The sequence below is a fragment of the Flavivirga aquimarina genome (genome assembly GCF_030540835.1).
GTDB classification, from domain to species: domain Bacteria; phylum Bacteroidota; class Bacteroidia; order Flavobacteriales; family Flavobacteriaceae; genus Flavivirga; species Flavivirga aquimarina.
In genome coordinates this window covers 57,672-115,342 of record NZ_JAUOEK010000120.1, presented here as the reverse complement: position 1 = coordinate 115,342, position 57,671 = coordinate 57,672, and the positions used below count along the sequence as shown (strand labels likewise).

General features: G+C 32.0%; 53 protein-coding genes (2 of these 53 cut by a window edge). 28 read left to right on the top strand and 25 right to left on the bottom strand.

Annotated elements, in window-relative coordinates:
- A protein-coding gene (locus Q4Q35_RS11825) for a hypothetical protein (RefSeq protein ID WP_303278182.1) crosses the window boundary here: on the top strand, positions 1-418 show its 3' end. 1,268 nt of this gene lie to the left of the window's left edge; 418 of the gene's 1,686 nt are visible here — the last part of the coding sequence; the start codon falls outside the window, past its left edge; the stop codon is at positions 416-418.
- A 48-nt stretch (positions 419-466) separates the two neighbouring features.
- On the opposite strand, the gene Q4Q35_RS11820 is transcribed toward Q4Q35_RS11825, so the two are convergent.
- Positions 467-1,405, bottom strand: a complete 939-nt coding sequence (locus Q4Q35_RS11820; RefSeq protein ID WP_303278181.1) for a LysR substrate-binding domain-containing protein — start codon at positions 1,403-1,405, stop codon at positions 467-469.
- Between the two features lie 107 nt (positions 1,406-1,512).
- Here Q4Q35_RS11820 and Q4Q35_RS11815 point away from each other — a divergent pair, with 107 nt between their 5' ends.
- Entirely contained in the window at positions 1,513-1,992 is a 480-nt protein-coding gene (locus Q4Q35_RS11815; protein ID WP_303278180.1) for a Dps family protein, read from the top strand.
- Between the two features lie 160 nt (positions 1,993-2,152).
- On the opposite strand, the gene Q4Q35_RS11810 is transcribed toward Q4Q35_RS11815, so the two are convergent.
- From Q4Q35_RS11810 to Q4Q35_RS11790, 5 genes are all read right to left on the bottom strand, one after another.
- Positions 2,153-3,484 (bottom strand): DUF58 domain-containing protein, encoded by a 1,332-nt coding sequence (locus tag Q4Q35_RS11810; RefSeq protein ID WP_303278179.1) that lies wholly within the window; start codon positions 3,482-3,484, stop codon positions 2,153-2,155.
- A gap of 79 nt (positions 3,485-3,563) precedes the next feature.
- Positions 3,564-4,634 carry an AAA family ATPase gene (locus Q4Q35_RS11805; protein ID WP_303278178.1) on the bottom strand — a complete coding sequence of 357 codons (1,071 nt, stop codon included), beginning with the start codon at positions 4,632-4,634 and terminating at the stop codon, positions 3,564-3,566.
- A 2-nt stretch (positions 4,635-4,636) separates the two neighbouring features.
- The gene (locus Q4Q35_RS11800) at positions 4,637-5,842 is read right to left on the bottom strand and encodes a DUF4350 domain-containing protein (protein ID WP_303278177.1); all 1,206 of its coding nucleotides are present in this window, start codon (positions 5,840-5,842) and stop codon (positions 4,637-4,639) included.
- Positions 5,842-6,486, bottom strand: a complete 645-nt coding sequence (locus Q4Q35_RS11795; protein WP_303278176.1) for a hypothetical protein — start codon at positions 6,484-6,486, stop codon at positions 5,842-5,844. The genes Q4Q35_RS11800 and Q4Q35_RS11795 overlap by 1 nt, the downstream gene beginning before the upstream one ends.
- Positions 6,487-6,553: 67 nt before the next feature.
- A complete protein-coding gene (locus Q4Q35_RS11790; protein WP_303278175.1) occupies positions 6,554-7,549 on the bottom strand; it encodes a stage II sporulation protein M in 996 nt (331 codons plus the stop codon).
- Positions 7,550-7,574: 25 nt separating this feature from the next.
- Here Q4Q35_RS11790 and Q4Q35_RS11785 point away from each other — a divergent pair, with 25 nt between their 5' ends.
- A complete protein-coding gene (locus Q4Q35_RS11785) occupies positions 7,575-8,294 on the top strand; it encodes an RDD family protein (protein WP_303278174.1) in 720 nt (239 codons plus the stop codon).
- Positions 8,295-8,548: 254 nt separating this feature from the next.
- Positions 8,549-9,151: a trimeric intracellular cation channel family protein gene (locus Q4Q35_RS11780; protein ID WP_303278173.1), complete on the top strand. Its 603-nt coding sequence runs from the start codon at positions 8,549-8,551 to the stop codon at positions 9,149-9,151.
- Positions 9,152-9,446: 295 nt separating this feature from the next.
- Here the strand turns inward: Q4Q35_RS11780 and Q4Q35_RS11775 are convergent, their stop codons facing one another.
- The gene (locus Q4Q35_RS11775) at positions 9,447-10,151 is read right to left on the bottom strand and encodes a peptidylprolyl isomerase (protein WP_303278172.1); all 705 of its coding nucleotides are present in this window, start codon (positions 10,149-10,151) and stop codon (positions 9,447-9,449) included.
- 4 nt (positions 10,152-10,155) lie between these two features.
- Here Q4Q35_RS11775 and Q4Q35_RS11770 point away from each other — a divergent pair, with 4 nt between their 5' ends.
- Genes Q4Q35_RS11770 through Q4Q35_RS11760 form a run of 3 tightly spaced genes read left to right on the top strand, consistent with a single transcriptional unit; the run spans position 10,156 to position 12,685 of the window.
- Positions 10,156-10,797, top strand: coding sequence for an NUDIX hydrolase (locus Q4Q35_RS11770; RefSeq protein ID WP_303278171.1), 642 nt, complete (start codon positions 10,156-10,158; stop codon positions 10,795-10,797).
- Between the two features lie 52 nt (positions 10,798-10,849).
- Positions 10,850-11,647: a lysophospholipid acyltransferase family protein gene (locus Q4Q35_RS11765; protein WP_303278170.1), complete on the top strand. Its 798-nt coding sequence runs from the start codon at positions 10,850-10,852 to the stop codon at positions 11,645-11,647.
- A gap of 21 nt (positions 11,648-11,668) precedes the next feature.
- The gene (locus Q4Q35_RS11760) at positions 11,669-12,685 is read left to right on the top strand and encodes a Gfo/Idh/MocA family oxidoreductase (RefSeq protein ID WP_303278169.1); all 1,017 of its coding nucleotides are present in this window, start codon (positions 11,669-11,671) and stop codon (positions 12,683-12,685) included.
- 133 nt (positions 12,686-12,818) lie between these two features.
- On the opposite strand, the gene Q4Q35_RS11755 is transcribed toward Q4Q35_RS11760, so the two are convergent.
- The gene (locus Q4Q35_RS11755; RefSeq protein ID WP_303278168.1) at positions 12,819-13,967 is read right to left on the bottom strand and encodes a phage tail-like protein; all 1,149 of its coding nucleotides are present in this window, start codon (positions 13,965-13,967) and stop codon (positions 12,819-12,821) included.
- Between the two features lie 403 nt (positions 13,968-14,370).
- On the opposite strand from Q4Q35_RS11755, the gene Q4Q35_RS11750 reads away from it, so the two are divergent.
- The 4 genes from Q4Q35_RS11750 (at position 14,371) to Q4Q35_RS11735 (ending at position 18,872) form a co-directional block, all read left to right on the top strand.
- Complete coding sequence (locus tag Q4Q35_RS11750; protein ID WP_303278167.1) at positions 14,371-16,695, top strand: type IA DNA topoisomerase; 2,325 nt, start codon at positions 14,371-14,373, stop codon at positions 16,693-16,695.
- A gap of 66 nt (positions 16,696-16,761) precedes the next feature.
- Complete coding sequence (locus Q4Q35_RS11745) at positions 16,762-17,634, top strand: beta-keto acid cleavage family enzyme (RefSeq protein WP_303278166.1); 873 nt, start codon at positions 16,762-16,764, stop codon at positions 17,632-17,634.
- Between the two features lie 9 nt (positions 17,635-17,643).
- Positions 17,644-18,288: a GNAT family N-acetyltransferase gene (locus Q4Q35_RS11740; RefSeq protein WP_303278165.1), complete on the top strand. Its 645-nt coding sequence runs from the start codon at positions 17,644-17,646 to the stop codon at positions 18,286-18,288.
- 14 nt (positions 18,289-18,302) lie between these two features.
- Positions 18,303-18,872, top strand: a complete 570-nt coding sequence (locus Q4Q35_RS11735) for a pseudouridine synthase (protein WP_303278164.1) — start codon at positions 18,303-18,305, stop codon at positions 18,870-18,872.
- Here the strand turns inward: Q4Q35_RS11735 and Q4Q35_RS11730 are convergent.
- Together Q4Q35_RS11730 and Q4Q35_RS11725 are read right to left on the bottom strand one after the other, a co-directional pair.
- Positions 18,869-19,510 carry a DUF8845 family protein gene (locus tag Q4Q35_RS11730; protein WP_303278163.1) on the bottom strand — a complete coding sequence of 214 codons (642 nt, stop codon included), beginning with the start codon at positions 19,508-19,510 and terminating at the stop codon, positions 18,869-18,871. The two genes, Q4Q35_RS11735 and Q4Q35_RS11730, sit on opposite strands and share 4 nt — an antisense overlap.
- A gap of 4 nt (positions 19,511-19,514) precedes the next feature.
- Entirely contained in the window at positions 19,515-20,009 is a 495-nt protein-coding gene (locus Q4Q35_RS11725) for an RNA polymerase sigma factor (RefSeq protein WP_303278162.1), read from the bottom strand.
- Positions 20,010-20,132: 123 nt separating this feature from the next.
- Between Q4Q35_RS11725 and Q4Q35_RS11720 the strand changes: the two genes are divergently transcribed.
- Positions 20,133-21,410: an NAD(P)/FAD-dependent oxidoreductase gene (locus Q4Q35_RS11720; protein ID WP_303278314.1), complete on the top strand. Its 1,278-nt coding sequence runs from the start codon at positions 20,133-20,135 to the stop codon at positions 21,408-21,410.
- 258 nt (positions 21,411-21,668) lie between these two features.
- On the top strand, positions 21,669-23,822 hold the full coding sequence (locus Q4Q35_RS11715) for a TonB-dependent receptor (RefSeq protein ID WP_303278161.1): 2,154 nt from the start codon (positions 21,669-21,671) through the stop codon (positions 23,820-23,822).
- Positions 23,823-23,834: 12 nt separating this feature from the next.
- Here Q4Q35_RS11715 and Q4Q35_RS11710 read toward each other — a convergent pair whose 3' ends face one another.
- Both Q4Q35_RS11710 and Q4Q35_RS11705 read right to left on the bottom strand, forming a co-directional pair.
- Complete coding sequence (locus Q4Q35_RS11710; protein WP_303278160.1) at positions 23,835-25,169, bottom strand: S41 family peptidase; 1,335 nt, start codon at positions 25,167-25,169, stop codon at positions 23,835-23,837.
- A 4-nt stretch (positions 25,170-25,173) separates the two neighbouring features.
- Positions 25,174-25,614, bottom strand: a complete 441-nt coding sequence (locus Q4Q35_RS11705) for a MarR family winged helix-turn-helix transcriptional regulator (protein WP_303278159.1) — start codon at positions 25,612-25,614, stop codon at positions 25,174-25,176.
- Between the two features lie 347 nt (positions 25,615-25,961).
- Between Q4Q35_RS11705 and Q4Q35_RS11700 the strand changes: the two genes are divergently transcribed.
- From Q4Q35_RS11700 to Q4Q35_RS11680, 5 genes are all read left to right on the top strand, one after another.
- Positions 25,962-26,687, top strand: a complete 726-nt coding sequence (locus tag Q4Q35_RS11700; RefSeq protein WP_303278158.1) for an energy transducer TonB — start codon at positions 25,962-25,964, stop codon at positions 26,685-26,687.
- 347 nt (positions 26,688-27,034) lie between these two features.
- Positions 27,035-27,658, top strand: a complete 624-nt coding sequence (locus Q4Q35_RS11695) for a hypothetical protein (RefSeq protein ID WP_303278157.1) — start codon at positions 27,035-27,037, stop codon at positions 27,656-27,658.
- Between the two features lie 22 nt (positions 27,659-27,680).
- Positions 27,681-29,021: a histidine kinase gene (locus Q4Q35_RS11690; protein WP_303278156.1), complete on the top strand. Its 1,341-nt coding sequence runs from the start codon at positions 27,681-27,683 to the stop codon at positions 29,019-29,021.
- Between the two features lie 11 nt (positions 29,022-29,032).
- Entirely contained in the window at positions 29,033-29,359 is a 327-nt protein-coding gene (locus tag Q4Q35_RS11685; RefSeq protein WP_303278155.1) for a 2TM domain-containing protein, read from the top strand.
- A gap of 69 nt (positions 29,360-29,428) precedes the next feature.
- Positions 29,429-30,184, top strand: coding sequence for a LytR/AlgR family response regulator transcription factor (locus tag Q4Q35_RS11680; protein WP_303278154.1), 756 nt, complete (start codon positions 29,429-29,431; stop codon positions 30,182-30,184).
- 196 nt (positions 30,185-30,380) lie between these two features.
- On the opposite strand, the gene lpxD is transcribed toward Q4Q35_RS11680, so the two are convergent.
- From lpxD to pepT, 8 genes are all read right to left on the bottom strand, one after another.
- Positions 30,381-31,373 carry a UDP-3-O-(3-hydroxymyristoyl)glucosamine N-acyltransferase gene (gene lpxD, locus Q4Q35_RS11675; protein WP_303278153.1) on the bottom strand — a complete coding sequence of 331 codons (993 nt, stop codon included), beginning with the start codon at positions 31,371-31,373 and terminating at the stop codon, positions 30,381-30,383.
- A gap of 287 nt (positions 31,374-31,660) precedes the next feature.
- Entirely contained in the window at positions 31,661-32,113 is a 453-nt protein-coding gene (locus Q4Q35_RS11670; protein WP_303278152.1) for a carboxymuconolactone decarboxylase family protein, read from the bottom strand.
- Positions 32,114-32,194: 81 nt separating this feature from the next.
- Positions 32,195-32,764, bottom strand: coding sequence for a Crp/Fnr family transcriptional regulator (locus Q4Q35_RS11665; RefSeq protein WP_303278151.1), 570 nt, complete (start codon positions 32,762-32,764; stop codon positions 32,195-32,197).
- Between the two features lie 2 nt (positions 32,765-32,766).
- Positions 32,767-33,939, bottom strand: coding sequence for an LETM1-related biofilm-associated protein (locus tag Q4Q35_RS11660; protein ID WP_303278150.1), 1,173 nt, complete (start codon positions 33,937-33,939; stop codon positions 32,767-32,769).
- A gap of 123 nt (positions 33,940-34,062) precedes the next feature.
- The gene (locus Q4Q35_RS11655) at positions 34,063-34,281 is read right to left on the bottom strand and encodes a hypothetical protein (RefSeq protein WP_303278149.1); all 219 of its coding nucleotides are present in this window, start codon (positions 34,279-34,281) and stop codon (positions 34,063-34,065) included.
- A 35-nt stretch (positions 34,282-34,316) separates the two neighbouring features.
- Positions 34,317-34,733 (bottom strand): hypothetical protein, encoded by a 417-nt coding sequence (locus Q4Q35_RS11650; RefSeq protein WP_303278148.1) that lies wholly within the window; start codon positions 34,731-34,733, stop codon positions 34,317-34,319.
- Between the two features lie 12 nt (positions 34,734-34,745).
- Complete coding sequence (locus Q4Q35_RS11645) at positions 34,746-35,279, bottom strand: RNA polymerase sigma factor (RefSeq protein WP_303278147.1); 534 nt, start codon at positions 35,277-35,279, stop codon at positions 34,746-34,748.
- 599 nt (positions 35,280-35,878) lie between these two features.
- Positions 35,879-37,117, bottom strand: a complete 1,239-nt coding sequence (pepT, locus tag Q4Q35_RS11640; RefSeq protein WP_303278146.1) for a peptidase T — start codon at positions 37,115-37,117, stop codon at positions 35,879-35,881.
- 136 nt (positions 37,118-37,253) lie between these two features.
- On the opposite strand from pepT, the gene Q4Q35_RS11635 reads away from it, so the two are divergent.
- Entirely contained in the window at positions 37,254-38,291 is a 1,038-nt protein-coding gene (locus Q4Q35_RS11635) for a quinone-dependent dihydroorotate dehydrogenase (RefSeq protein WP_303278145.1), read from the top strand.
- 2 nt (positions 38,292-38,293) lie between these two features.
- Here Q4Q35_RS11635 and Q4Q35_RS11630 read toward each other — a convergent pair whose 3' ends face one another.
- Complete coding sequence (locus tag Q4Q35_RS11630; protein WP_303278144.1) at positions 38,294-40,243, bottom strand: T9SS-dependent choice-of-anchor J family protein; 1,950 nt, start codon at positions 40,241-40,243, stop codon at positions 38,294-38,296.
- A 104-nt stretch (positions 40,244-40,347) separates the two neighbouring features.
- Positions 40,348-41,292 carry a T9SS type A sorting domain-containing protein gene (locus Q4Q35_RS11625; RefSeq protein WP_303278143.1) on the bottom strand — a complete coding sequence of 315 codons (945 nt, stop codon included), beginning with the start codon at positions 41,290-41,292 and terminating at the stop codon, positions 40,348-40,350.
- A gap of 135 nt (positions 41,293-41,427) precedes the next feature.
- Here Q4Q35_RS11625 and Q4Q35_RS11620 point away from each other — a divergent pair, with 135 nt between their 5' ends.
- From Q4Q35_RS11620 to guaB, 9 genes are all read left to right on the top strand, one after another.
- The gene (locus tag Q4Q35_RS11620) at positions 41,428-42,291 is read left to right on the top strand and encodes a hydroxymethylglutaryl-CoA lyase (RefSeq protein WP_303278142.1); all 864 of its coding nucleotides are present in this window, start codon (positions 41,428-41,430) and stop codon (positions 42,289-42,291) included.
- A gap of 153 nt (positions 42,292-42,444) precedes the next feature.
- Entirely contained in the window at positions 42,445-43,638 is a 1,194-nt protein-coding gene (locus Q4Q35_RS11615; protein WP_303278141.1) for a DUF4856 domain-containing protein, read from the top strand.
- Positions 43,639-43,738: 100 nt separating this feature from the next.
- Positions 43,739-44,842 (top strand): imelysin family protein, encoded by a 1,104-nt coding sequence (locus Q4Q35_RS11610; RefSeq protein ID WP_303278140.1) that lies wholly within the window; start codon positions 43,739-43,741, stop codon positions 44,840-44,842.
- A gap of 222 nt (positions 44,843-45,064) precedes the next feature.
- Entirely contained in the window at positions 45,065-46,423 is a 1,359-nt protein-coding gene (locus tag Q4Q35_RS11605; protein ID WP_303278139.1) for an HTTM domain-containing protein, read from the top strand.
- Positions 46,404-48,848, top strand: coding sequence for a TonB-dependent receptor domain-containing protein (locus Q4Q35_RS11600; protein ID WP_303278138.1), 2,445 nt, complete (start codon positions 46,404-46,406; stop codon positions 48,846-48,848). The genes Q4Q35_RS11605 and Q4Q35_RS11600 overlap by 20 nt, the downstream gene beginning before the upstream one ends.
- Before the next feature lie 11 nt (positions 48,849-48,859).
- Positions 48,860-49,315 carry a heme-binding domain-containing protein gene (locus tag Q4Q35_RS11595; RefSeq protein WP_303278137.1) on the top strand — a complete coding sequence of 152 codons (456 nt, stop codon included), beginning with the start codon at positions 48,860-48,862 and terminating at the stop codon, positions 49,313-49,315.
- Positions 49,316-49,661: 346 nt separating this feature from the next.
- Positions 49,662-52,412 carry an outer membrane beta-barrel protein gene (locus Q4Q35_RS11590; RefSeq protein ID WP_303278136.1) on the top strand — a complete coding sequence of 917 codons (2,751 nt, stop codon included), beginning with the start codon at positions 49,662-49,664 and terminating at the stop codon, positions 52,410-52,412.
- A 77-nt stretch (positions 52,413-52,489) separates the two neighbouring features.
- Positions 52,490-53,197 (top strand): Insecticidal toxin complex protein, encoded by a 708-nt coding sequence (locus Q4Q35_RS11585; RefSeq protein ID WP_303278135.1) that lies wholly within the window; start codon positions 52,490-52,492, stop codon positions 53,195-53,197.
- Between the two features lie 60 nt (positions 53,198-53,257).
- Complete coding sequence (gene guaB / locus Q4Q35_RS11580) at positions 53,258-54,730, top strand: IMP dehydrogenase (RefSeq protein ID WP_303278134.1); 1,473 nt, start codon at positions 53,258-53,260, stop codon at positions 54,728-54,730.
- On the opposite strand, the gene Q4Q35_RS11575 is transcribed toward guaB, so the two are convergent.
- From Q4Q35_RS11575 to Q4Q35_RS11565, 3 genes are all read right to left on the bottom strand, one after another.
- Entirely contained in the window at positions 54,723-55,901 is a 1,179-nt protein-coding gene (locus Q4Q35_RS11575; protein WP_303278133.1) for an MFS transporter, read from the bottom strand. The genes guaB and Q4Q35_RS11575 overlap by 8 nt on opposite strands.
- A 17-nt stretch (positions 55,902-55,918) precedes the next feature.
- On the bottom strand, positions 55,919-56,332 hold the full coding sequence (locus tag Q4Q35_RS11570) for a DUF6855 family protein (protein ID WP_303278132.1): 414 nt from the start codon (positions 56,330-56,332) through the stop codon (positions 55,919-55,921).
- 186 nt (positions 56,333-56,518) lie between these two features.
- Positions 56,519-57,671, bottom strand: the 3' portion of a protein-coding gene (locus Q4Q35_RS11565; protein WP_303278131.1) for a multiheme c-type cytochrome. 1,082 nt of this gene lie beyond the right edge of the window; 1,153 of the gene's 2,235 nt are visible here — the last part of the coding sequence; its start codon lies off the right edge, out of view; its stop codon occupies positions 56,519-56,521.

The following is a 57,671-nucleotide window of genomic DNA, read 5'->3' as shown; positions in this document are numbered from 1 at the left end:
AGACAGTATTCCCAATTTGGTCGATAGTAGCTTGAAAAGTAAAATATCCCGGAATGAAGTAAAGCAAGCAATACATAAAGAACAAAAACAAATAGGGGCTATTATGGAATGTCAGATGCAAAAAGCTTTCGAAATCATACAAAAGATACGAGGTGCTGTATCCGATCATAAAGAGGCTGCTGTTTTAGAAAGCAAAAACATGATAAAAGCAGTAAAAAATAGACTGGAAAGAGACTATCCTATTTTACTAAAACCTACGATGACAACAACCTATAGGAAAGAAAATTTTCCTTCAAACGGGAACGGTGTACGTAAAGAAACTTATCGCTCCCTTATATCGCCTAAGGATATGTATTTCCATATAGCAGAGTTTAGAAACGATGTTGCGATCGAGTTATTTTTATCAACACAGGAGTAATTTTTTTGTTGATCCATATCAAATTCAAAATGATAGGGGTCAATGCGATTATTTAGGCAACGGACTAATTATTTGTACATTTTGAAATGCAATTGCGCCTCTAATAACACTAGAAATGACATCTTGTAGCGCTTCTATAATTTGCATTTTTAATTCACTTTTATGGTAGATAATACTTACTTCTCTGGCAGGAGCAGGTTCGTTAAAATGATGTAGATTTTCTTTTTCTTTATTATTAATATCTAAGGTATGTAAATAAGGTAAGAGCGTCATACCTAAGCCTTCATTTGAAAGTTTTATAAGTGTTTCTATGCTACCACTTTCCAGTTGAAATTGATCGTCAATCTGGTTTTTAAAGGCTTTGCAGAGGTTAATAACACCATCCCTAAAGCAATGACCGTCTTCAAGTAAAAGCATATCGTCAATATCCAAATCCGATACATCTATTTTTTTGTGGTTATGTAATCTATGGTTTTTAGGAATGTAACTCACAAATGGTTCAAAATATAGAACACGTTCTTTTATGTTTTCGTCTTCTAAAGGAGTGGCAGCTATAGCAGCATCTAAATGTCCATCACTAATTCTGGAAATTATTTCCTCTGTTGCTAGCTCTTCTATTTTAAGCTTGACTTTTGGGTGTTTTTTTATAAAATTCTTTAAAAACATAGGGAGTAACGTTGGCATAACAGTTGGTATAATACCAAGTTTAAACTCGCCACCAATAAAACCTTTTTGCTGGTCTACAATATCTTGAATTCTATAAGATTCATTTACAATATTTCTTGCTTGATCTACAATTTTTTTACCAACATCAGTTAGTTCAATGGGCTTTTTAGTACGATCAAAAATCAATACCCCTAATTGATCTTCAAGTTTTTGAATCTGCATACTCAAAGTAGGTTGTGTTACAAAACATTTTTCAGCAGCTTTAGTAAAATTTTGGTTTTCGGCAACAGCCAAAACATAGTACAATTGGGTAATAGTCATAAGTAATCAATTTAGGCTATAAAAATATAAAAACTATCAATAAAACTTATAGAAACACCTGTTAATTATAAATTAAATTTGTAATCAATATAAAAATAGATATAAAAATGACATTAAATAGTTTAGGATTAGATTCCACAAAGACCAAAGGTTTAGCAGATGATTTGAATCATTTATTAGCTAATTTTCAAATATATTATCAGAACTTGCGAGGTATTCATTGGAATATAAGAGGGAAACGTTTTTTTGATTTACATGTAAAGTTTGAAGAATTATATACAGACGCAAATATGAAAGTCGATTTAATTGCAGAACGTATTTTAACATTGGGAGAAACACCGTTTCACACATTTGAAGAATATGTAGGAAATGCAGAAGTGCCAGTTGGTAAAAATGTTTCTCAAGATGACAAAGCAGTACGTTTAATTGTCGATTCTTTAACCGAACTTTTAAAAATTGAGAGGTCAATTTTAGAGAGTTCAGATGAAGCTAGTGATGAAGGGACTAATTCGATGATGAGTGATTTTATTACAGAGCAGGAAAAAACAGTTTGGATGATGAAAGCTTGGTTGAACGAAGCGGTATAAAATATTTTAGAGTTTCATCTATAGATGAAAAGTTGTCTAAAAAGTATAATTGAGTGTTATAGAGAGGTACGAAGTAATCTGTAAAAAACTACTTCGCTTTGTTTCTAATAACGGACTATCTTAACTTTTTAGACAATTTTTTTGTTTTAATAATTTCTCTTTAAAGTAAGCCTCGGGCTTTAATTTCCAAGTATTTATTAATGGTATCTATAGTAAGGTTTTCTGGTGTTGTTAAAATAGAGTAGATACCATACTTTTTTAACTCATTTACGATGAGACGTTTTTCAAATGCAAATTTTTCGGCAATGACTTTATCGTAAACTTGTTGTACTGTTTCAGCTTTTTCAGTAATTAGACTATTTAATTCGGTATTATTAAAGAAAATAACCACTAACAAATGACTTTTAGAAATGGCTTTTAAATAAGGTAATTGCCTGTTTAAGCCATCGAGCGTTTCAAAATTAGTGTACATTAAAATAAGACTTCTATTTGTAATGTGGCGTTTTATACTACCGTATAATCGGCTAAAATCACTTTCAAAAAAATCTGTTTTAACATTGTAAAGCGATTCTAAAATAAGTTGCATCTGCGAGTTTCTTCTCTCTGCAACAACAACATTGTCTATTTGTTTAGAAAATGAGAGTATTCCTGCTTTATCATGCTTTTTTAAAACGACATTGCTAATTACAAGAGCTGCATTAATAGCATAATCTAAAAGGCTTAAACCGCTAAAAGGCATTTTCATGATGCGGCCTTTATCAATAATAGAATAAACCGGTTGCGATTTTTCGTCTTGAAACTGATTGACCATCAGCTGATTTTTCTTTGCTGTAGCTTTCCAGTTTATAGTACGTAAATCATCACCTAAAACGTATTCTTTAATTTGTTCAAACTCCATAGAATGTCCTAAGCGCCTTACTTTTTTAAGCCCAAAATCTAGTGAATTCTGATTGATATTTAAAAGTTCAAACTTTTTTAATTGTTTAAAACTCGGATAAGTAGGTACCATGGCACCATGATTAGACATATAGCGTTTAGCAACTAAACTTATAACGGAAGAAACATATACATTTAAATTGCCAAAATGATATTCACCCCGTTCCGTTGGTTTTAAATTATATTGAATTGATTTTGATTCTCGTGGCGAAACACGCTCTTTAATTTTAAAATCCCTAACTTGAAATTGTTCCGGAATTTCATCAATAATTTCTAAAAAAACCGAAATGGGATAATTATTACTAATATGCAATTTCACTTGGTTTTTATCTCCGTTTGAAAATTTATCTGGTAATATCCTAGTCGCTTCAAGTTTGTTTTTTCCAATAAAGACAATTAGAAAATCTAAAAAGAACAAGAGAATAAGCACCAATATGAAAAGTTGTGCAATATTAAATAATAGCGGAATGAAATAACTTAAAGCAAACAATACCACAATGCCTATACCGGCATAAAAAAAACGAGGCTGTATGTAGAATGGTTTAAAGAATTTCAACTTTGGTTATTTAGTTATTGGTTACTGCTTACTGCAACTGTTTACTGGACACTGAGCACTGAATACTGAACACTGCCAACTACCTAGGTATCTCAACAGTTTCAATAATTTGTTTTATAATTTGTTTACTGGAAACACCTTCCATTTCACGTTCTGGTGTTACAATAACTCTATGGTGTAATACAGGAATGGCAGCACGTTTTATATCCTCTGGTGTTACAAAATCGCGACCAGCCATTGCAGCAAATGCTTTACTAGATTTTAATATAGCAATTGACGCTCTTGGTGATGCACCTAAATACAGAAATTGATTGCTACGGGTGGCAACAATGAGTTCTGCGATGTATTTAAGCAAGTGTTTTTCTACCAAAATCTGACTTACTAAATCCTGGTATTTTACAATTTGTTCACCGGTTAAAAACGATGTAATGGCCTCTGTTTTAACCTTCTCTTTTAGTTCATGTTCTCTGGAAAGTATTTCTATTTCTTCCTCTAAATTAGGATAATTAACATCAATTTTAAACAAAAATCGGTCTAATTGAGCTTCAGGTAATCTATAGGTCCCTTCTTGTTCTATAGGGTTTTGAGTTGCCAAAACCATAAAAGGGGCATCTAATAAGAATTTATTACCATCAATAGTAATTTGTTGCTCTTCCATAACTTCAAATAAAGCAGCTTGTGTTTTGGCAGGTGCTCTATTGATTTCATCAATAAGAATCATATTAGAAAAAATAGGACCTTTCTTAAATTCGAATTCCGATTTTTTTAAATTAAAAACCGAGGTTCCTAAGATATCACTAGGCATTAAATCTGGCGTAAATTGAATACGGCTAAAACCGACGCTTAAAGATTTTGCTAAGAGTTTGGCTGTAACTGTTTTTGCAACTCCCGGAACACCTTCTATAAGAGAATGCCCTTTAGCTAATAGAGAGGCAATAAGCATATCTACCATATCTTTTTGTCCGACAATAATTTTACCAACCTCTTGTTTAATTTGGTTAACACTTTGCTGAAGTTCTGATAAATCCAAACGGTTTTGAAATTGTAAATCATCAGAGTTATCCTTTAAGGCACTACTATCAATTGATGATAAAGTGTCTGGTTTTGGTGAAACATCTTGATGGTCTTGAGATTCTTTATTTTCGTCCATAATTATGTAGTATAAAAAGCTTCAATATGCCTGTTTAATTTGATTAGGTTTTCTTCAAAAAATTCATTTTTTGATCTTAGCCAATTAATATAATCGATTATTGTTTTAATATCTTCCTTTTTCTTGCCGGTTTTGGCTGCTAGCTTGTCTATAAATTCACTATTTAGTGTAGATGTGTCTAAGTTAAAATCTGTCCGTATTTTTTCTAAAAAATACGTTATTTTTTTATCTATTAAATTTTTATGATCCTGAGTGTCAAAATATAAATTAGATACGGTTTTAACAAAAGCTATAGTCGTATTTTGCAATGGTTTTATAATTTTTATAATACGTTGCCTGCGTTTTGCATTAAATATCATAAACAAAACACCAAAAATTAAGGCAGTATACCAGGCCCATCTAAAAGATAATTGCTCGAGAAACCAGCTTAAGTTCGATTCTTTTTCAACATCACCATCATATCCCGTTTGTATTTTTATATAGGAGTCAAAATACACATTATTTTTAGGTAAATAGGAAATTAATCCTTCTACATATTTGTACCTGTTTTCCTTTAAAAGGTTATAATTAGTAAAAGCTTTTGGTTCAAGATGCAGGTATATATTCCCATCTCCAAATGGAACTTGAATAAAATTAGCATGTTTGTAATCAATTTTAGAATACCCCAGTACATTATAATTTATTGTATCGAAACGGGAAAAATAGTTATCACCCATGTTTTTATCTATAATAGTACTTTCCATATCGATATATTTAAGCGATTGATATGAAATACTATCTTTTTCATTTAAAATATAGTCGACATCAATGTTTAGGGTGTCGTGAATTTTTTGAGCGAAATAATAATCGGATATAAATAGAGTATTACCAGCATCAACAAAATTTAGTAGTTCGTCTACCGAGTCATCTTCTAAATAATCAGAATTTCCAATTATAATATAGCTTCCTTCAGCAACATGTTCTCCGTAACCATCCTCAGAATTAGCTCTTAAATAACTCCCCGGTTGATGATAAACCGTTCTAATTTTAGAATCTTTAAATAAGTGATGCAATTCTTTGTAAAATACGCTAACGCCATAGGGTTTGTTGCTTTTTTCGTTAAAAGACTCTTCCCAATCGACGGTTTTGGTTTTCTTTATTCCAATGACCAAAGATGCCGTAACGACTAAGGCGACAATTATTAAAAGGGCAGGCAAAATTTTCTTCATTATTTTACCTGATTTAAAAGGGTTAGAAAATTATTTTTGGCTTTAGTGTATTGGTTTATATTCACTGCAAATTTGCCGTACCAGATATAATTATATAGATAAGAGATATATTCGAATTGATTACTAAATGGTTTTTGGCTTATTTCGTTTAAATATTCACTATTGGTTTTATCGTCTTCAAATTTTATATAGTTTTTTAAGCTAAGTGTTTTTAAAACCAATAAATAATAATATCTAATGGCTAATCTGTAGTTATTATCACTTTCAGCATTTTTTATTAAGGTGTGTATATCTGTATGTTCAATATTTTCAGCAGTTATCTCATCAAAATCATTAAGGGTTTTATTATTTTTCGAAGAAAATAACCCAGAACCACCTTCATTTAATAAAATATAAACCAGATAAACAACAGCAATGGCTATAGCGAGGTAAAAGAGCCATCCTAGAGGACCGAGGTTTATGATGACGGATTCACTATCATTTTTTTCCTTTTGCTTTATTTTTTCGTTTTTATAATCTTCATAATTACCGGAACCCTCAGGAGTTTTAGTTACTATTTTTGTTCCTTCGTAATTGTATTTATTGCTGGAATATCGATCTTTAAAATCTTCGTCAAATTCTCTTATCTGTTCAGGTTCTTGCACTATGCTAGAACTAAAAGTAGTTTGATGGCAACAAACTATAAGAAACCAAAAAAAGATGATATGTAATCTATTTATTTTCAACTGATGGACTTAAAATTTGGAGCTGAGTAATTTTCTTTTGGACTTTAAAAGGATAAACTAAATAATAGTAACTAATAATGCTCAATGTAATTAATATAATACCAGTAGATAACCAATTAGGCATAATATTAGAATAGCGGGTAATAAAACCTTCTAGAAATCCGGCAGAAAAAGTAAAAGGAAAAGTGCTTATTAAAATTTTAATACCGGTTTTAGCACCTTGTTTAAATGATGTATACCTAGAATGTGTTGCAGGAAATAAAATACTAGCTCCCAGAATAAGTCCGGCAGCAGCTTCAATTACAATAGCGAAAATTTCCATGGCCCCATGTATCCAAATACCACGAACACTTTCCCATAAAACGCCTTTTTCGTAAAAGAAATATTGAAATGACCCCAACATGATACAGTTTTCAAACATAATGTAAAGTGTGCCTATTCCTAAAAAAACACCTAAAACAAAAGCGATAATGCCAACCCGCAGATTGTTTATGGTAATACCAATAAAACTGCCCCAATTACTCCCACTTTTATAAACAGCTACAGGATCTCCGGCCTCTATATTTTCTAAAGACATATTAACATAATTATCTCCTAATACAGAACGCACAAATTCGCCATCATTTGCAGCAGAAATAACACCAATAAAAGTAAACGCAAAAAATACGGCAAAAGCGATATAAATAAATTTTCGGTATTGATAGCAAATTAAAGGAATTTCGGTTTTCCAAAATCCAAAAATTCTATTAGTATCTTCACGTTTTGTTTTGTAAATTTTCTGAAAAGCCTTAGCTGCTAATTGGTTAAGATATATAATAACCTTACTTTTGGGGTAGTAGGTTTGTGCATACGCTAAGTCATTTATTAGATGAATGTATTGTGAGGCTAGCTCATCGGGATTTTCAAAGTCATTATTAAAGACTGCCCTTTCAAAACTCAACCATTTTTCCTTATTTTGCTTAATAAATGAAACTTCCCTCATAATATTCGATAAATTAAATTATAAAATGTCAGAGTTACAAATTAACACGACTCAAAATGTAAAAATAACGTTCAATGCTGCAGGTGGTGGAGAAAGGCTATTAGCATTTATTATAGATGGTGCCATTAAAATAGGCTATTATCTTATTTTGAATAAGATATTTGGTGTTTTTGAGGGGATGGACGAATGGTCTCAAATAGGTATTAATACGATATTGAGTTTTCCTGTCATGTTTTATACATTGGCTTTGGAAGCTTTTTTTCAAGGGCAAACCATCGGGAAGCGTGTGGTTAAAATAAGGGTTGTTAAAATTGACGGCTATCAGGCTTCATTTTCTGATTATGTGGTGCGTTGGTTTTTTAGAATTGTTGATATTTATATTTTCGGATTGGGCTTTTTCGTTATGTTATTTAATAAAAAAACACAACGATTAGGAGATATGGCAGCAGGAACAGCAGTGATTTTATTAAAAGATAGTGTAAATATTAGCCATACTATTTTAGAGAATTTAAAGCAAGACTATAAACCTACTTACCCTAATGTTATTAAATTATCTGATAATGATGCACGTATTATAAAAGATACATTTACTAATGCAAGAACAGCAAAAGATTACCAAACATTAATAAAACTAAGAACCAAAATAATAGAAGTAGCAGGAATAAAAGAAGTGAAACACAGCAATGATATGCAGTTTATTGATGTCATTTTAAAGGATTATAATTTCTATACTCAAGACATGTAAGCAGAGAACCACTTTTTGCTTTGGCAAAAAGTGAGTGAATCGCTTATCCTGAGCGAAGCCGAAGGATCTTAAAAAGATTGGAGAGAGAAAAAAGAGAGTGAATCACTTACCCTGAGCCTTTCAACTACCCACAAGGCAAGCTCTACCGAAGGTATTAAAAAGAGGTAGTTATGCACTAGGGTAAATGCAGATTTTTGTTGTAATCATTAAGAACACAACCAATTACTAACAATTTATAAAACCGAAATAAAAATATGTTTTATGCTATAGATATTTTAGGAACCATTGCTTTTGCTATTTCCGGTGTATTGGTGGCCATTAATAAAAAAATGGATTTATTCGGAATCTTGATTATAGGATTTGTTACAGCAGTTGGAGGTGGGACACTTCGAGACTTACTAATAGGTAATGCACCTGTAAGTTGGATGAAAGACATTACGTTTACTTATGTTATTATTGCATCTGCTGTTTTTGCTATCCTTTTTAGAAGTAAAATTAACTACCTAAGAACATCTCTGTTTTTATTTGATACCATTGGTATAGGTTTATATACCTTGGTCGGAATTGAAAAAGGGTTAAATGCCGAACTACATCCAATTATTTGTATCGCTTTAGGAACTATAACAGCTAGTTTCGGAGGTGTTATACGTGATATTTTATGTAATGAAATACCGGTTATTTTTAGAAAAGAGATTTATGCTACCGCTTGTATACTTGGAGGTATAACCTATTTTTTATTAAGTGAGCTTCCAATAAAAAATAACATTGTTTTTATAATAGCAGGAGTTGTTGTGATTGTAGTTAGATTATTGGCAGTAAAATTTAAAATAGCATTGCCAACAGTTTATAAAGAATGAGTTATTTAGTAATCAGTAATCAGTAATCAGTAATCAGTGAAACTGTGCCGTGTTCAAATAGGAAGTTAATAGTAAAGTAAAGCATTTCACTTTGCGCCTTTGTGCCTCAGCGAGATTATTAAGAGGTTTTCCAATTCAATAATCTCCACATTTTTTTATATAAAAATCACCATAATCAGCTACAATATCAGCAATTTTATCAAAAACATCCATACCTTTTGTTGCTCTACGAAAATAAATAGTAAAGTGTCAGACTTGCGCCTTTGTGCCTTAGCGAGATTATTAAGAGGTTTTCTTATTCAATAATCTCCACATTTCTAATATAAATATTTTTATCAGGCCAATCACCGGCATCGGTTTCAACAGCAGCAATTTTGTCTATAACACTCATGCCTCTAACTACTTTGCCAAAAATAGTATAATCGCCATCTAAAAAATGAGCACCGCCTTTTTGTTGTACAATAAAAAACTCAAAAGGAGAAGCTAACTTATATGGATTGTTAATTTCGCTGCTAGGCATAGAAACAGCACCCCTATGATGTTTAAAACCTCGTTTTGTATCTGGTGGCAGTAAGTATCTCCCTATGTGAGCACGCTTTCTAGACGTTTTTTTGTCATCACTATTCCCGGCTTGTACTATATAATTATTAATAACTCTATAAAATTGTGTATCATTAAAATATTTCTGCTTAGTTAAGAAAATAAAGTTGGAGCGATGAAACTTTGTTTCGTTATATAGCAAAATATCAAAAGAACCAAAATCTGTAGTGATACGTACTTTGTTTTCTTTATGTTGTTTGTCGTACTCCAGAAAAAAGGCCATAGCACTTTTTGAATTTAACTTAGGGAATTCCCTTTCTGGTGCTTTAACAGTATCTATTTTAATGGCTTTTTTTTTCTTTTTTGTGACTGTAGTTTCGGGAACAATTTTCTTTTTAGTTTGTTTATCTTCACAACTCAGAAATAAAAAAAATATACACAAAAAAAATACGGGCTTCATAAATATGAATTTTGATAAATTTTTAAAATTAGTTTCAAAAGTAAAGAATATACCACTTCCATCCGAATCGTCTCACTTTAAAATGGTTCCTCCTTTTCGCAGAGCGCTTATGAAAAAACAACAAGAGGCCATAAAAAATGCAAAAAGAGCTGGGGTATTGGCGTTGTTTTATCCCGATATAAATAAACAGACGAAACTGATTCTAATTTTAAGAAAAACATATAATGGTGTGCATTCTGCACAAGTGGCATTTCCCGGTGGGAAGCTGGAAAAAGGAGATAAATCATTAGAAGCTACCGCAGTAAGAGAGACGTTTGAAGAAGTAGGGGTACCCATAGATGCCATAGAAATTATTCGAAAACTATCCCAAGTTTATATCCCACCCAGTAATTTTTATGTACAACCCTTTTTTGGGGTAGCTAAAAGTACACCAAACTTTATTAAACAGGATGATGAGGTGGAAGCTACTATTGAAATTGATTTAGAACATTTTTTAGATGATAACATATTGATAACTAAAGAAGTATCAACATCGTACGGTAAAGAAGTTGAGGTGCCCGCATTTAAATTAAACGAGCATGTTGTTTGGGGAGCTACTGCCATGATACTAAGTGAAATTAAAGACTTGTTAAAACTATCTATGTAATTTAATAGATTTGTTACTTTTGCAATAACTAACCAATTTTGACGCGTGATTTATGGGACTGTTTAAGAGAAATCCATTTGGACATATATTATTTTTAAAAAAGTGGCTTATTAGAATTTTAGGAGCGTTAACCCATAGACGTTTTAGAGGATTTAATGAGTTGCAAATAGAAGGCTCCGAAATCATAAAAAACCTACCAGATACCAATGTATTATTTATTTCAAACCATCAGACTTATTTTGCAGATGTAGTATCTATGTTTCATGTTTTTAATGCCAGTTTAAGTGGACGTGTAGACTCTATAAAAAATGTTGGGTATTTGTGGCATCCTAAGTTAAATATCTATTATGTTGCTGCTAAAGAAACTATGAAAGCGGGGTTATTACCAAAAATATTAGCTTACGTTGGGTCTATTAGCATTGAACGTACGTGGAGGTCTGAAGGGCAAGATGTAAATAGACAAGTTAAGATGAGTGATATTTCTAACATAGGTAAGGCTTTAGACGACGGTTGGGTTATTACTTTTCCTCAAGGAACAACAACCCCTTTCAAGCCCATAAGAAAAGGAACAGCTCACATTATTAAGCGATACAAACCTATTGTAGTACCAATTGTTATTGATGGGTTTAGACGTTCTTTCGATAAAAAAGGGTTGCGTATTAAAAAGAAAAACATATTGCAATCTTTTGAGATTAAAGCACCTTTAGAGATTGATTACGATAATGAAACGACAGATGAGATTGTAAAAAGAATAGAATATGCTATCGAGCAACATCCATCTTTTTTAAAAGTAATACCTCAAAAAGAATTAGAAGCTCTCGAAGAACTCAATAAAAAACGAGAGTGGTAATTCTTTTTTTAAATTTATTTCATGGAAGCCATTATAAAAACGGGTGTTTTATCTTTTGGTAAGTCGGGCGAGCTTTTTCATGCTCCTTTTTTAGAGGCACATAGCGCATTTCAATTTACGGCTGTAGTGGAAAGAACTAAAAAGAAAGCACACCTTAAGTATCCAAACGTTAAAAGTTATGATTCTGTTGATGCGCTTTTAGAAGATGATGATATTGAACTAATCGTTATCAATACCCCAAATGCGACTCATTATGAGTTTGCCCTTAAAGCACTACAGACAAATAAGCATATTTTAGTTGAAAAACCTTTTACTGTTACTTCTATAGAAGCAAAGACATTATTTGCAGAAGCAAAAAAATATAACCGTTTAATTTTACCATATCAAAATAGGCGTTACGACAGTGACTATCTTTCCGTTAAAAACATCGTAGATTCCGGAAAGTTAGGCAAGTTAATAGAAGCACATTTTCGTTATGATAGGTATATTTTAGAATTAAGCCCCAATAAACTAAGAGAATCGGCGATACCAGGTAATGGTATTTCATATAATTTAGGGCCGCATGTTTTAGACGCTGCCATTTCTTTGTTTGGAATGCCTTTAAAGTGGTCTAAAAAGATAGGATATTTTAGACCCAATACTCAAATAGATGATTATGCACAATTTCACTTAGAATACCCAGAAGGATTACAAGTGTTTATTACATTAAGCTTATTGGTAGCCAATCCTCAACCGGCTTTTATAATACACGGTACAAAAGGATCTTATGTAAAACAGCGTACCGATATACAAGAAGAACAGTTAATGAAAGGTATGAATCCTAATGATTCATTTTTTGGAATTGAAAAACCTAATAAAGAAGGTGTTCTTACAGTAGTTTCTCCCGATGGAGAAAAAACGCATGAAAAGATAGTGGCTATAAAATCATCCTATATGAACTTATTTGATGATGTTTATCAAGCTATTAAAAATGGAAAAGATTATCCGATTACCGAAAACGAAATAATAAAACAAATTGAGATTTTGGAAGAGTCTTGATTAAATGCTGTTTTAATTTTTTAATAAATCGTTGTTGACTCTACAGAAATTTTTTATGACCCCAAGTTTCAGGACTTTTAAGTAAGTACCAAATAAAAGTATTTTCAGAAAATTAAATAGTATATACTAAATTTTACCTAATAAAAAGCTGTACGCTACTTACTGCAGAACCTGATCCTGGAATACCTCCTCCCCATGAATTTATACTTCCAATGGAATAAAACCAGTTACCACTGTTTACAGAACCATCTAAGTATGTATTACTACCAGAATTTTCAAGGCCACCCCATAAACTACTTGTCATGCTTATACTTATGGCTGTATAACCTGCTACGGGTCTAGTGGGAGAACTACCACTTCTTGGGTCAAATGTTTGACTCCAGTGATTTGTTAAGCCAGATGTAGGGTAATGTAGTCTAAATTCATAAGCAGCATTACTTTTTATATCATCTAATCTACTTAAAATAGAATATTTTGTAGTTGTTAAACTAGGAGAAGCCATATTATGTTCACTCGCTTCTACATCGCCAGACCAGTAACCACCAGATGTATCATGAACAAATACTAAAGTCCAACCACCTCCATCATTAGTCATATCGCAATAGCAGTCATAAGGCGCACTTCCTCCAACGCCATCGGGATCGATGGTATATATGCCGCTTGTAGATGACCCTGTATTTAAATACTCTAAACAATTTGCTAATGGTGTAGCTAATACATTAACATCTACATTACAAGTAAAGCCAGTGCCAACAAAATCTATTGTAAATGTATCCGTTTGTGTCGCAATTGGTGTGCCAGTACCACTAAGTGTTATAGTGTTAAGTCCAATGGTTGGGAATGCTCCAGAAGCAGAAAAACTATAACCATTCACCGTATTTGTAGATATTGTATAAGTGTCCAATGTATTCACTACAACCTCTATACTTATAGTATTACTTGCTGTTAATGAAGCTCCAGTAAAATATATACCGTTGGCAGATATAGCTCCACAATTTAATTTATTTAATTGAACTTCACCTAAACACCCAGACCAGGTTGTACCATTATAATATTGAAAACAATGACTATCTGTGTTATAAACAAACAAACCTTCGGCAGGAGAAGCAATTAAATCTCTTTCTGCTTGAGTCATTCTTGGAGGTAAGAAACCCTGTGTTTGTGATTCAATTTCTAAAATGGAAGAAGGGTCTGGATTTGTAGTTCCAATACCGACTTGAGAGAAACTATAATAACTAAGGCATAATAGGATTATAGTAAGTAGGGGCACAATTTTTTTCATTTTAAATGTCTTAACATCAACTAATTTGAAAGCGAAAAGTAAGTAAAATTCGTTGGGTGGACGTAATTATTAGATGAAATGCAATTAATCAAAAACCATTTCTTACAAAACATTTTTAAAAGAAAGAAATGTTTGTAGTTTTTTTAGCTATAACAGCAGCTTTTTAACTTCATTTATAGTTTGTTTTTACGAAAATTTTTAAAAAAATGACTCTTTTTTAAAGTATAAGTTAATAACTCCTAATAAATCTCTTTCGATAAACATATCAAAATTCCTATTTTGCATTTTACAATTTTAAAGAAGTAAGTGAAACATTTATGATTGAATGTTTAATCAAGTATAATGAAGATTAAATAAATGTTACATATAACCTTTAACCTTATAAAAAGATAAATATTAGTACATGAAAGTCTGTATTGCCGAAAAACCGAGTGTAGCACGTGAGATAGCTTCTGTATTAGGAGCTAATAATAAACGTGATGGCTATTACGAAGGCAACGGTTATGCTGTTACTTATACTTTTGGACATTTATGTACCTTGAAAGAACCTAACGATTACAAACCTTATTGGAAAAGTTGGGATTTAAACAACCTCCCCATGTTGCCCGAAAAATTTGAAACCAAAGTAGTTTCAAACTCAGGAATACAAAAGCAATTCAACATTGTAAAGAGTTTATTTGATAAAGCGGAAGTCGTTATAAACTGTGGGGATGCTGGGCAGGAAGGAGAACTCATTCAGCGTTGGGTGATGAATGAAGCTAATTACAAAGGTAAAGTGGAACGCTTGTGGATTTCATCATTAACCACTGAAGCTATTAAAGAAGGGTTCGATAACCTGAAACCGGCAATAGATTACGATAATTTATATTATGCAGGTTTTTCCAGAGCTATTGGCGATTGGTTATTAGGGATGAACGCTACCCGATTATATACAGTAAAACATGGTGGTTATAAACAAGTATTGTCCGTTGGTCGAGTACAAACACCAACATTAGCAATGGTTGTTACCCGGTTTAAAGAAATAGAAAACTTTAAGCCACAACCTTATTGGGAATTACAAACGTTATATCGAGAAACCTTATTTAGCTATGAAGAAGGGCGATTCCTTAAAAAAGAAGATGGAGAAGCGCTAGCTAATAAAGTAAAAGAAAGCGAGTTTGAAATAGTCTCCATTACAAAGAAAAAAGGTAAGGAATATGCCCCAAAGCTTTTTGATTTAACTGGGTTGCAAGTATATTGTAACACCAAGTTTGGATTTTCGGCAGATGAAACACTTAAGATTGTTCAGAAACTATATGAGCAAAAGGTTGTGACTTACCCTAGAGTAGATACCACTTTTTTACCTAATGACGTGTATCCTAAAGTGCCTGGTATTCTTCAAAAACTGACGAATTATTCAAAATTGACACAACCGCTTCTAGGGAAAAAAATAAGAAAGTCTACTAAAGTTTTTAACGATAAAAAAGTCACCGATCACCACGCTATTATACCAACAGGAGTTCAAATTAATTTGCAATATAATCAGCAACAGGTTTACGATATTATAGTAAAGCGTTTTATAGCCGTTTTTTATGATGATTGTCTGGTGGCTAATACTACAGTAGTTGGTAAGGCAGCAGATGTCTCTTTTAAAACAAAAGGCAAAGAAATTTTAGAAAAAGGATGGCGTATTGTCTTTGATACTTCGGCTGCGCCCAGTATGACAAATAGTGACAAATTATTACCTGCATTTACAAAAGGCGAAAAAGGAGCACATGAACCTTCGTTTTTAGAAAAAGAGACCAAACCACCTAATCAATATACAGAAGCCTCGTTATTAAGGGCTATGGAGACAGCTGGAAAACAGGTCGATGATGATGAGTTAAGAGATTTAATGAAAGAAAACGGTATAGGAAGACCTTCCACACGAGCCAATATTATTGAAACACTTTTTAAAAGAAAATATATAAAGCGTAACAAAAAACAAGTGTTGCCAACAGAAACTGGTATTCAATTGATTGATACCATTCAAAACAAATTATTAAAATCGGCAGAACTTACAGGGTCTTGGGAAAAGCAGTTAAAAGATATAGAAAAAGGTAAGTATAGTGCAGGTACTTTTATAAAAAATATGAAACGAATGGTTGATGCTTTGGTGTATGAGGTACGAAGTGAAACGAAGCGTGCCAATATATCGTATGAAACTACAGTTAAAAAACGCGAGGCAAAAGCATCAGGCAAAAAACAAGCAGGTATTACAGCAGAGGTTTGTCCAAAGTGTAAAAAAGCACAGCTTTTAAAAGGGAAAACAGCTTATGGGTGCAGTGGGTTTAAATCTGGTTGCGATTTTGTGATGCCTTTTAGTTTTAGTGGAAAAAAAATATCTGAAAAGCAATTTATAAGACTACTTCAAAAAGGATCTACAGTAAACTTAAAAGGTTTCAAAACAAATGAAGGAACTGTAGAAGGTTTGCTTCGGTTTAACGATGATTTCAAACTAAAGCTAGAACCAAAGAAAAATGTAGACCCAGCCTTGTCGGTAGACAGGAAAGAGACACCTGATAATTTAATATGCCCGAAATGCAAAAAAGGAACAGTTATAAAAGGAAAAACAGCTTATGGCTGTAGTGATTATAAATTGGGGTGTGATTTTAAAATGACTTTTGAAGAGGTGAGAACCAAAGTAAATGGGCAAAAAGCTACCAAAAAACTGGTTTATAGTATTTTAACCGAAAAAGTTAGAGGGTAGCAGTTCATATGTAATATATTGTTACCAATATAAACCCTTCATTAAAGCAATTCCAATTTTATAAAGATGAACAGTAACTTTATTTTAAATTTTACACCTACAGGTATGATTCCTACTAAGGAGATGTCTTCTTATGTGCCAATAAGTGTTTCTGAGATTGTGGAAGATGTACATAAAGCTTTCGAAATAGGAATTACAATGGTGCATTTACATGCTCGCGACCCAAAGTCAGGTGTTCCAACGTATAAAAAAGACATATATGCTAAAATTATAGAAGGTATCCGAAAATATGCTCCCGAATTGGTTTTATGTGTATCGTTAAGTGGTAGGAATTTTGGAGAACTGGACCAAAGAAGTGATCCATTATTATTGGATGGTGATTTAAAACCAGATATGGGAAGCTTAACGTTAAGCTCTCTTAATTTTAATAAAACAGCCAGTATTAATGCTCCAGATATGATTACAAATCTAGCTACAATAATGCAACAAAAAGGGATCGTTCCGGAGCTTGAAGCATTTGATATAGGGATGATTAACTATGCAAAGTATTTAGAAAAAAAAGAATTGATTAAACCACCATACTATTTTAATCTTTTATTTGGAAATATAGCTTGTTCTCAGGCAAACCTTTTACATACAGGCGTTATGATAAATGATCTTCCAAAAGATTCATTTTTTAGTTTAGCAGGAATAGGTAATGCACAACTAATGATGAATTCGCTTTCTCTGGCTATTGGAGGAGGTGTACGGGTTGGAATTGAAGATAATATTTGGTATGATAATGCAAGAACAAAATTAGCCACAAATTCAGACTTGCTTAAAAGAATTCATGTTATAGCCAATGCAAATGATAGAGAAGTAATGACTTCAAAAGAGTTTAGGTTGAAAATGAATTTAGAGCCTGGAAATGGCAAATATGGACGTAAATTAAGTGTGTAAAATAATGTAATGGAAGTAGGGAATACTAAGAGATTTTATAGAATTCATTGGTTGTGGAATATTTTACGCTATGGTTTATTTATGCAGGGGTTAAGGAATCGTTTTGCAAAAATAGGCATCGATGTGATGCCGTATTATTGGACTTTAGAGGGGGCAGAAGAATTTGAACCACCAAAAATAAAAGGAGATGACTCAGGCTTTGAAATGTCTTATTTTGGTGAAATAGAACTAGATTATATTCAAAATAAAATAAAAGGTATAGCCCATAAAGATTTAAAAAGATATTTGAAAGAAGGGCAAATATGTGTTGGATTGAAATGTTACAATGATATTGTTGCTTATATGTTTATTAAAAAGAATGAGTATCGGTTTCGTGGAAAAACTTTTAAGTTTGAAAAAAATGAAGCATATTTACACACCATGTATACCTTCGAGGCTTTTAGAGGACGAGGAATCGCACCTTATTTGCGTTATCAATGTTATAAAATAGCCAAGAAAGAAGGAATTACAAGGACCTATAGTATTAGTGAGTACTTTAATAAGTCTAGTAAGAAATTCAAAAAAAAATTATGTGCTAGAAATACTGAGTTGTATATAAGTATTGTATTATTTAAAAAGATTAGAAAGACTTTTTTGCTAAAAAAATACGATTAAAGAGAATTAGGAAAGTGAGCAGGAATTTCATAATCTACAAACCCTATGGTTATTTAAGCCAATTTAAAAGCCATGATTCAAAACAACAATCAAAAAAGTTTTTAGGTACACTTCACGATTTCCCAGAAGGTATTATGGCAATAGGTCGATTAGATGAAAAATCGGAGGGTTTGCTATTACTTACCACAGATGGCAAAATGAGCGATTTTGTTAATAGCCAAAAAGTAGAAAAGGAATATTATGCACAAGTAGATGGTCTTATTTCAGAAGAAGCAATTAATTTGCTAAAAAGAGGGGTAGAAATTGGTTTTGATGGTAAAAAATATCAAACAAAGTCATGTAAAGTTTTTAGATTAGATAATGTTCCGGATTTACCCAAACGATCAAAAAAAATAAGAGATGACAGGCATGGGCCAACATCATGGGTCTCTATAACCCTAAACGAAGGTAAATTTAGACAGGTACGAAAAATGACTTCGGCAGTTGGCTTTCCAACCTTGCGTTTAGTAAGGATTAGAGTAGGGGATATTTATCTTAATTCCATGCAAGTTGGAGACGTTGTTGAGGTTAATACATTTTTTTAAACTTCCAGTTTTTTTAATTCTTTATAATTTCGATTGAGGCGTTTTAATAAAATGCCATATACTAGCCAATAAAATAATAATAAAATGCCAATGGCAGCAGCTAAAAACAAAACGACTACCATTATAAATGTAGCGTAAAATTTAAAAACTTCTCCATTAGCAGCAGCTTTTTCTATTTGTGCTATAACAAGTTCGTCCTGGTCAAATTCAATATATATAACAACAAAAGTAGATATCACTAAATAAATTAAGTTGAAAGCGACATATTGTTTTACTGTTTTTCTTGTTTTAAGAATATTTTCCATGAGTATTTTTGCATTATCTGTAGTAGATATTCTTTTGTAATTTCTAAAAAACAAGTAAAAGAAAAAAGCTAAAATGATGTACCCTATAATTATTAAGGGTGTAAAAAAAGCATTGCCATCGAACTGCTCATAGCGTTTCATGCTCTCCGTATCTTTTAATAAAAAAGAAATTGATGTCCAAAGGGCAAATTCTAATAAACTAATAATAAAAATCCATTTCACAATAGAAGATGACTTTTTTAAGATCATCTTATATATTTCGTTATAAGTCAGCTTAGGATAATTGTTATCATCCTTATTCCAATCTTTTTTTAATAAATCTAATTCATCCATAGTCTTACGGATTTAATATGGTTCTAAGTTTCGTTTTTATTCTATTCATCTTTACACGTGCATTCACTTCACTAATTCCCAAAGTTTCACTAATCTCTCTATAATCTTTATCTTCTAAATACAAGAAAACAAGCGCCTTTTCAATATCATTTAATTGATGGACAGCTTTATAAAGTATTTTTAGTTGTTGTTCTTCTGTATCATCATAATTTTCAGCTTTTATTTTAAATTCAACACCATTAAAATCTTGTGTGTTAATAGTGCGTTTTGATTTTCTATAAAGTGTAATCGCGGTATTTAAACCTACTCTATACATCCATGTACTAAACTTAGCATCACCCCGAAACTTAGGGAATGCTTTCCAAAGTTGAATGGTTATTTCCTGAAATAAATCATTATGAGCATCATAATTATTAGTATACAAACGACATACTTTATGTATAATATTTTGATGCTTTTCCAGCAATTCAACAAAATTATGTTCCAGTTCTTTATTCAATGTGATGGTTTAGTTACTATATAAGTAGTCTAAAATTTTAAAACGTTACATATGTGTAAAAATAATATTTTAAATAGCGAAAAACGTCCCTGTATAGTATCTTTGCCTTATTTTATTTTATTTATGAATATTCCTAAATCTAGTTTTCCCAGAGTCGTTATTATAGGAGGTGGTTTTGCAGGTATTAATTTTGCAAGAAAAATAGCGAACAAGAACGTACAGGTTGTTTTAATTGATAAGCGAAATTACCATACATTTCAACCCTTATTATATCAAGTGTCTTCTGCAGGGCTAGAGCCAGACTCTATTGCGTATCCACTTCGTAAAATATTAAAGAATCATAAAAACACGTTTTTTCGTTTAGCAGAAGTAGAATCTATTAACTCAGAAAAAAATGAAATAACAACAAGTATAGGTAATATAAGTTACGATTATTTGGTTATAGCTACAGGAACCAAGACAAATTATTTTGGCAATAAATCAATAGAAACATATGGTATGCCAATGAAGAAAGTGCCGCAAGCTTTAAATATTCGTAGTTTGATATTGCAAAATTTTGAGCAGGCAGCTATAACTAATGATAAAGAGAACCGTAAAGCCTTATTAAATTTTGTAATTGTTGGGGGAGGTCCAACAGGTGTCGAATTAGCAGGCGCTATTGCCGAACTTAAAAACCATATTTTACCCAGAGATTACCGTGATTTGATTCCGGAAGATATGCAAATATATCTATTAGAAGGAAGTCCACGCGTTTTACCAACAATGAGTAAACACGCCTCTAAAAAAGCAGCACAATTTCTAACCAAACTAGGAGTTTTAGTTCACTGTAATACATTTGTCGAAAATTATGATGGAAAGAAAGTGTTGACTAATTTAAGTTTAGAATTACAGTCTGAAACTTTAATTTGGGCGGCTGGTGTTACAGGAAACCCTGTGGAGGGACTTCGAGCAGATATACTTATCGACCGTGCCAACAGATACAAAGTAAATGAATATAATCAGGTTGAAGGGTATAACAATATTTTTGCTTTAGGCGATATTTGTTTAATGCAAACCGATGCATATCCAAACGGACACCCACAAGTAGCACAACCTGCTATTCAACAAGGTGAACTTTTAGGAAAAAACCTTATAAAATTAATAGAAGGAAAGCCGTTAAAAAAATTCAAATACAAAGACAAAGGATCTATGGCAACAGTTGGTAGAAATAAAGCTGTTGTTGATTTAAAACACTTTAGATTCGCAGGTTTTTTTGCTTGGTTTGTATGGATGTTTGTACATCTTATGGCTTTGGTTGGCTTTAGAAATAGAATAATTGTTTTCTTTAATTGGGGTTACAATTATATTAATTTCGATAAAGCTGCACGACTTATAATACGCCCGTTTAACAAATTAAATTAATAGTTTAATTTTGAATTATTTTTTAGTTGCGAAAAACACTTATTGCTAACAATAAGTACTTGCCATTAAATTACTTAAACCACTCTTTATATACTACCTCTATCGGAAAAAGAATTAACGAAGATCTTTTACAATATTATCATAGAAATTCAATTCATCACCAAAAATTTACAGTTCGGTTATATTGAATTTATTTAGATAAAGTTCTGTTGCAAATTTGCATCATAAATAAGAATAAACAGCAGAACAATTTATCTAATGAAAACTATCTTAACCAGCTTAATTGTATTAATATCTATTCAGCTAAGTGCTCAAAAAACGATTAATGGAACCGTTTATAGCACGAAAAATATTCCAATAGTAGGTGCTAATATTTATTTAGAAGGTACTTACGATGGTAGCACAACAGATGCAAATGGTAATTTTTCATTTAAGACAACCGAAGCTGGAACACAAACCTTAATTGTTTCTTATTTATCTTTTGAAACTTATACTATGGTGGGCGATGTATCCTATATGAAAGACATTAGCATAAAACTTCGTGAAGATGTGAGTACCTTAGATGCTGTAGTATTGTCAGCAGGTACTTTTTCAGCAGGAGATAATAGTAAAGTGAATGTCTTAAAACCTTTAGATGTTGTTACTACAGCTAGTGCTTTAGGTGATTTTGTCGGGGCATTACAAACATTACCAGGTACAACGACAGTCTCAGAAGATGGACGATTGTTTGTATGCGGTGGCGATGCGAATGAAACCCAAATTTTTATAGATGGTATTCGTGTGTTTACACCGTACACGCCAACAACCAATAATGCACCAACCCGTGGTCGTTATTCACCATTTTTATTTGATGGTATCACATTTTCTACAGGAGGCTATTCGGCAGAGTTTGGTCAGGCACTCTCAAGTGTATTATTATTGAATACGATTGATGAACCCGACCAAGAAAAAACAGATATTGGGATTATGAGTGTGGGTGCAACATTGGGAAATACTCAAAAGTGGAAAACAAGTTCGCTGAGTGTGAATGCCTCCTATATTAATTTAGCCCCTTATAATGCTATATTTCCAAATAGGAATGATTGGATAGAGCCTTTTGAAACAGCATCAGGAGAAGCTGTTTTTAGAAAGAAAACCAATACAGGACTATTTAAACTTTATGGGGCATTTGATACTACCAATTTTGAGTTAACACAAGAAGATATCAATAGAAGTGAAGGCGCATATTTTAAATTGAATAATAATAATGTATATGTTAACGGTTCATATCAGGGAATTTTAAATGATACATGGACATTATTTGGAGGGATAAGCTATACCCATGCAAAAAACAACATAAATATTATAGAAAGTGATATTAAGGACACAGAAAATTCTATACATGCTAAGCTGAAATTTAAAAATAGAGTTAGCAATCGGTTTAAACTTTATTTTGGAGCTGAGTATTTTGCAACAGATTTCAAAGAAAATTATTCAGATAGCACTATTAACGATGAAGCGTATGGATATAACAATAACATTGTAGCCGCTTTTGCAGAAGCCGATATTTTTATATCTAAAAAGTTAGCATTTAAATCTGGATTAAGAGGCGAGTATAGTGAGTTGTTTAAAGACTTTACTTTAGCACCGAGGTTATCGTTGGCATATAAAACTTCCGAAAAAAGTCAGGTGTCATTAGCCTATGGTAATTTTTACCAAAATCCATCAAGTAATATTTTAAAGTTTAACCAAGATTTAAAAACTCAAAGTACCTCTCATTATATTCTTAATTATCAGTACAATGCAGATAAAAGATTGTTTAGAGCAGAAGCCTATTATAAAAAATATGATGATTTAATAAAGTATGATTCTGAATTTGCCAATTTTGATAGTCATTATAGTAATGAAGGAACCGGTTTTGCCAAAGGTATAGATTTCTTCTGGAGAGATAGTAAAAGCATTAAAAATTTTGATTATTGGGTGAGTTATTCCTTGCTAGATACGAAACGAGATTATAAAAACTACCCAGTTGAATCACAACCAAACTTTGCAAATACTCATAACATATCAGTCGTAGGTAAATATTGGATTGATGATTGGAGAAGCCAGGTTGGGTTTAGTTATGCCTTAGCGTCTGGTAGAACTTATACGAACCCAAATGAGTCTGGGTTTTTAAATAATAAAACAAAACCTTATAATAGTTTAAGTATTAATTGGGCGTATTTAATAAGTCCACAAAAAATACTGTACGCTTCGGTAAATAACGTATTAGGGTTTAGAAACATTAATGGGTATCAATATGCCGATACACCAGACTTGAATGGTTATTTTAACAGGCGTGCCCTAAAACCAGCAGCAGATCAATTCTTCTTTGTTGGTTTCTTTTGGACGATTAGTGAGGATAAAAAAAGTAACCAATTGGATAATTTATAATCTAATTATTACTTAATCTGTTTTTAAATTTTTATCCATATTGCCATTGCTATAAAGCCCTTGCAATCCAATTACTTTATCACCTTCAAATAAAAAGCGTATACGGAAATTATCTAAACCTTTTAACATAAATTCATGATCGCTATAAGGTTGTAATTCATATTTAGATCTATGGCCTCGTTTATAGAACAAAGTACCATTTTCTAGAGTAATAACGCGAGGACCGTAACTTCCCGTGAAAGCTTTTAAGGTTTTCGAATCTAAGCTTATCGGATTGTTTTTTATCTTTAATTTAGCAATTGGCCACTCATAAAAAGCTTTTAAGTTGTCATCCTTATTATTATCTATAAGCATTTCCAAAGCTTTAGCATAGGCTACATCTAACGCGTCTTTGGCAGGTACTTCAATATGCGGACTTACCCCAGTGCCTTCCCAATTTGTATTTGTAATAGGGTTAATTGCTCTGCCAGTAGGAACCCAAACCATATATCTATCTGTTGCCACTACTGGGCCACCGGGGTGTGCACCACCACCAGTAGTTTCTCCAATTAATGTAGCACGTTCCAAGTTTTTTAAATTATAGCTAAATTCTTCGGCTGCAGAAAATGTACTAGAGCTGATTAGCACATATACAGGCGTATCTGGGCTTCTTGTACCAGATACATGAGGTAGGGTCCAAGTTTGAGAATTAGAATTAGTTGGACGCCAATAAAAGTTATTTAAATGAATGGGGTCACTTTCGAATAAGTAGCTGGTTATGAGTTGAATCATGGCAGGGCTTCCACCTCCATTAGCACGAAGATCAATGATAATAGCATCAGTATTGCTCATAAAGTTCATCGCCGAAACCGCTGTTTCTCCTGCATATTCAACATTTGAAAAGCTTCTAAGGTCTAGATATCCAATATTGCCGTCCAGTATTTTTACCTCTTTAAAACCAAAATTATTACGTTTCAGACTGTTAATGTGGCGATTTAAAAAAGCAATACTATCCTCTGCTGTTATTGTTTGCTGTTGTTCTTTTATGCGTTCTGGAGCAAAGGAAACCCTAAGGTGTTTATCTTTACTAATATCTTGTAAGTCTGTTGTTAAGGTATTTGCAAATTCCTGTGGGTCAAGTGTAGATTTATAATCGCCCTTACGAAGTTTAGATTCAATATTTGAAGCCATTTTTGCAGCTACGTCTGGAAAAATATAATTTGCATTTAGTTTGCTACTTATTGAGTCTACAACAATTTGCTGTTCCTCCAAGGTTAATAGAGATGTTTTTTCTTGCGCGGTTATTTGAGTTGAAAACAATACGATTAATGCAGGAAAAATTAGAGTAAATATGTTTGTTGTTTTCATGATGTTAAGTTTTTAAGCAATTGGTCTTAATTTTGTTTAAGATGATTTCCAATTGCTTCTGTTCGTTTTTTGTGATGCCTTTGAGTGATGAATTTCTATTTTGATGAATGATAGGAGGAAGTGTGTCAAGTATATCTTTTCCTTTAGCTGTGATTTCAATGTTGTACCGCCTTCTGTCTTTATTATCAACAGATCGTTTTAAGTATTTTTTCTTAACCATAGTGTTAAGCATTCGTGTTAGTGATGCATTATCCCTAAATACTAATTTGGCTATTTCCTTCTGTGTTAGTTCTGGATGTTCATTTAAGAAAATAAGAACCATGCTTTGATCGATTGTTATATCCTTTACTTTTTTCGAAATATTTTTCTGTGCAAATTTCCGATATTCCTTAATAGTGCTTTCAATAACATGAAATATTGTTTCAGAAGGAAGAGGTAAGCTCATAAGTTTTATTAATATTTGATACAAATATAATTGATATGTCAATTATATTACAAGATTTAACATTTTTTAACGTGTTGTGCTTTTTTACAGAAATAAGCTAAAAGCTTTTCACAACAAGTTAATATACAATTTGTGTTAATCTAAAAGTCTTATGGTGAGTTAGTTATTCTGTTTTTTATTATTCCACATTTTCAATTATACCTTTTTGTTTTATTGTTTGAAATATGGAATTGTTAAAATATTACTTGTATTCTGAGATATGACAAATGTCATAGTTATTATACTGATTATATGATAATTTTAGGTTATTAATTAATACTGGTAGGCTATCATTAAATATAAGAGTCATGGAAGCTAAAAAAAACCCAAAATTAGAAATAGGTAGAAATAGTAGCATATATTTTGCTATAGGGCTAAATTTAATGTTGCTTCTTTCCTGGCAAGGTTTAGAATATAAAACTTACGAAAAAAATGACATTGTTGCAGATCTTTTAGAAGTGGAAAGTGAGCTAGAAGAGGATATTCCTATTGTTAATATAAATACACCTCCACCACCGCCACCACCGGTTGCTGTTCATGAAAATATTCAAATTGTAGAAGATGTGGAAGAGATTGAAGAAACTGTTATTGAAAGTACAGAAACATCACAAGATGAAGCTATTCGAGATGTAGTAGAAGTGAGCGATGTTGAGGTAGCAGAAGTTGAAGAGGATGTGGAAGTGCCATTTTCTTTAATTGAGAATGTACCGGTCTTTCCTGGATGTGAAGGGAAATCTAAAAAAGAGATGAAAGACTGTTTCCAACAGAAAGTACAGGAACATGTAGTTAATAATTTTAGATACCCAGAACTAGCTTTAGAGATGGGGCTACAAGGGCGCGTATCTGTAATATTCGTTATAAATTCCCAAGGATATATTACAGGTATAAGATCTAGAGGTCCCGATAAAATTTTAGAAAAAGAAGCTGAGCGGATTATTGGGATATTGCCTAGAATGAAACCAGGTACCCAGCGAGGTAAACCAGTAAAAGTAGCTTACTCAGTACCCATATTTTTCAAGTTTAATGAAGGTTAAGCTTTATAAATAGTTATTGTATTAATGTTTAGAGGCCGTTTAAAAAGTGTTATTCTAGATTACAAGAATTATCATTTTTTAGACGGCCTCTTTTTTATGGTTTATTTTGCTATAAAACTCCTTGGTAGATTTTTAGTAAACCAAATGTGTTAATGTTCTTGATTTGTAATCTTGTTCTGCCATTCCTACTAAGACAAGAATGACACTAAAATAAATACAGTTTTAGTATAGTTACATGTTAACTTAACATTTCGTCAGGAAAAAATAACAGTTCGGTAAGTCGGTTTTTAAAAATGAGGATTAGCATAAGATATTTGTTTTATAATTAAAACTATAAAAACAAGTATATGAAACATCTAATCATTATTGCATCATTATTAATTTCAGGATTAATACATTCTCAAACTAATTACGAAAAAGGCATGCAAAAAGCTTTCAAACTTTGGGGAAGCAACAACCCAACCGAAGCATCAAATATGTTTGAACGCATAGCAAAAGCAGAATCAGATAATTGGCTTCCATCTTATTACGCGGCACAAATTAATATTATTGGTAGTTTTGGAGAAAAAGACGAAAAAAAATTAACAGCGCAATTAAAAAAAGCACAAGACTTAATTAATGATGCTACAGCTATTTCAAAAAACAATCCAGAAATTTTAGTATTACAGGCATTATTACACACGGCATGGGTTGCTTTTGATGGCGCTACTTATGGTGTGACCTTAACGGGGAAAGTAGTCGAATTATACACAAAAGCAGCACAAATGGCACCAGAAAACCCAAGAGTTGTTTATTGCAAAGCAGAATGGGATATGGGGAGTGCACGTTATTTTGGACAAGACACGACGCCATTTTGTAAGGACTTGAAAAGGGCTACAGAACTTTTTGCTAACTTTAAGCCAGAAACACCGTTTCATCCAAATTGGGGTAAAGAACGAGCAATCCAAGTATTGGAATCTTGTGAGAAATAAACAAAAAGCATCATAAAAGACTATGACAAAATCGGTTAAGAATATCTTATTTATGTTTATTGTTGGATGCGTTATCTTTGTGATAAGTAGCTTCCTTTTTAATGGATTTGAATTCAATAGCATTAATGATTTTTTAATCAAATTTGTCTTTAATCAGTTGTATTCTTTTGTACTAGGATATCTTAATATTGCTTTTTTCTATTATTTGAATCGCCTTAACTGGGAAAAAGAAGCTATTATAAAACGTGTTGTTGCTGGCATTTTAGGATCAACAACCGTTACGTTAATAGGCTTGTTTATATTGAGAATGTTTACGTCTTTAACTTTAGAAGACAAATCTTTTTATGAGTTTATTACAAATGAAACATTTAAATCTTATCAATTTGGGCTGTGGATAACCCTTACTATAGTTATCACTTTTCACATTATTTATTTTTACAATAGGTATCAACAAAATAGAATAAAAGAACAAAAGGTTATAGCAGGAACAGCTAGTGCTAAGTTTGATGCTTTAAAAAATCAGTTAGATCCGCATTTTTTATTTAATAGCTTGAATGTATTAACCAGTTTAATTGAAGAAAATCCAGATAATGCACAACGGTTTACCACTTCTTTATCTAAAATATACCGTTATGTTTTAGAACAAAAAGATAAAGAATTAGTAACTGTTGATGAAGAGTTACAGTTTGCAAAAACCTATATGTCTTTACTTAAAATGCGTTTTGAGGATAGTATTATTTTCGAGATGCAAGAAAAAGCATCAAATCCGGAAAGTAAGGTTGTGCCATTGTCGTTACAACTACTTTTAGAGAATGCGGTAAAACATAATATGGTGACATCTAGTAGGCCGTTGCGCATAAAGATCTATGAAAACGGAGATAATTTGGTTGTCGAAAATAATTTACAACCAAAACAAATACTAAAAAAGAGTAGTGGTGTAGGCCTTGGTAATATTAAGCAACGCTATGACTTATTAACTAATAGAACAGTAAATATTTACAAAGAAGCTAATAGTTTTACAGTAGCTATACCTATGCTTACAAAACAAATTACAGTTATGAGATCACAATTAAAACCACAAATAGACGATAGTTATGTGCGTGCACGTAACCATGTAGAGGAACTTAAAGGTTTTTATCAAAGCCTTATATCGTATTGTTTAGTCATTCCATTTTTAATATTTATAAATTATAAAACGTTTTGGGGGTTTCAATGGTTTTGGTTTCCAATGTTTGGTTGGGGGTTAGGTTTAGCTATTCAAGCTTTTAGAGTTTTTGTAAATGGTGGTGATTTTGCTAGAGACTGGGAAAAGCGTAAAATTGAAAAATTTATGCGTGAAGAAGAAGATAAACACTGGAATTAAATTAAATAAAAATGGAACAAGATTATAAATATTCTTCTAGCGAGTATAAAAAAGAAAAAGCTTATTTAAGGGCTCAAAAAAGGCTAAAAGAAATTAAAGGTTTTTATTGGCATCTGTTCTGGTATGTGGTAGTAAATATATTTATTTTCATTATGATTGCTTCAAATTCCGATGGCGATATCTGGCACTTAGGAACATTTTCTACACCGCTTTTTTGGGGTATTGGTTTAGGCTTTCATGCTATAGGTGTGTTTGGTAAAAATCTGTTTTTTGGAAAGGCATGGGAAGAACGCAAGATTAATGAGTTTATGGATAAAGATAAAAAACGTTGGGAGTAAAATAAGATAAGTTTATTATAAGATTGATCGAAAAACGACATTATTAATGCAATAATAAATAGGAAAGAAATGAATGTAATCATTATCGAAGATGAGAAACCATCAGCAAGACGTTTACAACGTATGTTAAATACCTTAAATATAGAGGTCAAGATTATGTTGCATTCTGTTGAAGATTCTATACAATGGTTTCAAAATAATAGGCATCCCGATTTAATTTTTCTTGATATTCAATTAAGTGATGGACTGTCATTCGAAATTTTCGAATCTATTGAGATTAAAAGTGCTGTTATTTTCACTACAGCCTATGATGAGTATGCCTTACAGGCTTTTAAATTGAATAGTATAGATTACTTGCTAAAACCTATTGATGAAGACGATTTAGCTATTGCAGTTAAAAAGTATCAAGAACGAACACCGCAGAAACAGGCTGTAACTTTAGATTTTAACGATATTAAAAAGCTTTTAGTAAACCCAATAGATCGTGACTATAAAAAACGTTTCTCGGTAAAAGTAGGTCAGCATTTAAAACTTATTAATATTGATGATATTGAGTGTTTTTACAGTGAAAATAAAGGCACGTATTTATACACTACCGAAGGTAGAAATTATCTTTTGGACACCACATTGGAACATTTGGAAAACGAATTAGAGCCACAGACTTTTTTTCGTGTTAACCGAAAATTCTTTGTAAATATTAATGCCATAAAAGATATGGTAAGTTATACGAATTCGCGTTTACAAATAAAACTAAAAGCGTATAACGAACAAGAGGTTATTGTAGCCCGAGAACGTGTTAAGGACTTTAAGGCTTGGTTAGAGTAGGCATTTTTAGTGTCATACTATTAATCTCCATAATATAATTTGGTTTCATTTGGATACGGAGTTCTAATACCAGTTTCCAAATAAAGCCTTAAACTTAACAAGTAAATAGACCATTTTGAAGAGAAATAAGTTAAGCATTCAATATTCTGAGAATTAATTGAAGGTTTTAAATTACGCGGAGCAACTGTATAAAAAACTACTTTTTAGCTAGCCTTCGCATCGCAACCCATTGCTTTAGCATATCTCTGGCATCTTGCGCAGGATACCCTAAAACAGTTTCTCCAGCTTTTACATTGTTCATTACGCCAGAACCAGCACCTACTGTCGCACCCGACTCTATAATAGTATGATCCTTAATGGAGGCGCTTCCACCTATAATAACGCCATCGCCTAAAGTAACAGAACCTGCAAGCCCACTATGTCCAGCCATAATACAAAAGCGTCCCATAACACTATTATGCGCTATTTGCACTAGGTTATCTATTTTACAGCCATCGCCAATAATAGTAGAGCTAAATTTAGCACGGTCTACACAAGAATTAGCGCCAATTTCAACATAATGTCCAATAATAACATTACCAATTTGTGGTATTTTAACAAGCCCGCGTCCATCATCACTTGGGCGGTATCCAAAACCATCTGCACCTATGCTTACATTGGTATGAAAAATACAATGACTGCCAATAATACAGCGTTCTCGAATAATTGTTCCAGACCAGGCAATGGTATTATTACCAATTGTTGTTTCGTCAAAAACACAGACATTTGGATATAAAATAACACCGCTACCCAATTCTACATTTTTACCAACGTAGCAATTGGCTCCAATTTTACAGCCATCTCCAATTTTTGCAGTTTCATGAATAACTGCTGTAGGATGAATATCTGTATCGAATTCTGGAGCAGGTGGATTAAATAGTTCTAAAATTTTAGCCATAGCTAAATCGGCATTTTTTACTTTAATTAATGCGCGATTTTTTCCCGGTTCTACTTCTAAATTATCATTTACTATAGCTGCACTGGCTTTAGAGTCTGCCCAGAGTTTAATATATTTTGAGCTTCCAATAAAGGTTATATGATTAATACTGGCATTTTGTAATTGTTCCGGTCCATTAATAGATTGTGTTGTATGTCCTATTAATTCACCTTTTAAAATATTATTAATTTCGGTTAGAGTGTACGAATTCATTTATGCTTTCCCTTTACATGTTATAGTTATTTGTAAATCTAACGGAAATATAATAGAATTCACCTTTTTTTCGAGATCATATACTTGAGAAAACTTGTTTTGTATGTTTTTTCTTTAAAATAAGATTGTCATTGATGTATTATTTTTTCAAAAGGCTTAAACCAAAAATTTGAGAAGCCAAATGTCGGATAATAGAAAAATACTTGTAAATCCCTGTTTAGCTTAACAGGAAATTTTGTTTTAAAACCTATTAATAAACGGATAGTGAAACTGTTTTTAACTTATAGTTAGTGTTCCACTTTATAATTCCCGGGAGTGAATTGAAACACTTTCATTAATCTGTTCCATGTATTTATTTGTGTTATTGTTAATGTTAAATAGCATATATCATTTTTATTAAAATGATCTAATAAAGGTGAGTAATCTTCTTCAGGTATGGGGGCGCTACTTAATTTTGTAAGTGTCTCTGCAAATTTCAATACAGTTCGTTCCTCATCTGAAAAATAAGGTGTTTCTTCCCATACACATAGGGATGACAAGCGCAGTTCTGTTTCGCCTGCATGTTTTAGCTCTTTATAATGCATGTCTACGCAATAAGCACAGCCATTTTTTTGAGAAACTCTAAGTTTAACAAGTCCTACAAGCTTATTGTTTAACGATGAATTGGTTATTGAGTCTTCTATAGCTCTTAAGTTTTCAAACATTCCTTCTGGAATATCGGTATAAGAAATTCGTTCCATAATTATATATTGTTTGTATTATGAATACAAAGTTATGATAGAGGGAATCTGTAAATATTAAGATGTCTTAAGAAATGAATCTTATTTATTTTTTCGAAGTTCACTCAAATATTCGGGTGTAATATCAAGATATGAGGCTATCATATATTGCGGAACACGTTGAGAAAATGACCTAAGTTCGTTTATAAACATGAGATACCGTTCTTTACTAGCCATTTTAATGTAATGTTCATTTTTGCGTTCAATGGCAATAAGCATATTTTCGGTAATAATCCTAAATACCCTTTCCAATTTTGGGATGTCTGTATAAGCTTTTTCTAAATTAGCCTTACTAATAGTAAGTATAGTGGTTTCTTCAAGAGCCTGAATATATATCTTAGATGGTTGTTCAGTAATAAAGCTTTCCATGTTGGTTACCCACCAATTTTCTATACCAAAATGAATGATGTTTTCGTTGCCTTTATCGTTAATTTTAAATGTACGTGTTAGCCCTTTAATAATGAAGAATTTAATTTTACATATTTCTCCTTCTTTTAATATAAATTCTTTTTTTCGAAATGTTTGCGGTGTAAGGTAATTGTAAAATAAATTGATGTCTTTATCAGAAAAAGGGGCATAACGATTTAAATAGGTGTGAAGTTGTTTTTTCATAATTAATCATCTATCCTATTGTCATCAAAGGCAGAAGGTAACAGTTTGGGAATAAACTTAACGACTAAAGGAAGTAGTAATGCACCACCGGGAAGTATAAATATAGCAAGACTCGGGATGGATTTAAAAATATCTAGCAACTGTTCTTGTACTTTTTTTTGTTCTTCGTTACTTAAATCCCGAACTGTAGATTGCGATAACAAAATCATAAGTTCTTTGCTGTCTTTTAGCTCTTGATACAAGCGTTTACTGTTTCTTGTAATTAATTTATTTACCATTTTACTAGAGTTATCGTAAAAACTCTGTACAATATTTTTGGAACTTAAAAGTGCTATATTGTCTTTGTTAGTAATATAAAAATGGTTTATAGTAGCAATAGATTCATTAATACGCGATGTCTGAATATTAAGGTCGGTACCTAACTGAATTAAAAATTTTTGTTCGTTATCATCTATCATTCTATCGCCCCAAGTAGCCATACAAGCTAAATCTAAAACATAGTATGTCTCTTGTTTGTTTTTTATAATTTCAACAGCTTTTTTATAATTTACATGACTATTATTTTTAAATCGAAGTGAAGATTCAAAGAGTTTTATTAAACTTTCATCATATTGATTTTTTGTGATTTTTGAGTTTAAAACATCTAAAGAAATAGTCTCTATAGCAGCTTCTATGTTTTTTATATAATCAATTGAAATAGTGTTGTTTTTTAAAAACTCTTTATAAGCAAGAACATCAATAAAAAGCAAGGCATTTATAATAAAATAATTAAAGTTTTTAGTAAGTACGTTGGCGTCTATCTGTACTCGTTTATGTATTATTTTTTCAAGTTGTTCTCTAGATTTTTTACCACCTAATAATTCTCGAAAAAAAGACATTTTAAGCTCATTAATGTCTGTATAAAAATTTATAATACTATCAATAAAAGGAGCATTTGATTTTGACTTTTTGTGGGTGTACAATAATGTTAAAAACAAATTTGTTTTACAAAGTTCCTCTTCGGTAAGGTCTTTTTTATCAATAATACCTCCAACGATATCCAAATTGCTTCCATATATAAAACCACAATTTCTTAAAGCATTATAAAATGCTTCTTCACTAAGACTAAAGACAGCATCCTTTTTATCAATCTCCTTTAGTAATTTTTTTATCCAACCTTGGGCAGACGGATTCATAGTATCATTTTTTATATGATGTAAATGTAATGTTTTAGATATTTAATTTACAAATTTTCGTTTTACCATACTAAATTCATTTTGGTGTTTTGTAATCTTAAGAATAAAAAGGTGCTTAATACTCTAATCTGTTAATATTTTAATGTAAAAACCGTGTATTCTAACCATATTTATAACATCACTTTCTGTTATATTATTTGTTGCTTCAATTCTGAGTACATTGTCAATATCTTCAAGGTCTATAGACCATTTTAAAATGTCGGAATGTTTATTAAGTACGGGTTTTATAGACTTTACTTTTTTCTTTGATTTAATATCTGTTTGAAATAATAATAGATTCATAATAGAATACTTTGAAAGATAATAAAAATGTAATGTTATTCCGGTTCCGATTTTGATTCGTTTACTTGAGTTTTATTTGCTTTTCGTTCAAGATATTGTTTGTAAAGTTCATCACCTTCTTCTTCCCAAAATTTGTCGTAGTGTTTCCATTTTGAAAAATCGCTTTTTGAAGAATCGTCATCACATTTTGAATGTGAGTTTTTAGACGATTTTTTGCTGCCTCCGCCGCACCCTCCAAGTAATAATTTTAGTAAAATAAACAGTCCTACTGCTTGCCAATAGCTTAGAGTGGTTAGTCCGAAAATTTCTGGCATGAGCCAATTCCACAACCACATAATTACAAAGCCAAACAAAATGGCTAAACCAGTTATGGCAATGGCACCAAAGATGATTATTCCCGCAATTTCTATCGGAGATTTTTTTCTGAATTTATGAGTGAAAAAATTTTTCATAATATGTTAATTTTATATTTTATTTATTTCTGATCCTAATTTTTTATACAGTATCCCTATAGCTCTATGCCTTCGGGACATTAGTGTTCCTTCTGGAATTCCAGTTTCTTTAGAAATTTCTTTATATGAATAGCCTTCAAAATCTACTGCTATAATAATATTTCTATATTCTGGTTTAAGCTGTTTAATATGAAACTTTAAAACAGGAATCATTTCTTCCAGCATGTAATTATCTGTAGATTGATGCATCATTTCTGCTAAATCTAAAAGCTCACTATTAATTTCTATTTGCTCTGTTTTTTTAGTGGTTCGCATAATATCAATTATTCTGTTTTTAATTGATCTATAAACAAAACCAGCTACATTATTAATAGGAGCATATCTATCTGCTCCAGAGAATAATTTCAAGGCTACATCTTGAATAATATCCTCGGCACTTCGGCTAGAAGTGTCCTTTATTCGGTTAGTAACATAAATCTTTAGAGATCGATATTCACTACCAAAAAAATCATTAAGCTTTTTACTGTTTTCTGATTCTGAATTCATTTAAAACCGTTTAAAGCGGGTCTTTGATTAAAAAGACGATACTTTTTAAATCTATTGCATTTTATTTAATAAAATTTTGATAATTTACGATAAGCATCTTGGCGTTCTGAAGTTATAAAACGTTGCATTAAAAAAAGAATTTATAATTCTTTTCTATTTCCCAGGAATATTAAAAAACTACTGTAATGATCTCTAGATACTTTAGCAGGATGTATATTAGCTATACATCTTTGTTCATTTTTTCATTATTAGGTCTTAAAGAAGTCTTATTGCATTATTGCATTTATCTCTAAAGTAAGTTTTTGATTGAATCTTATAATATTATTTTCATATAGAATCTCATCATAACTAAAATAAGACTCTAAGAACATTTTTTTTATATAATTACCTCCTATGTCAACCTCTAATTTGCCTTCAGATTTGATATTTAGATTAATTATGTTCTTAAGTATATTTTCTTTATTCAAATTAACTATTCTTTTTATATTGAAATATGCTCTGTCCTTTTTAACTCGTATTAGGGTTAATTTATTTTTAATTTTGTTTCCAATAATACCCTCAAGTGATTCCTCTTTTATAGGCTTTTCAACTATAAATACTTACTTCTCTGAAGCCGTTAACTCTGCAATTTTACAAATCACTTCGGTTGCCTTAATCATACTTTCAACAGGTACATACTCATAACGTCCATGAAAATTATGGCCACCAGCAAATATATTAGGACATGGCAGCCCCATATAGCTTAATTGCGAACCATCTGTACCTCCGCGAATGGCTTTAATAAGCGGTTCTATACCAAGTTGTATCATAGCTTTTTCGACAATATCGACAATATGCATTACTGGTTCTATCTTTTCTTTCATATTGTAATATTGGTCTTTAATCTCGGTAGTAATAATTTCTCTACTGTATTGTGAGTTTAACTCGTTAGTTAGCTTTTGCATGACTTCTTTACGAGCTTCAAAATGGCCTTTATCATGATCGCGAATAATGTATTCTAAAACAGTTTCTTCAACATCTCCTTTTATATTATGTAAATGAAAAAATCCTTGATACCCATGTGTGTGTTCTGGAGTTTCCAGTCGTGGTAAGGAATTAATAAATTCTTGCGCGATATACATAGAGTTTATCATTTTACCTTTTGCATACCCTGGATGTACAATTTTGCCTTTTACTTTTACTACAGCACTTGCTGCGTTAAAGTTTTCGTATTCCAACTCACCTATTTGACTTCCGTCCATAGTATAAGCCCAATCTGCATCAAATTTTTCGACATTGAATTTATGTGCACCTCTACCTATTTCTTCATCGGGAGTAAAACCAACCCTGATTTTCCCGTGCTTGATTTCCGGGTGATTTATTAAATATTCCATGGCCGAAATAATTTCACAAATTCCAGCCTTATCATCGGCACCTAAAAGTGTGGTGCCATCTGTTGTTATTAAAGTTTGGCCTACATAGAGTAATAAATCATCGAAATAATCTGGAGATAATATAATGTTTTCAGAAGCATTTAAAACAATATCTTGTCCATCATAGTTTTCAATGATTTGTGGATTTACGTTTGCTCCTGTAAAATCCGGAGAGGTATCAAAATGCGAAATAAACCCAATAGTAGGAACATCGTGGTCTACATTACTTGGTAGTGTGGCCATAATGTATGCATTATCATCAATAGTAACATCATGCATCCCAATAGCTTTAAGCTCTTCGGCTAGTTTATTAGCCAAATTCCACTGCTTTTTTGTGCTAGGTGTTGTGTTTGATGCCGGATCGGATTCTGTATCGATAGTAACGTAACTTATAAATCGTTTTATGATGTTTTCTTTTGAGATCATTTTAAATAGAATTTAATACGGATTGAGTGAAATAACCTAATGACTATTATGGGTTTAAAAATACGATTATTAATTTTTTTTGCTTTTGAATTGTTCAATTTTTTATTTAGAAGTACTTTTGCATAAATAACACCGAATGTACAAATTATTACTTCGACCTCTATTTTTTTTATTCGATCCTGAAAAGATTCATCATTTCACATTTTCGTTAATAAAATTTATATCTAAAATTCCTGGAATTGGACCTGTTTTAAGAAGTTTATACGTCATTGAAGATGTGCGTTTAGAACGGAGCTTATTTGGATTGACATTTAAAAATCCGGTAGGTTTAGCGGCTGGTTTTGATAAAAATGCCGTGTTGTACAACGAGCTGGCAAATTTTGGTTTTGGCTTTATTGAAATAGGTACGGTAACTCCTAGAGGCCAAGCCGGTAACCCTAAGAAAAGGTTATTTAGATTAAAAGATGATAAGGGGATTATTAACCGAATGGGGTTTAATAATGAAGGGTTAGAAGCAGCTATTTTACAATTAAAAAGGAATAAAGGTAAATTGATTGTAGGTGGTAACATTGGAAAAAATACCAATACAAAACCAGAAGATTACACCAAAGATTATTTAGAGTGCTTTAATGCATTACATCCGTATGTTGATTATTTTGTGCTTAATGTAAGTTGTCCAAATGTAGGGAGTCATGCTAAATTAAATGATAAAGATTATTTAGAAGAATTAATAGGAGCTGTACAAACAGCAAATGCAACATTTGAAAACGCAAAACCGATTCTTCTAAAAATTGCACCCGATTTAAACGACGGACAGTTAGACGAAATTGTAGACCTTGTTGCTACCACAAAGCTGGATGGTGTTATTGCAAGTAATACATCTATGGACAGAAGTGGTTTAAAGGCTTCAAGCGAGTTACTTGAAAATATAGGTCATGGAGGTTTAAGTGGGCAACCTATAAAGGATAAAAGTACTAGAGTTATTGCATATCTATCTAGTAAAAGCAATAAAGCATTTCCTATAATTGGAGTAGGAGGTATTCACTCTGCTAAAGATGCTCTTGAAAAAATAGATGCCGGGGCAGATTTAGTACAGATTTATACTGGTTTTATTTACGAAGGCCCAAGCTTAATAAAACAAATTAATAAAGCGTTGCTTAAAAGACAGTCGTAAAATTATTTGATAATCTTTTTAATGATTCTGGAATTTACACTACTAATTGTCAAGAAGTAAGTCCCCGAAGATAAACTACTCACATCAATTGGCTGGTTTTGATTTCTTAGCGTTCCCGATAAGAATACCTGTCCAACTAAATTAGCAATTTGATAATTTATAACATCTTCAGAATTTATAGCTTTAATATAAAGTGTTGTGCTTGTAATTGGATTTGGATAAATTTTTGTATTTGCTAACGAATTGGAAGTATCTTGGTTTTCATCAATGCTCTTAATACTTATATCATCAATAGCAATATCACCATCCCAACTAGCACCTCTTATAGCTCTAAAACGAACTTTTATAGTTTGATTTTCATAAGAAGATAAATTAACACTTTGTTTTAAAAACGGATCACTTTGATTAGCGTGTTGACTTCCATAGAGTGCCGGGATGACATCATTAATATAACCATCATTTGTTTCAATGTCTACGTGTAATTCTCCAATATTTCCACCAAACATATGATATGAAAACTCCAGTTTGGTATTTGATGTAGTAACATTAATACATGGTGAAATAAATTCTGCAACATCTCCTGGACTTACTCCTGAAGCTTCTGCATAAATATACGTTCCTATGGCACCTTCTGAAGTATTATCGTTTAAAGGTCCCGTAGCGTTGCCTGAAGTTGTTTTTCCTGAATTAGAATACCAGTTATAACCATTATTAGAAACATCTACGGCAGTCCAACCGTTATCTCCTGCTATTTCAAAGCCTTCAAAATCTTCTTGTTTTTGGTCTATTTCTGTACCAACTTTTATGAATTTTGAAAACGTTTTCTTTATCGTTTTAGATTTATTGGAAACAGTAAGGGTGACATCATAGATACCTGCGTCATAAGTATGAGAAGGGTTTTGATTTGTATAGTCGACAATGCCATCTGAGTCTACATCCCATTGCCAATTAGTAACATTAGCACAGTTGTTACTAAAATTCACAGTTAATGTTTCTTCACAGGTGGTACTAACATCTGCACTAAAATTAGCATTAAATGATGAGCAAGCTAAATAATTTTTTGTAGTTTGATAAAAGGCATACATTCTGGCCAATTGCTGAGATGTGAAATGGTTTCTGCATGACTTTCTGGAATAAGACATTAAATTTCCTGTATCCGGATTAAATGTATGTCCGTTTGCATCTGTTTCTATTCCTGTAAACTCGCAAAAATTATTAACATTGTTGCTAGAAAGCTTAGGATCTGCAGGTGTATCGCAAATACCATCACCATCTGTATCACAATTGCTGCCATCTACCAGTTCAGTTGTCATATTACCATTATCTGGTCCATGAGTGTGTACTAAAGAGAAAAAGTGACCTAATTCGTGTGCCAAAGAAGAACCGTTAGTTGCACAACTGTTCTTCATAATAATAATGTCATTATCTCTCCCAATATTATTGCTATAGCCACAAATACTTTCCTCAGAAGTATTTTCCACATAGTTTATAAAATAAATATTTATCAAACCAGATGTATAGTTTTTTTCCTTAAAACCACTTTCATTGCCTTTTTTAAAATGGCAAAGTATATCATCATCTATATAGTTAATGTCATCACATAAGAAAAATTCCATGAAGGCATCAGCATATATAGAGTTAAGATTTTCAATAGCATTATAAAGATCAGAAGTGCTAAGTCCGCCTGAACCATTAGAAGATCTAATAATATGAGCTTTAATAGGAATAGAATTAATAATTCTATGCGTATTATTTTTACCAGATTTGCTAAAAGCGAACTCTTGTTCGTATTTTTTAATTTGAGGTTTTATACTATGTATATATTCAAGAGATTCCGCAGATGTGGTAGTGCCACAGCTAGGTTCTGCTTCGTTCTGTCCAGAGATGCAATATGCTGTCGATAGGAATATCGAAAAAAATAAGAATTTTGGTTTAGTAATAAAAATATTCATTAGGGCAAACATTTTTTCAAAAGTATGCCTTAATGAAAAAGATGAATAATAAAAACGTTTAAGCGTAAATTTTATCGGTCATCTTTTAGTTATATGTGTTATTTTTAGTTGATTACTAGCTTTTTAGAGCTATTTATATCATCAATTGTTTTAAAGTTTAATAGATAAATACCTTTGTTTAAGTCTGAAAAATCTACACTTAGTTTTGCTAATTTTTGTTTAATTTCTATTTGTTTAACTAAGCTACCCAATATGTTATAAACTTTTATTGAACTTAATTCAATATTTTGAATATTTGAAATTGTAATAACTCCATTAATTGTTGGGTTTGGAGATATTTTTATAGCTTCAATCGTATTTACAGTTCTGGTACTTAGTGTTGATGAATTATATGTAAATGTAAGTGTCCCTATTTTTTTTTCATTAAATGGAGTTGTATTAGACCGACTGGTTATAACATCTATAGGGTCGCTATCGGGGTTACTTCCAGAATAAGCATTTCCATCTTCAGTGCCGGCGTCATAAGGAAAAAGATCCATGCTAAAAGTATCTTTCCACCCATTATTAATAATATTGTTTCCAGACCTTAGACTTACACCATTAATGCCTATAAACCAATCTGGGCTAGGTGCAATCATAGAAGCTAAAGTAATAAGAGGATAATCTTCGCTAACCTCAAGGTTATTTATAGTGATCGTGCCTTTAGCAAGACCAAGACCACTACCAATAATGACCTTATCTGCATCTGTATTATTATTGACTTCAGTCTCAAAAGCATTAGTACTACCAGTTTCGGCAATGTCTTCAATTCCGGATGAGGCAGCTGCGCCCATCATTAAAAATACATCTGGAGTTTGATGTGTTACTACAGCCAATGGAGACCAGTGTGCATTTGAAGGTAAAGCAATAGTGCTTTGACCTTCAGTAGAGTTTATAGCAACCGATTCCCAAATACTTTCAAAAACAATAGTATAATTAGCTGTACTTTGACTAAATGATAACATGTATGTAAAAAGTATACTAATAAATAAGAGGGTAGTTTTTTTCATAATGTGATTAATTAGAAGTTAATTGTAATGTCGTTTCATTATTAAAAAACTTACACATTAATTAAAAAATCTTTTTTTCGTTGCTAATAGCTTAACCAAAATAATAGTATTTTTATCCTTCCATTTTTTTACTAGATGCAAAACAAAGTTAAGATTATTGAATGTCCACGAGATGCCATGCAGGGTATTAAAGACTTTATTCCAACAGAGAAAAAAGTACAGTATATCCAATCATTACTTCGTGTTGGTTTTGATACGATTGATTTTGGAAGTTTTGTATCACCTAAAGCTATTCCCCAAATGGTTGACACTGCAGCGGTATTATCAAAACTAGATTTATCTAAAACAACTAGCAAGTTACTTGCCATTATTGCAAATACAAGAGGAGCAGAAGATGCAAGCAAACATCCCGAAATAGATTATTTAGGCTATCCGTTTTCAATTTCAGAAAACTTTCAAATGCGTAATACACATAAAACGATAGCACAGTCTGTAGAAACACTTTCAGATATATTAGAAATTGCAGATAAGTCTGGCAAGGAAGTAGTTGTTTATATATCAATGGGCTTTGGTAATCCCTATGGTGATCCTTGGAATGTTGATATTGTAGGCGAGTGGACAGAAAAACTTTCGAATATGGGCGTAAAAATTTTATCTTTAAGCGATACCATTGGAAGCTCGAATGTAGAAAGCATTAAGTATCTTTTTACAAATTTAATCCCGATGTACCCAGATATTGAATTTGGAGCACATTTACATACCACACCAAGTACATGGTTCGAAAAGGTCGATGTTGCTTATAAGTCTGGTTGTAGGCGTTTTGACGGAGCCATTCAAGGGTTTGGAGGATGCCCTATGGCAAAAGATGAATTAACAGGCAATATGCCTACCGAAAAGCTATTATCCTACTTTACTTCTAATAAAACCAATAGCTTAAATGCACTTAGTTTTGAGAGTGCTTATAATGAAGCTTCAAAGGTTTTTAATTTTTATCATTAATTTTTTGATGTTTAATTAATTGTTTTTTAAGAGTTTATTTAAATTTAATCTAAATAAACTTTGCATAACAAATTATGAGTTTTATATTTGCATTTTTAAATTGAATGTTATTTAAAACAAGTCTAAATAAAAATTACTAAATAAATATTGAAAATGAAAAAAATAGTATTAAGCCTTTCAGTTGTATTGGCATTGTTCCAATCATGTTCTAATGATGATGATGCAAATCTAAACAATGTTGTAGCTCCTGCTACTTATAATTTTGAAAGAAACGGAGTTTCTACAGTATCTTTTAGCGGTCAGACTACAAGAATTCAGATGGCAGAAGAGTTAATATCTGCATTAATAGATAATACCGTAACAGAAGTAGCTTTAGATGGCATGTTTGCGCATGAAGAAGGAAATAATGACTTCTCTGATACAGATTTAAATGCTTCAGACAAAAGCATAAGAAGTAAAACGGCAGCTTCTACAGATTATTTTTCTGCAAATACAACCGATGCCAATGCTATTAAAGCAGACTTTGATGGTTGGATAGAAGCTCAGGTCAATGATGTGTTTCCAAACTGGGGAACTACAGCTACAGCGGGAAATGCGGGTAATTTGCAAGAAGCCGGAGGCGGTTCTACACGATACATTAGTGGCAAAGGTCTAGAATACAATCAAGCCATTAATAAGGCCTTGATCGGTGCTTTAATGGTTGACCAAATGCTTAACAATTACTTAGGTACTTCTGTTTTAGATGCAGGATCTAATGTAACAGATAATGATGCCGATACTTTGGAGGATGGTAAGTCTTACACTACTATGGAACATAAATGGGACGAAGCATTTGGGTATTTATATGGCAATGAAGCTGATCCTGAATTACCACAGTTGGGAGCAGATAGTTTTTTAAACAAATACCTGTCAAGAGTGGAAGAAGATGCAGATTTTGCAGGAATAGCAGACGATGTATATAATGCTTTTAAGTTAGGTAGAGCGGCAATCGTAGCCAAGAATTATGATGTTAGAGATGAGCAAGCAGAAATTATTAGAGAAAAAATATCAGAAATTATAGGTATTAGAGCTGTGTATTATTTACAACAAGGAAAGGCTAATTTAGGAACAGACAATGCTTCTGCCTTTCATGATTTATCCGAAGGTTTTGGATTTGTTTACAGTTTGCAGTTTACAAGAAAGCCAGGAACAAATATACCATACTTTACAAAGACAGAAGTAGATGCTTTTATAGCAACACTTATGAGTGGAAATGGTTTTTGGGATGTAACAGACCAAACTTTAGATACTATATCAGATACTATATCTGCTGAATTTAGCTTTACGACAGCACAGGCCGGAAGCTAAAAATAGTAAAAGAATTTAGTTTTTTTAAAAGTAGTTATTGTATTACATGATACAATAACTACTTTTAGTATTTTTGCAAAATTATATTTAACAAGAGTTTATGTTTACAGTAAGAAAGATTTTATTAACGTTAACGGCCGTTGCTTTTATGATGGCTTGTGGTTCTTCGTCTTCAGATGATGAACCTTCAGAAGAAACAGATACTTTTGATAGAGGAGCCTTATTGACCAACATCTCTAACAATATCATTATTCCTGCATTTCAAGATTTAGTCACAAAACTTTCAGTTTTAGAGTCGGATAAAGATACATTTATAACAACGCCAGATCAAACAAATTTAGATGCTCTGAGAGCTTCATGGTTAGAAGCTTATAAAGTATGGCAATATGTAGAAATGTTTAACATAGGTGAAGCAGAAGCCTTGCTATATGGGTTTCAAATGAACGTATATCCAACAAATACAATTGATATTGAAAACAATGTATCTGCGGGAACTTACGATTTGACAAGTGTTAATAACAATGATGCTGTTGGTTTTCCGGCGGTAGATTATTTGCTTTATGGTGTGGCAAATGACGATACTTCAATCTTGGCAAAATTTGCAGAGGCTAATTATAAAAATTACCTTTCGGATGTAATAAACCAAATGAAATCCTTAACAGAAACAGTTCTAAACGATTGGACAGGTTCTTATAAAGATACTTTTGTAAGCCAAACTGGTAATACAGCTACAAGTGCTTTAAATAAGTTTACAAATGATTATGTTTTTTATTACGAAAAAGGATTACGTGCTAATAAAATAGGCATTCCAGCAGGAGTATTTTCTACCGACCCATTACCCGAAAAAGTAGAAGGATTTTATGGTAAATCATTTTCAAAAGAATTAGTTTTAGAAGCCTTAAATGCCGTACAGGATTTATTTAATGGTAAGGCATATACAAGCAGTGCGACAGGAGAAAGTTTTAAAACCTATTTGCAAAATTTAGAGCGAAACGATTTGGTGACTACGATTACTACCAGATTTAATGATGCCCGCCAAAAACTAGAAGCTTTAAATGACGATCTTAATTCGCAAATAAATACTGATAACACTAAAATGACAGAAGCTTACGATGCCCTGCAACTGGCAGTGGTATCTTTAAAAGTAGATATGCTCCAGGCATTTAATATTAGTGTGGATTACGTAGACGCCGATGGCGATTAAAATGAAAAAAGTAAAATAAAAAGGTTGTCCAAAAAATAGACAACCTTTTTTTGTATAGAACTCATTTAGACTTTTTGGATTTTAGCGAAAATTAGAAGTTTTTAGCTCTGTTGAAGACTTTTTTGAGTTGCATAACAGGGTTACGGAAGGAAAAAAAGACAAAAATAGAGTTGAAAACAGCAATTTTTTAGCAAATTGAAAAAGTCTAAATGAGTTCATAAAATGAATTTCAATACAAAAACGTATTTAAGCGAAAACACTAGCGCAGCACCCTTAGCAGTATTTAGAATTGCTTTTGGTATTATGATGTGTTTTGGTATGATTCGTTTTTGGTACCATGGTTGGATTGAAACCTTATATATTCTGCCAAAATTTCATTTTTCTTATTATGGATTCGAGTGGATAAAACCTTTGGGGGTTTACACATATTTACTATTTATTGTATGTGCTATAGCAGCACTATTTATAGCACTTGGTTTTAAATACAGGCTTGCCATTATTATCTTTTTTTTAAGTTTTACTTACATCGAATTGATGGACAAAACAACATATTTAAACCATTACTATTTTATTAGTTTAATGAGTCTGTTAATGATTTTTTTACCGGCCAACGCCTATTTTTCGGTCGATAATGTTTTAAGAAAAAAATCATATAAAAATATCCCAAAATGGACTATAGACAGTGTAAAACTTCTTTTAGGTATTGTTTATTTTTATGCAGGTTTGGCTAAAATAAATAGTGATTGGCTGCTTGAAGCTATGCCACTAAAAATATGGCTGCCATCTAAATATGATTTGCCATTAATTGGAGATACGTTAATGCACCAGAACTGGTTCCACTTTGCGATGAGTTGGAGCGGCATGCTTTACGATTTATCAATTCCTTTTCTATTACTGTACAAAAGAACCCGGGTTTTTGCTTTTGTTTTGGTACTCATTTTTCACATATTTACGCGAGTATTGTTTCCAATAGGTATGTTTCCGTTCATCATGATCGTGTCTACATTAATATTCTTTGATGCCAGTTTACATATAAAAATCATCAATTTTTTAAAACGTTTATTTAAATACGTGGTCTCAAACATTACCACAAAATCAAACTATAACTATCAATTTAGAAAACCAATTACAGGGTTTTTAGCGCTGTTTTTCGTTATCCAATTAATCTTTCCTTTTAGATACTTGATCTACCCCAATGAATTGTTTTGGACAGAGGAAGGCTTTCGTTTTTCATGGCGTGTCATGCTCATGGAAAAAATGGGCATTTCAACCTTTAAGATTGTGAATGGAGAAACAGGCGATTTTTTTTATGTTGATAATAAGGATTTTTTAACCCCATTTCAAGAAAAGCAAATGAGCTTTCAACCCGACTTTATATTAGAGTACTCACATTATCTGGGTGATCATTTTACATTACAAGGACACGAAAATGTTCAGGTTTTTGTAGAAAGTTATGTAGCATTAAATGGCCGGTTAAGTCAACCTTTTATAGACAAAAACGTAGATTTGTACCGCGAAAAAGAATCGTTTAAACCAAAGTATTGGATATTACCTTTTAAAGATGAAATTAAAGGACTGTAAACTAATTTTTGCACTTATTTTTAGTGTTTCCCTCTACGCACAGCAAACCATTAAAGGCGTTGTTGTATTTTCCGGAAATAAAACCCCCATTGCTGATGTAAATGTTTATGATAAAGCATCAGGCTTGTTAACAACCACTAATTCGGAAGGGTATTTTGAATTTCAAACCTCAAAAAAGGACATGGTTTTGGTGTTTTTTTCTTTTGAATATACTGTAAAGGAAGTAGATATTAATACGGAAACAACCCAGAACCTGGAAGTTGTTTTGCAGGACTTGACCACAACATTGACAGAAGTTGAAGTCACAGCAAGAAAGCGGCGTATCTTTGAGTTAAAACGGCTTAACGATGTCGAGGAAACGGCTATTTATGCAGGTAAGAAAACAGAGGTTGTTTTAGTAGACCAATCTATGGCAAATTTGGCATCGAATAATTCACGCCAAATATATAGTCAGGTTACAGGATTGAATATTTATCAAAATGACGATGCAGGATTGCAATTGAATATAGGAGGTAGGGGTTTAGACCCCAACCGGACTGCAAATTTTAATACAAGGCAAAACGGATATGATATTAGTGCAGACGTTTTAGGGTATCCGGAGAGTTACTATACACCGGCATCAGAAGGTTTAGAGGAAATACAGATCATTCGAGGAGCGGCCTCTTTACAGTACGGAACACAATTTGGGGGTTTGGTTAATTTTAAAATGAAATCGCCAAACCCAAACAAACCTTTAGAAATTATAACCAGAAACACATTGGGAAGTTTTGGATTGTATACCAATTTTACAAGTTTAAGTGGAACCAAAAATAAACTAAGTTATTATACATATTTTAATTATAAAAAAGGTGATGGCTTTAGGCCAAATTCAGAGTTCGAATCTAAGAATGCTTTTGCACATTTAGGTTATCAATTTAATGATAAGACAAAGTTAACAGGTGAGATTACGTATTTGCGTTATTTAGCACAGCAAGGAGGTGGGTTAAACGATTCGCAGTTTAGAGAAGACCCTTTTCAAAGTAATCGTACACGTAATTGGTTTCAAGTCGATTGGCTATTGTATAATCTTAAGGTAGCTCACAAATTTTCTGAAGCTACTAATTTTACATTTAACTTTTTTGGTTTAGATGCAAATCGAGTGGCTTTAGGTTTCAGAGATCGAAGAGTAGATTTACCCGATCCGGGAGGAGAGAGAGATTTAATTTCTAGTGATTTTAACAATTATGGTTTTGAAACACGTTTGTTGACAAAATACAAGTTCTTTAAAAAAGATGCCACATTTTTAATTGGTGCTAAATTTTACAAAGCAGATAATAGTTATTTTCAGGGGCCAGGTTCTGCGGGTTCTGATGCAGATTTTTCTTCTGCTATAGACGATTTTCCATTTTATAGGAGCCAATCTGAATACGATAATCCAAACTTAAATGTTGCTGTATTTAGCGAAAATATATTTTATATCAATGACAAGCTTTCCGTTACACCAGGGTTTAGATTAGAATATATAAAAACGGAAAGTATTGGTATGCAAAAGACATTTAATTTTGATGGAGCAGGAAACCCAATTAATTCTGGAACAGAGTTTCAAGATGAAGAAAAGGAACGATCGTTTGTATTATTAGGAATAGGTACTAGTTATAAAGCTTCAAAATGGATAGAATTTTATGGTAATATTTCACAAAATTACAGATCGGTAACCTTTGGAGATTTAAACGTCGTAAATCCAGCAAATGCTGTAGATCCAGATATTGATGATGAAAAAGGATTTACTGCAGACATTGGGGTAAGAGGTAATATTAAAAATCTAGTGTCCTTTGATACTAATATTTTTGGATTGTTTTATAACGATAGAATAGGGCTTATAGATGCGCAAATCCCACCGGTAAACTTTATAGGTAAACTAAGAACTAATATAGGAGATGCCAGGATTTTAGGACTAGAATCGTTAATAGATTTTAATCTTAAAAATATTTTTAGATTGAATAATAATTTCAGAGCCAATTATTTTATAAACACCTCTTTCGTAACTTCAGAATATACCACTTCTAATTTTGAAAATACAAGCTCTGATCTAACTATAGGAAATAAGGTGGAGTTTATACCAGATGTTAATATAAAAACGGGTATTCAATTTGGATATAAGAATTTGTTATCTAGTATTCAGTATACTTATTTAAGTTCTCAATTTACAGATGCTGGAAATTCGACAGTAGAGGATGATTTTAATAGTATTGTTGGAGAAATTCCAGCATACGATATTTTAGATATATCATTATCTTACAAGTATAAAAAAATTAAGCTAGAAACAGGAATTAATAACGTTTTGGACAATCGTTATTTTACCAGAAGGGCAACTGGATATCCGGGACCAGGTATCATTCCTTCTGCTCCTAGGAATTTTTATGCTACATTGCAACTTAAATTTTAAATTAAGAGACCATGAAAAAAGCCAAAAAAATATTAGTTATATTATTGATTGCTTTAGTGTTAATTCAATTTTATAGACCAGAAAAAAACAATGCCGAATATCTAGATGTTGCAGCTTTTGAAGCAGAAACTAAACCTGGTAAAGACGTAGCTGCTATTTTAAAAGCGCAGTGTTACGATTGCCATAGTAATAAAACAGAATATCCTTGGTATGCTGAAATAGCCCCAATATCTTTTTGGTTAGATGATCATATTAAAGATGGTAGTAAACATTTTAATGTTTCAAAATGGGATACATACAAGGATAAAAAGAAAGATCATAAACTAGAAGAACTAATAGAGGAAGTTGAAGCAGGTGAAATGCCATTGAAATCTTATACTTGGATACATGGTTCTATTACTCAAGAAGACAAAGAAGCATTAATTGTTTGGGCAAAAAAAGCTCGTGAGAACTATCATCTAGAATAAAAGGTATAAACCTATACTTTGCTAAAAATGGGATTAGTTCAACTTACAATTTTGAATGTGTCTTGCAGATTTCTCAAAATTGAGTGTCATTAATAAAAAATGGATACAAGTAAACTTATCTAAATTACCTTAGAAAAATGCCGGTAATTCTGGCATTATTACTTTAAAGCAACTACTTCAAAAAGTAAATACATTTACCGTTACATCTTTTTAATTTGTATTATTTTTATTACATTTAATGATTGCTGCTAATAATTTTTATTAATAAGTTATTTTTTAACATATAACCATTAAACCTTTAGTTTAAAAATATGTCTCAATATGACACCTTATAAAAACATTCATATTGAATAAATTACTTTTACTATTATTATTTACGTCAGCATTATTATCTGCTCAAAAATTCACATTAAAAGGCGTCGTTAAAGACCTAAATACAACTTCTCTAGAGGGTGCTACAGTTTATCTTCAAAGTATAAAAGACAGTATTCCTATTGCTTATGGAATAACTAATAAAGATGGGGAGTTTTCAATACGAGTTAATACTGAAAATGGTTCAAAAGCTATTTTTAATATCGCTTATTTAGGTTATAAACCTTATAAAAAAAATATAGATGTACCTAGTGGTGACCTATTAAATATGGGTATTATTACCTTAGAAGATCAAATTGAAGAACTAAATGTTGTCTCTATAATTGGGAAAGCACCTCCTATTATAATTAAAAAAGATACCATAGAGTATAATGCTGATAGTTTTAAAACATTGCCCAACGATAAAGCAGAAGATTTACTAAAAAAATTGCCTGGAATAGAAATTGATTTAGATGGTAATATAACTGTAAATGGTATAGAAGTAGAGGCTGTAAATGTGGATGGGATGCGATTTTTTGGAGAGAAAAAGGGAGAGGTTGCTTTAAAAAACTTACCAAGTAATGTGATAAGTAAAGTGCAGGTTACCGATTATAAAACCAATATGCAAAAGTTTACAGGAGAAGAATCTGATTCTGAGACTAAAGAAATAAACTTTAAAATAAAAAAAGGAAAAAACCATGCTACTTTTGGCGATTTAAAAGGGGGCTATGGAACAGATAAAAAATATCAAGCCAATGCCAATATTTTTCAGTTAATTGATGGCAAACAACTAGGGGTTATTGCTGGAACCAATAATATTAATATGTCTAGAGGGTTTAATGCCCTGCCAGATACCAATGCAAGTAATGGCCATATTAAATCTGATTTTGTGGGCGCTAATTATACTAAAGGAAGGTGGAATGAAACACGTGTAAATGGAAATTATAGATATAGTTCGCAAAATAATGACACAGAGCAAAAAAGCCATAAAGAGAATTTTTTACCCGATTTAAATTATATTACAGATTCGGAAAGTAGTGGCTATAGTGATTCTGATAGTCACCGGGCAGGGATGGATTTAAAATTTATTATCAAACCAAAAAATAAATTAACGAATAATAGAGTTCAATTGTCTAATGAAACAGATTTTAATACGAGTAATAGAGCATCAGGTTCGCTTGTAGATAGAACATCGCAATATGCTAATGGTGATTTAGTAAGTGATTATAATGCTTCAAACACATCTATGTCTACAAATTATGAGATTAAAAATAACTTTAGTGTAACTTCTATAGTAGGAAAAGGGCGAGATTATTTAAATGTCGGACTGACAACTGATTTTAATAAAGGAGATACAGAAAGCACAAAGTATTCGAAAAATAAACTCTACACAAGGAACGACTCTATTATTCAAGACCAAATAAGTGACATAAAAACGAATAACAGTAATATCAATTTCTATGCTTTATGGAATAAAGAGTTATTTCTTAATTTTAGAGTGATTCCTAAATATAATGTTGTTATTCATTCTGAGAAAAATGAAAATTTTATTTACGATTTTGATGATGATACAGAAGTGTATGATGATTTTAATGACGTTTTAAGTTCAGATAGTAAATATGTCACAACAACCATTAAACCAGCGTTACGACTAAGGTATGATTATAAATATTTTCGTTTTGAAGTAGAAGGTACTTTTACAAATACGTATAGAAACTATAAAGATGAGTTAGTAAATACTAGAAATTTCAAAAAAGATTTTGAATATGTAACCTATACGGGACGCATACGGTATAGAGATAAAAATGGTTATAAAAACATCACGTTAAATTATAATCAAAGTGTAAATTTACCATCAGCAAATCAATTACAACCTGTTGAAGATGTTACTGATATTACACATATTCGAGTAGGAAATCCGCTTTTAGAACCACAAATTAATAATGATTTAAGTTTTAGATATCAAAATAATCTAGCTTACAATAATATAAATATTTCAGGAAACGCCAGGGTTCAATTTGTTCAAGATAAGATAATCAACGCCACTACAACCGATCAAGATTTAATTAAATATACGACCTACGATAATATAAATGGAGATTATTCACTAACAGGTAATGCAGCTATTTCAAAATCTTATTTTAATAAAAAAACGAATATAAATATTAACGCACGAATACAGGGAAGTTATAGAAATAACCTATCTATTCAAAACAATCTAAAGTTTACTGCAAAAACAACGACCATTAGGCCTTCAGTATCTTTTAAATATTCTTATGATAATAAATTGGATTTAAGTGGCTCCTATAGTTATTCTGCAAACGAAAGTGTTTACGATACAGATGTTTTTGATGACAATAACTACTTTGTTCAAAACTTAAACATAGAAACGTCTGTGTTTTTTTTAAAAAACGCTTTCTTGACTAATAAGGTGTCATATCGTTATAACAGTAGAGTTGGCGACGATTTTGATGGTGATGCCATTTTCTGGAATGCAGGACTTGGTGTAGAATTATGGAACAATAAAGGGACATTAACATTAGTTGGTTATGATATGCTTGGAAAAAATAACGGTTATAAAAGAACAGTAAATGAAACCTATATTCAAGATGTGGAAAATAAGATTTTAGAACAATATTTTATGATCACTTTTGTTTATAAATTCGGAAGATTTGCAGGTCAAAATATAAATGTTGGAAATAGAGGTAGAGGCGGTAGAAATAGAGGTTCTAGAGGTGGTAGATAAAATGTTTACTTTACCATAAATTAGATTATTTTACTGTATGTAAAAAACACTTTTCAGATATATCGTATTTTTATATCATGATACGACAGATCGTTTTTGCTCTTTTAATCACTTTAAATAGTAGACTTTCTGCTAAAGAATGGAAAAGCTTAAAAGCATATCAAAAAGAAACTCAAAAAGAACATTTAGCACCTTCAGATTGGTTAAGGCTAGATAGAATTCAAAACACCATATCATGGCAAAATGCTAATAAATATAATTTAATAAATAATTTACCTCAGGAGTATTTAAGAATCGTTGAGCGAAGAGATTTTTACAAATGGCTTTTCGAAACATATAATAAGCAAGAACATGAAGTTATGTGGGTAAAGATGGCTCATTTTATCTCTCGAAAACTACGTCTAATGGAATCTTTCCCATATTCTATATTCGCAAACAGACAAGTTTTACAATATGCTAAGGCTGGGAGTAAAACAGTTTTTAATAATGTTTTTATCGAATTGCAAAATATTTTTAATTCAGATATCATTTTAAAAGACGAAGAAGCTACTAAATGGGATGAGAAAATACTATATAAAGAGCAATACATTTGGTTAGAAAGTGTATATAAAACAATAGATGAACGCAGTTTAAAAAAAATGGAACGTATAGCAAAAGGGGTACTTTTGTATGGTTTAGTAGTGCCTAAAGCTATCCGTTTTAAAAATAAGTTATCGAATTCAGAAAACCGTTATAATTATGCAGTTGAGGTACTTAGACCATATTGCATAAATGGCTATAAATAATTATAATTATATCTTAGAATTTAGTTGTATATTTGCATGCAATTATAACGTAATTGCATCATGACTTCACATCAAAACAAAATAGTAGGAGAGGGATTAACCTACGATGATATCCTTTTAGTTCCGGCATTTTCAGAAGTTCTTCCACGCGAAGTTAATATTCAAACAAAATTTACTCGTAATATTACTATTAATGTACCTATTATTTCGGCAGCAATGGATACTGTTACCGAGAGTAAAATGGCTATTGCCATGGCACAAGAAGGAGGTATAGGCGTATTGCACAAAAATATGACTATTGAAGCACAGGCTTTAAAGGTTAGAAGAGTAAAGCGGGCCGAAAGTGGTATGATTATGGATCCTGTTACTTTACCACTTACTGCTAAGGTTAAAGATGCCAAGCAAGCCATGGCAGAACATGGTATTGGTGGTATTCCTATAGTTGATGAAAGTGGTACGTTAAAAGGAATTGTAACCAATCGTGATTTACGTTTCGAGCATGATAATTCCAGACTTATTGCAGAGGTAATGACTGGTGAAAATCTGGTAACTGCTGCTGTTGGAACGTCTTTAAAAGATGCTGAAAAAATTCTTCAAGAACATAAAATTGAAAAGTTACTTATAGTTGATGATAATTTTAAACTATCAGGTTTAATTACCTTTAGAGATATAACAAAACTTAGTCAGAAACCAATAGCAAATAAAGATCAATATGGACGTTTACGTGTCGCTGCGGCTATAGGTGTTACTGGAGATGCCGTAGATAGAGCAGAGGCTTTGGTAAGTGCTGGGGTTGATGCCGTTGTAATTGATACAGCACATGGTCATACCAAAGGTGTGGTTAATGTATTGAAAGAAATTAAGTCTAAATTCCCAGAATTAGAAGTTGTAGTAGGTAATATAGCAACAGGCGATGCAGCAAAATACTTGGTAGAAGCTGGAGCTGATGCTGTAAAAGTAGGTATCGGTCCAGGGTCTATTTGTACTACGCGTGTTGTTGCAGGGGTAGGGTTTCCTCAGTTTTCAGCAGTTTTAGAAGTTGCCGAAGCTATAAAAGGTACAGGTGTACCAGTTATAGCAGATGGAGGTATTCGTTATACAGGAGATATTCCAAAAGCGATTGCTGCAGGTGCAGATACTGTTATGTTAGGATCGTTGTTAGCAGGAACAAAAGAATCTCCTGGAGAAACTATTATATACGAAGGAAGAAAATTTAAGTCATACCGAGGCATGGGATCAGTTGAAGCGATGAAGCAAGGTAGTAAAGACCGATATTTTCAAGATGTAGAAGACGATATTAAAAAGCTCGTACCAGAAGGCATAGTAGGCAGAGTGCCTTATAAAGGAGATTTATACGAAAGTATCCATCAGTTTATTGGCGGTTTACGTGCCGGTATGGGATACTGTGGCGCAAAAGATATAGAGGCATTAAAAGAAAATGGAAGGTTTGTAAAAATCACAGCAAGTGGGATTAACGAAAGTCACCCTCATGATGTTACTATTACAAAAGAATCTCCTAATTACTCTAGATAGTTTTTGTTGGCGTTTTACTCAATGCTATTAATCCTAATATAGGCCCAATAGCAAGTATTACATAAATATTATTTGAATCTGTTAAACCTCTCATGTGGTTTATGATTTGAATACTAATTATAGTTATTGCAAACCCAATGCAATTGACTATTGTTAAAGCAGTTCCTTTTATTTCGGGCGTTGCGTTTTGCGCTACTAATGTTGAAAAAAGAGGAGAGTCGGCAATCACTACCATGCCCCAAAAGATGAGAAAAGCTATAAATATACTTTCCGATTCAGAAGTAAATACCCATGGTGATATTATACAGCATACACATGATAGTAATAGAGATATGAAAGCTGTTTTTTTAATACCAACTATTTGAGAAAGATAGCCTCCTAAAATACAAGCCAATCCACCAGACCCAATAATTATAAAAGATAGAACAGGAATGTTAAGTATAATTTCAGGATGCAAATTGCTATATCCTTTTAACATAATAGGTGTAAATGCCCAAAAGGCATAGAGTTCCCACATATGCCCAAAATATCCGAAAGCAGAAGAACGAAATTTGCGATTACGAAATACACTGAAAAAAGCTAAAAGATTTAACTTCTGGCTGGGTTTTCTATATGGGCCGTCGGGAACCATGATAAACATAAGTAACCCTCCAGTAATTGAAAGAGATGTTGTTGTAAATATTACAGATTTCCAGAACAATGTTTCCATAATTCCTTTTAATAAATGAGGTAAAGCAGTACCTAGTACCAGAGCTCCAACCAAAAAACCAAGTGATTTACCAAGCCCTTCACTATAATAATCAGCAGCTATTTTCATTCCTATGGGGTAAATTCCGGCAAGAAAAAAACCAGTAAAAAAGCGAAACAATAACAAACTGATTAAATGGTTACCTTCCCATAAGACTCCAATGTTAAATAAAGCAGATAATATAGCACTTATAAAAAATACTTTTGAAGGCTTATAGCGATCCGCAATGTTTAAAATAGCAAAGATTAACGTACCAGAGATAAAACCAAATTGAACAGAAGATGTTAAGTGACCTAAAGCATCAGCTTTAAGTTGAAAGGTGTCTATAAGGTCATTTATAATCCCATTGCTAGCAAACCAAAGTGATGTACACAAGAATTGAGAAACTACAATTACTTTAAGTATGGCACTTTGTTGTTGCATTTATAATTATTTTGGTTTTATAGTGCTTTCATTTTATTATTTCTTTTTTCATGTGTTACCTCTGCAAGTCCTAACGCTTCCATTAATGGCGGTATGTACATTCCAAATCGTCCTCTAAAATTCTTTTTTAATCCATACCAACCACCTAAGGGATTGCTTGAAGAGCGCCCCCAATGTTCAACCGTACCTTCTTTAGTAGCCACTTTTTCATCTTTACTTCCTAACTCTATCCAATCTCCATGTTTCTTAAGCATTTCGTGCAGATCATTTAAGCATCTAATATCGTAATGGAGAATAGTTTTACCAACAGTACAAACCAGTATCTCTTTTCCATCTTTTTCATCAACATGCATTGTGTATTCAGATGATAAAGGAGGTGTTTTTAGTTTTAAGGGTGTTTCTTTTGTTCCAATTTTTTCCTTGTAATTCATTTTTAATAATTTTTTTGATTAAAACAAGAAGCAATGTATAAGATATATTTATATACTATTTTTTGCTGTGTTCTAAATATAATTAACTTTTGCAAATCTTAGATTAATTGATCCCGCGAAAGCGACTATTTGTGTTATTAAAAATAATATTTAGAGCACCAAATTACATTAGAAACTTTTCATTCGTTATTTTAGGCTTTCCAGAATTTGTTTGTAATTAGCATTACTAGGTGCTATTTGAATAAGTTTTGAGCAAGTGATGTATGCTTTGTCATTCTGCTTTAAATTAATTTCACCAATTAGTTTTACATATAACAGATTTTCATTTTCGGGGAAAAAACCTAAAGCTTTATTAATAATTTCTATCGATTTTTGGTTTAAATTTTCTCCTTGAAGTTTTAAAGCGTAATTATAAAAAGCACGAATATTAACAGGTTCTCTCTTGCATGATTCATCCAGATATTTTAAAGCATTTTTGGTGTCTCCGATTTCGTTAAACAATAACCCTAGCATATAATAAGAATTGCTATACTCCGGTTCTAATTCAATAACTTTAAGATAAAGTTCTTTTGCTTCCTCTATATTCCCCTGTTTATACACTAATAAAGCCAGATTCATTCTAGATAAATTATAACGATTATCTATTTCTAAAGATTTTCTATAAGCTTCAATAGCTAAATCTGTACGGCCTTTCATCTCATTATAAATGGCAATATGATGTTGACCGGTAGCAAAATCAGCATTCATATCCAGTTCTTCTAAATATTCTTCTTCAGCTTTTTTAAAATCGCTATTGCTCGACATATTAGCTCCTATACTGTTAAAGTATTTTACAGCAGAGGTTCTTACTAATCTAATAGAATCTTTTAATAAAGGTTCAATATCTGCATGATAATTTTGATCACCAATTTTTTCAAAAGAACGCACCGCTTCATGTCGAACAAGAATAGAAGAATCTTTTAGAAATTTTCTAACATCATTAATTTCTTTATACGATAGTTGATTGTTTGTATATAGGTACAAAGCAGTTGCTCTAGCAATTTCTGGAAATTTATCTTGAGACAGTAATGTGTATAAAGCGTCGTGGTTACCATGAGCCCCCTCAAGGAGATAATTAGAAAAATGATCAGGGCGTTTGGTACCATATTTAGAGTTAATAAATTCACTGGCCCACTCAGGTGTTTTGTCTTTATGACACCCATTACAGGCATTAGGAGTACCGTATTTTACAGATTGATCTGGTCTTGGAACTCTAAAGCTATGATCGCGTCTAAAATCATTACCCATATATACTTTACCGGTCATATGACAATTAATGCACTGAGACCCTTCTGTGTTT

Excerpts from the sequence above, each read along its gene's own strand:
- Q4Q35_RS11820 (WP_303278181.1), bottom strand. The coding sequence starts at position 1,405 with ATGACTATTACCCAATTGTACTATGTTTTGGCTGTTGCCGAAAACCAA.
- Q4Q35_RS11815 (WP_303278180.1), top strand. The coding sequence starts at position 1,513 with ATGACATTAAATAGTTTAGGATTAGATTCCACAAAGACCAAAGGTTTA.
- Q4Q35_RS11805 (WP_303278178.1), bottom strand. The coding sequence starts at position 4,634 with ATGGACGAAAATAAAGAATCTCAAGACCATCAAGATGTTTCACCAAAA.
- Q4Q35_RS11800 (WP_303278177.1), bottom strand. The coding sequence starts at position 5,842 with ATGAAGAAAATTTTGCCTGCCCTTTTAATAATTGTCGCCTTAGTCGTT.
- Q4Q35_RS11790 (WP_303278175.1), bottom strand. The coding sequence starts at position 7,549 with ATGAGGGAAGTTTCATTTATTAAGCAAAATAAGGAAAAATGGTTGAGT.
- Q4Q35_RS11785 (WP_303278174.1), top strand. The coding sequence starts at position 7,575 with ATGTCAGAGTTACAAATTAACACGACTCAAAATGTAAAAATAACGTTC.
- Q4Q35_RS11780 (WP_303278173.1), top strand. The coding sequence starts at position 8,549 with ATGTTTTATGCTATAGATATTTTAGGAACCATTGCTTTTGCTATTTCC.
- Q4Q35_RS11775 (WP_303278172.1), bottom strand. The coding sequence starts at position 10,151 with ATGAAGCCCGTATTTTTTTTGTGTATATTTTTTTTATTTCTGAGTTGT.
- Q4Q35_RS11770 (WP_303278171.1), top strand. The coding sequence starts at position 10,156 with ATGAATTTTGATAAATTTTTAAAATTAGTTTCAAAAGTAAAGAATATA.
- Q4Q35_RS11765 (WP_303278170.1), top strand. The coding sequence starts at position 10,850 with ATGGGACTGTTTAAGAGAAATCCATTTGGACATATATTATTTTTAAAA.
- Q4Q35_RS11760 (WP_303278169.1), top strand. The coding sequence starts at position 11,669 with ATGGAAGCCATTATAAAAACGGGTGTTTTATCTTTTGGTAAGTCGGGC.
- Q4Q35_RS11755 (WP_303278168.1), bottom strand. The coding sequence starts at position 13,967 with ATGAAAAAAATTGTGCCCCTACTTACTATAATCCTATTATGCCTTAGT.
- Q4Q35_RS11750 (WP_303278167.1), top strand. The coding sequence starts at position 14,371 with ATGAAAGTCTGTATTGCCGAAAAACCGAGTGTAGCACGTGAGATAGCT.
- Q4Q35_RS11745 (WP_303278166.1), top strand. The coding sequence starts at position 16,762 with ATGAACAGTAACTTTATTTTAAATTTTACACCTACAGGTATGATTCCT.
- Q4Q35_RS11740 (WP_303278165.1), top strand. The coding sequence starts at position 17,644 with ATGGAAGTAGGGAATACTAAGAGATTTTATAGAATTCATTGGTTGTGG.
- Q4Q35_RS11730 (WP_303278163.1), bottom strand. The coding sequence starts at position 19,510 with ATGGATGAATTAGATTTATTAAAAAAAGATTGGAATAAGGATGATAAC.
- Q4Q35_RS11720 (WP_303278314.1), top strand. The coding sequence starts at position 20,133 with ATGAATATTCCTAAATCTAGTTTTCCCAGAGTCGTTATTATAGGAGGT.
- Q4Q35_RS11715 (WP_303278161.1), top strand. The coding sequence starts at position 21,669 with ATGAAAACTATCTTAACCAGCTTAATTGTATTAATATCTATTCAGCTA.
- Q4Q35_RS11710 (WP_303278160.1), bottom strand. The coding sequence starts at position 25,169 with ATGAAAACAACAAACATATTTACTCTAATTTTTCCTGCATTAATCGTA.
- Q4Q35_RS11705 (WP_303278159.1), bottom strand. The coding sequence starts at position 25,614 with ATGAGCTTACCTCTTCCTTCTGAAACAATATTTCATGTTATTGAAAGC.
- Q4Q35_RS11700 (WP_303278158.1), top strand. The coding sequence starts at position 25,962 with ATGGAAGCTAAAAAAAACCCAAAATTAGAAATAGGTAGAAATAGTAGC.
- Q4Q35_RS11695 (WP_303278157.1), top strand. The coding sequence starts at position 27,035 with ATGAAACATCTAATCATTATTGCATCATTATTAATTTCAGGATTAATA.
- Q4Q35_RS11690 (WP_303278156.1), top strand. The coding sequence starts at position 27,681 with ATGACAAAATCGGTTAAGAATATCTTATTTATGTTTATTGTTGGATGC.
- Q4Q35_RS11685 (WP_303278155.1), top strand. The coding sequence starts at position 29,033 with ATGGAACAAGATTATAAATATTCTTCTAGCGAGTATAAAAAAGAAAAA.
- Q4Q35_RS11680 (WP_303278154.1), top strand. The coding sequence starts at position 29,429 with ATGAATGTAATCATTATCGAAGATGAGAAACCATCAGCAAGACGTTTA.
- lpxD (WP_303278153.1), bottom strand. The coding sequence starts at position 31,373 with ATGAATTCGTACACTCTAACCGAAATTAATAATATTTTAAAAGGTGAA.
- Q4Q35_RS11670 (WP_303278152.1), bottom strand. The coding sequence starts at position 32,113 with ATGGAACGAATTTCTTATACCGATATTCCAGAAGGAATGTTTGAAAAC.
- Q4Q35_RS11665 (WP_303278151.1), bottom strand. The coding sequence starts at position 32,764 with ATGAAAAAACAACTTCACACCTATTTAAATCGTTATGCCCCTTTTTCT.
- Q4Q35_RS11660 (WP_303278150.1), bottom strand. The coding sequence starts at position 33,939 with ATGAATCCGTCTGCCCAAGGTTGGATAAAAAAATTACTAAAGGAGATT.
- Q4Q35_RS11655 (WP_303278149.1), bottom strand. The coding sequence starts at position 34,281 with ATGAATCTATTATTATTTCAAACAGATATTAAATCAAAGAAAAAAGTA.
- Q4Q35_RS11650 (WP_303278148.1), bottom strand. The coding sequence starts at position 34,733 with ATGAAAAATTTTTTCACTCATAAATTCAGAAAAAAATCTCCGATAGAA.
- Q4Q35_RS11645 (WP_303278147.1), bottom strand. The coding sequence starts at position 35,279 with ATGAATTCAGAATCAGAAAACAGTAAAAAGCTTAATGATTTTTTTGGT.
- pepT (WP_303278146.1), bottom strand. The coding sequence starts at position 37,117 with ATGATCTCAAAAGAAAACATCATAAAACGATTTATAAGTTACGTTACT.
- Q4Q35_RS11635 (WP_303278145.1), top strand. The coding sequence starts at position 37,254 with ATGTACAAATTATTACTTCGACCTCTATTTTTTTTATTCGATCCTGAA.
- Q4Q35_RS11630 (WP_303278144.1), bottom strand. The coding sequence starts at position 40,243 with ATGAATATTTTTATTACTAAACCAAAATTCTTATTTTTTTCGATATTC.
- Q4Q35_RS11625 (WP_303278143.1), bottom strand. The coding sequence starts at position 41,292 with ATGAAAAAAACTACCCTCTTATTTATTAGTATACTTTTTACATACATG.
- Q4Q35_RS11620 (WP_303278142.1), top strand. The coding sequence starts at position 41,428 with ATGCAAAACAAAGTTAAGATTATTGAATGTCCACGAGATGCCATGCAG.
- Q4Q35_RS11615 (WP_303278141.1), top strand. The coding sequence starts at position 42,445 with ATGAAAAAAATAGTATTAAGCCTTTCAGTTGTATTGGCATTGTTCCAA.
- Q4Q35_RS11610 (WP_303278140.1), top strand. The coding sequence starts at position 43,739 with ATGTTTACAGTAAGAAAGATTTTATTAACGTTAACGGCCGTTGCTTTT.
- Q4Q35_RS11605 (WP_303278139.1), top strand. The coding sequence starts at position 45,065 with ATGAATTTCAATACAAAAACGTATTTAAGCGAAAACACTAGCGCAGCA.
- Q4Q35_RS11600 (WP_303278138.1), top strand. The coding sequence starts at position 46,404 with ATGAAATTAAAGGACTGTAAACTAATTTTTGCACTTATTTTTAGTGTT.
- Q4Q35_RS11595 (WP_303278137.1), top strand. The coding sequence starts at position 48,860 with ATGAAAAAAGCCAAAAAAATATTAGTTATATTATTGATTGCTTTAGTG.
- Q4Q35_RS11585 (WP_303278135.1), top strand. The coding sequence starts at position 52,490 with ATGATACGACAGATCGTTTTTGCTCTTTTAATCACTTTAAATAGTAGA.
- guaB (WP_303278134.1), top strand. The coding sequence starts at position 53,258 with ATGACTTCACATCAAAACAAAATAGTAGGAGAGGGATTAACCTACGAT.
- Q4Q35_RS11575 (WP_303278133.1), bottom strand. The coding sequence starts at position 55,901 with ATGCAACAACAAAGTGCCATACTTAAAGTAATTGTAGTTTCTCAATTC.
- Q4Q35_RS11570 (WP_303278132.1), bottom strand. The coding sequence starts at position 56,332 with ATGAATTACAAGGAAAAAATTGGAACAAAAGAAACACCCTTAAAACTA.